This is a genomic window from Rhodanobacter sp. B05, from assembly GCF_002001085.1.
Classification (GTDB): domain Bacteria; phylum Pseudomonadota; class Gammaproteobacteria; order Xanthomonadales; family Rhodanobacteraceae; genus Rhodanobacter.
In genome coordinates this window covers 1-56,231 of the sequence record NZ_MUNU01000006.1, presented here as the reverse complement: position 1 = coordinate 56,231, position 56,231 = coordinate 1, and the positions used below count along the sequence as shown (strand labels likewise).

The following is a 56,231-nucleotide window of genomic DNA, read 5'->3' as shown; positions in this document are numbered from 1 at the left end:
CTCGGCCATCGACAACGGCAGCGCGGTCGGCAGGCCACCCGTCATGGGCATTACATACAACTGGTAGGAATCATTGGTGGCGTGGCGGTGCGAGCGGATCAGCACGCCCTTGCCATCCGGCGTCCAGCCCACCGCGGCATCGTGGTCCGGATGCCAGGTCAGGCGGGTCGGCTGGCCGCCGCCGGCCGGCACCACGAACACGTCGTCGTTGCCGTTGACGTTGGCCGTGTAGGCAATGCGGTTGCCATCCGGCGAAAACACCGGCGCGCTGGCCGTGCCCTGGCCGCCCACCAGCAGCGTGGCGTCGCCACCGGCGCGCGGCACCGTCCAGATTTCACCGCCGTACGCGAACGCGATGCGATCCGCCGAGAGCGTCGGTGACTGCAGCAGCGGGGGCGCAGGCGACGCGTCTGCCGCCGCGCCGAACAGGATTGCAATTGCCGCCGCGCGGCCGAGCCAGCCCATCGTCGCCTTGTGCATGACGCCCCCTGAAGATGCATGGAAGCCGCAGCTTAGGTCGTGGCATCCGTACGGCGCCATAGGCCATCGGTATGATCCCGCGGCCACACATGCAGCTCTGTTCCACTTCCGCATTTCGTCCGGTCACGGGTCCGCGCCACCGGCGCGGACCCGTTGGAGCTCATGGCTCGTACGCTGCCTCGCCATGGCTGGTGATGTCGAGACCTTGCAGTTCGCTCTCTTCGTCGACACGCAGGCCACCGAACAGTGCGCGGACGATCAGGTAGGCGAGCAGCGAGACCACACCGCTCCAGACCAGGGTGACCAACACGCCCAGGCCCTGCACGCCCAACTGGTGCAGCATGGAGAAATCGGCCGTGCCGGTGCCACCCAGCACGGGCGCGGTGAATAGGCCGGTGAGCAGGGCGCCGGCGATACCACCGATGCCGTGCACGCCAAACACATCCAGCGCATCGTCCGCCTTCAGCAACCGCTTCAATCCGCTGACACCCCAGAAGCAGACCAGGCTGGCGATGGCGCCAATGACAATCGAGCCCATCGGCCCGACCGTACCGCAGGCCGGAGTGATCGCCACCAGGCCCGCCACCGCGCCGGATGCGCCGCCGAGCATCGACGGCTTGCCCCGGAACACGCGCTCGATCAGCAGCCAAGCCAGCACCGCCGCCGCCGTCGCGACCAGGGTGTTGATGAAGGCCAGCGCCGCGCCCGCGTTCGCCTCGAGATTGGAGCCCGCATTGAAGCCGAACCAGCCGACCCAGAGCAGCGACGCGCCGATCATGGTGAAGGTGAGGTTGTGCGGCCGCATCGCCTCGCGGCCGAGACCCTGGCGCGGCCCGAGCAGGTAGGCGCCGACCAGGCCGGCGATGCCGGCGTTGATGTGCACCACCGTACCGCCGGCGAAATCGAGCGCGCCCCGGGTCAGCATGAAACCGCCCGGGCCCCACACCATGTGCGCGATCGGTATGTAGGCGAAGGTGAACCAGAGCGCGGTGAACAGCAGCACCGCGCCGAACTTCATGCGCTCGGCCAGCGAGCCGACGATCAGTGTGCCGGTAATGCCGGCAAAGGTCGCCTGGAACACGACGAAGACAAACTCGGGCAGCTTCACCGTGCTGGTGAAGGTATTCGACAACGAGGTCGTGGTGACTCCGCGCAGGAACAGCTTGCCGGCATTGCCGATGAACGGGTTGCCGGCGTTGAAGGCGAAGCTGTAGCCGTAGATCACCCAAAGCACCGTGATCATCGAGAACACCGTCAGCACCTGCATCAGCACCGACAGCACGTTCTTCGAGCGCACCAGACCGCCGTAGAACAGCGCGACACCGGGTACGGTCATCATCAGCACCAGCAGGGTCGAGGTGAGCATCCAGGCCTCGTCGCCCTTGTCGACCACCGGCGCCGCGGCAGCCGCCTCGGCATGCGCCGTCGGGGCCAGCAGCAACAGACCGAATATCATCAGCGGCGGCAACCACGCGGGCAAGCCTCGCAGTTGGCGGAACAGCGAAAAGTCTTTCATGGAAACCTCGCAGGACAGGAGTTAGAGGGCGTCGGCGTCGAGTTCGCCGGTACGGATGCGGATGACCTGGTCCACCGTGCTGACGAAGATCTTGCCGTCGCCGACGGAGCCGGTTTTCGCCGCCTGCTGCACGGCCTCCAGCGTGGTGTCGAGCTGGCTGTCTTCCACGACGATCTCGAGTTTCAGCTTGGGCAGGAAGTCGACGACGTACTCCGCGCCGCGGTACAGCTCGGTGTGTCCCTTCTGGCGGCCGAAGCCGCGCACCTCGCTTACCGTGATGCCGCTGACGCCGGCGGCGGTCAGGGCGTCACGCACTTCGTCCAGCTTGTAAGGCCGGATGATGCAACTGATCAGTTTCATGCACGTCTCCAGGAATTGTTGGCATCGCGACGGCGCTCCGCCGCGGGGGCAAATGCCGGTTCAGAACGCCTTGCTCAGGCTCAGCACGCCGGTGGCACGGCCGACGAAATGGCCGTACGCGTTGGTGTAGGCGGTGCGTTTGGCATTGGTGTCGTAGTAGCCGAGCGCAACCGAATAGCCATGGCTGAAGGCCCGGGTCACGCCCAGCTTCCAGTCGGTGTAGGAAAAGCCCGGCGTGTTGGCCACGTGCTGGTGCCCCACATGCGTGTTGAGGGTCCAGCCGGGCGTGAACTCGACGTTCCAGGACAGGTCGAGGTAGCCGCTGTGCCTGCTGTCGGGGAAGCCGAACAGGTTGGTGAACGAGTGCGAGTACTTCAGCGACAGCGTCTTGTATGCCAGCGAGACATAGCCTTCGGTGGTGTACGGCCGGGTGAAACCGGCGGGATAGTCGCCGGGGTAGTAGTACTCGTACAGCCCGACGTCGTAGCTCCAGCCGCCGCTGAAGCTGCCCCGATAGCCGGTGTAGAGATCGACCTCGAGACTGCTGGAAAGCGGCGCCGTCGAAGTCGAGGTATCCGACAACCAGCTGATGTTGCTGCCCCATGCGCCGACGTACCAGCCACTGGCATGGTCGTACTCGATGCCCGGCTGCACCGCCGGCTTTTGATTGGTTTGCGAAAGGCCGCGAAACAGGTAGTCGTTGACCACCGCCACGCTGCCATTGGTACTGCTGGCGGCTTCCGCTGCCCACGCGGCCTGGCCAGCCAGCACGGCCAGCACGGCCACACCGGTACACACTCCCCTTATCGTCCGTCGCTTCATCGATCTGCCCCCTCATTCCACGGTGGCGCGGGATCCATCGATGCCTTTCCTTGTGCATGGCACCAGGCACCGGAGCAACGCCGCGATGCGTTGCCCTGCCTGGTACACAGCAAGTGGCGTGCCGGCGGCGAAAACGCCGTTTTACCGCATTGCAGCAACAACGCGGGGAGGGATTCGAAGGCGACTTGCGCCAAACCGGGGATGTCCAAGCCCCTTCGCGGTGCAACGGCGCGGTACCCGGTGTCACCCTCACTCGCACCGGTCCGGGCCATACCCCGGGTCATGTGCGCCGCGCCCCGGTTCGCGGCCGCGCGGCCGCGGATGGCCCGGCCAAAACCCACGTAAACTGTGCCGCCAGCCGGAGCCGTCGCCCCGGCTCATCCCGTTCGTCCCTCCGGAACCATCCCGTGACCGATCTGCTTCATGTCATCCTGCTGGGCATCATCGAAGGCATCACCGAGTTCCTGCCGATCTCCAGTACCGGCCACCTGCTGATCGCCGAGAAGTTCGGGCTCGGTGCGCGTTCGGACCTGTTCAACATCGGCATCCAGGCCGGCGCGATCCTCGCGGTCACGCTGATCTACTGGAAGCGGATCTGGCAGTTGCTGACGCAATGGCGCGACCCCGCCAATCGCGACTATCTGCTGAAACTGGTCACGGCCTTCCTGATCACCGCCGTGCTTGGCTTCATCGCGGTGAAGCTCGGCTTCAAGCTGCCGGAGAAAGTGACCCCGATCGCGTGGGCGCTGGTGATCGGCGGGTTCTGGATGATCGGCGCCGAACTCCTCGCCGCGCGCCAGCCCGAGCGCAGTGAAGTCACCTGGAAAGTGGCGGTCCTGGTCGGTATCGCGCAGATGGTGGCCGGTATCTTCCCGGGCACTTCACGCTCGGCGGCAACCATCTTCACCGCGATGCTGTTCGGCACCAGCAACCGCGCGGCGGCGACCGAGTTCGCGTTCCTGGTCGGCATCCCGACGATGTATGCGGCCACCGGCTACGAGCTGCTCAAGGTGGTCAAGGACGGCGGCGCGGCGCACGAGGACTGGACCGCGCTCATCGTAGGTTTCGCGGTGTCGGCGATCGTCGCGTTCATCGCGGTGAAGTGGCTGCTCGGCTATATCCGTACTCACACCTTCACCCCGTTTGCGATCTACCGCATCGCCTTCGGCGCGGCCTTGCTGATATGGCTGCCGCACGGCGGCTGAGCCACCCGTGTTGCGCATGCTGAGCCGTGGTTGATGCGGTGTCGCCACTGCACGCCCTGATCGAGGCGCTGGAGCACGATGCCGGCTTGCGCCAGCCGCAGTCTCTGCGCCAGCGACTGGATGCGCTCGACCGGCTCGACCGGCTCGCATCGACCGGCTCCGGGCTGGGACACGTGCCGCTGCTGGCATCGATCTGCACGGGCGCCGCGGCGATCGGCATCGAGCGCGAACCCGAGTATGTGGCCTGCGCGCGGGCAGGCGCCCACGCCTTGCAACTGTCGAACGTGCAATTCCACTGTCAGGATGCGCGCGCGGCCGACCTTGCACCGGCCACGCTGCTCTATCTCTACACGCCGTTCGTCGGCGCCGTGTTGCGCGACATGCTCGAGATCCTGCGTCGGCGCGGCGCCGGGCGCAGCATCCGCATTGCGGCGCTTGGCCCGTGCGTTGCCGTGCTGGCCGCCCAGGACTGGCTGCTTGCGGAGGGCACGCCGGCACCGGATCGGATCACGCTGTTCCGCCCGCGCCGCTGCTGATGGCGCTCAGGCCGCGACCGGCACGGACTCCTCGCGCGGCGCCTCGACGGCCGGCATGGATGGCCGCTTGAGACTGTTCGGCTCGTTGGTGCGTTCGAACAACTCGCGCACCCACTCGATGAACGCCTGTATGCGCGCGGACAGATGCCGGCGCTGCGGATAGACGATCCATACCGGCTTGCCGGTCGAGCGCGTGTCGGTCATCACCAGTTCCAGCATGCCCTTGTCCAGCATGCACGCGGCCAGCATGCGCGGCACCTGGGTGATGCCCAGGCCGGCGGCCACGGCCTGCAGCACCGACTCGCCGTCGTTGATCAGCATGTGCGCATCGATGTCCACGCTCACCTGGCCTCCCGGGGTATCGAACTGCCATTGCCGCGGGCGGCCGTTCGGATAGACGTAGTTGATGCAGCGGTGCTGCCTGAGATCCTCGATGCTCTGCGGCGCGCCGTAACGGCGCAGGTAATCGGGCGAGGCGCAGACCACGTTGCGCAGGTAGCCGATCTTGCGCGCGATCAGGCTGGAATCCTCCAGCTGGCCGACGCGGATCGCGCAATCCAGCCCTTCGCCATTGAGATCCATCGGCGTGTCGCTCATCGACAGCTCCAGCCGGATGTCCGGATAGCGCTGCTCGAATTCGGTCAGCCGGGGGATCACCGCGGCGCGACCCACCGACAGTGAGATGCCCACGCGCAGCTTGCCGGTCGGCTTGCTGTTGGCGAAGTTGAGCGCCTCGGTGGCCTCGGCCAGGTCGGCGAGGATCTCCTTGCAGCGGGCATGGAACGAGGCGCCCTCGTCGGTGAGCCGCAGCGAGCGGGTGGAACGGAACAGCAGGCGCGCGCCGAGCTGGGTTTCCAGCCGCGCCACCGCACGGCTGACGCCGGACGGGGTCATGCCCAGTTGGGCGGCGGCGGCGGCGAAACTCTTGGCCTCGACCACGCGGACGAAGGTCGAAATGGCGGAAAAGTCTTCCATTGTTTCAATTCCTCGTCGATTCGTGACTGTGGCGCACGAGTGTAATGCGCAGGAAACGGATTTTCTATACCGCGAAGTACACCTATTCTCTCGACCCTTCGCCGGGGATGTGCGCCCGGCAACCAAAGGTGTTGGGAGCGCAAGATGAAAAAACAATGGATGCTGGCCCCGCTGATTGCTGCCGGAGTACTGGGCAGCTGGGTGCTGCTGCACGGTAACAACAGCCACGCGCAAAGCCCCGCCGGCGGCCCGCCACCCGAAGTCACCGTGGCCCAGGCGCTGACCCGCCAGGTCAGCGACAGCGCCGAGTTCACCGGCCGCGTGCAGGCGGTCAACACAGTGCAGGTACAGCCGCGCGTCGGCGGTTTCGTGGAGTCGGTGCATTTCCAGGAAGGCGCGCTGGTGCACAAGGGCGACGTGCTGTTCCAGCTCGATGCGCGCCCCTATCAGGCCGAGGTCGACCGGCTGGCCGCGAACCAGGCGCAGGCGAAAGCCGAACTGAGCCTGGCCTGGACCAACCAGCGCCGTGCCGCGATGTTGCTGGCCCAGCATGCGATCGCCAAGCAGGAGGCCGATCGCCAGGACACCGCCGCGCAAAGTGCGCAGGCGCAGCTCGCCGCCGCCAGCGCGGCGCTGGCCGCGGCGCGCCTCAACCTGGATTTCACCACCGTGCGCTCGCCGATCGACGGTCGCGTCAGCAACGCCCGGGTCACTCCCGGCAACCTGGTCACCAGCAGCGACGTGCTGACCAGCGTGGTCTCGGTGAACCCGGTGTACGTCTACTTCGACGTGGACGAACAGACCTGGCTGAAGCTCGACCACCTGCGCGCCGATGCGAAGCAGGCCGGCAGCAGCGCACGGATCGAGGCGTCGATGGGACTCGCCGACGAATCGGGCCATCCGCACCAGGGCCGCCTCGACTTCGTCGACAACCAGTTGCACACCGGCTCCGGCACGATCCGCCTGCGCGCGGTGTTCGACAACGCCGACGGGCTGTACACCCCCGGGCTGTACGCCCGCGTGCAGCTGCAGAGCGGCCAGGCGCGGCCGCGCGTGCTGGTCGACGACCGCGCGATCGGCACCGATCTGGGCAATCAGTTCGTCTATGTGGTCGACAAGGAGCACAAGGTGCAATACCGCAAGGTGGACACCGGCCCCTTGTTCCACGGCTTGCGCGTGATCGACAGCGGCCTGCAGGCGAACGACCTGGTGGTGGTGAACGGCCTGCAGCGCGTGCGCCCCGGAGTCGAGGTGAATCCGCAGAAGGTGGCGATGAGCTACCGCCTGGACACGACCGACAAGCGACTGGTCGAGAACGGCGATGCGCCGGAGGTCGACAAGCGCACGACGCAGACTGCGCATGAGCGCGACGCAAAGCCTGCCATTGCGTCCCTCTCCCTTCGGGAGAGGGTGCCGACAGGCGGGTGAGGGTGCGACCGGAGCGCGACGTCGCACTACGCCGAACCCTCATCCGCCCTGGGGGCACCTTCTCACCCGCAAGGGGACTCCCTCAGGTCGCCAACGGGAGAAGGAAAAGCCCGCGTGACCACAAGGTAAACCCATGAAAAACATCGCCCAATTCTTCGTCGACCGGCCGATCATGGCCGCCGTGCTGTCGCTGCTGTTCGTGATCACCGGTTCGATCGCGGTGTTCAAGCTGCCGATCAGCGAATACCCGGAAGTGGTGCCGCCCACCGTGGTGGTACACGCCAGCTATCCTGGTGCCAACCCCAAGGTGATCGGCGAAACCGTCGCCACGCCGCTGGAGGAACAGATCAACGGCGTCGAAGGCATGCTGTACACCTCGTCGCAGGCGACCAGCGACGGCGCGCTTACCCTCACCGTGACGTTCGCGCTCGGCACCGATCTCGACACCGCCCAGGTCGACGTGCAGAACCGTGTGGCGCAGGCGTTGCCCAAGCTTCCGGAGGAAGTGCAGCGGCTCGGCGTGACCACGCAGAAGAGCTCGCCCGACCTCACGATGGTGGTGCATCTGACCTCGCCGGATCAGCGCTACAACATGCTGTACCTGTCGAACTACGCGCGCCTGCACGTGAAGGACGTGCTGGGGCGGCTCGACGGCGTCGGCGACGTGCAGATCTTCGGCGCCGGCGAATACTCGATGCGCGTGTGGCTGGATCCGCAGAAACTGGCGCAGCGCTCGCTCACCACCGGCGACGTGATCAACGCGATCCGCGAGCAGAACGTGCAGGTCGCCGCCGGTGCGCTGAACGCGCCACCCGGTCCGACCAACTCGGCGTTCCAGCTCAACATCAACACCCGCGGCCGGCTGGTCAGCGCGGACGACTTCCGCAACATCATCGTGCGCACCGACGCGAATGGCGGTGTGACGCATCTCAGCGACGTGGCCAAGGTCGACCTGGGCTCGAACAACTACGCGCTGCGCAGCCTGCTCGACAACAAGCCGGCGGTGGCGCTGCCGATCTTCGCGCGGCCTGGCTCCAATGCGATCCAGATCTCCGACGAAGTGCGCGCCACCATGGCGCAGCTGAAGAAGGATTTCCCGCAGGGCGTGGATTACTCCATCGTCTACGACCCGACCGTGTTCGTGCGCGGCTCGATCGAGGCGGTGGCGCACACGCTGCTGGAAGCGATCCTGCTGGTGGTGCTGGTGGTGATCCTGTTCCTGCAGACCTGGCGCGCCTCGATCATTCCGCTGGTGGCGGTGCCGGTATCGCTGATCGGCACGTTCGCGGTGATGTACCTGGCCGGTTTCTCGCTCAACGCGCTGTCGTTGTTTGGACTGGTGCTGGCGATCGGCATCGTGGTCGATGACGCGATCGTGGTGGTGGAGAACGTGGAACGGCACATCGAACTCGGCCAGTCGCCGCGCGAAGCCACGCGCAAGGCGATGCACGAAGTCACCGGCCCGATCGTGGCCACCGCGCTGGTGCTGTGCGCGGTGTTCATCCCGACCGCCTTCGTCAGCGGCCTCACCGGTCAGTTCTATCGCCAGTTCGCGCTGACCATCGCGATCTCCACGGTGATCTCCGCATTCAACTCGCTGACCCTGAGCCCGGCGCTTGCCGCGGTGTTGCTGAAGGGTCACGACGCGCCGAAGGATCGCCTCACGGTGTGGATCGACCGCGCATTCGGCTGGCTGTTCCGCCCGTTCAATCGCGTCTTCCATCGCGGCTCGGAGCGCTACGTGGGCGGCGTCAAGCGCATCGTCGGCAAGGGCAAGCTGGCGCTGGTGGTGTACGCCGGCCTGATCGCGCTGACCTGGTTCGGCTTCTCGCACGTGCCGACCGGCTTCGTGCCCAGTCAGGACAAGCAGTACCTGGTGGCCTTCGCGCAGTTGCCCGATGCTGCGTCGCTCGATCGCTCCGAGAACGTGATCGAGCGGATGAGTGCGATTGCGCTGAAGCAGCCGGGCGTGGAACATGCGGTCGCGTTTCCCGGCCTGTCGATCAACGGCTTCACCAACTCGACCAACTCCGGCATCGTGTTCGTCACGCTGAAGCCGTTCGAGGAACGGCGCAGCGCGGATCTGTCGGCCGGCGCGATTGCCGGCGCGCTGAACCAGAAGTTCGGCGCGATCCAGGACGCGTACATCGCGGTGTTCCCGCCGCCGCCGGTGATGGGCCTGGGCACGATCGGCGGTTTCCGCATGCAGATCGAGGATCGCAGCGACCGTGGCTTCGACGAGCTGTACAAGCAGACGCAGAACCTGATCGCCGCCAGCCGCAAGGACCCGGCACTGGCCGGGCTGTTCTCCAGCTTCCAGGTAGCGGTGCCGCAAGTCGATGCCGACGTGGATCGCGAGAAGGCCAAGGCCGAAGGCGTGAATCTGGGCGACGTGTACCAGACCATGCAGGCCTACATGGGCTCGCTCTACGTCAACGACTTCAACCGTTTTGGTCGCACCTACCAGGTCAATGTTTCGGCCGACCCGGCGTTCCGCCACACGCCGCAGGACATCCTGCAGCTGAAGACGCGCAACGCGCAGGGGCAGATGGTGCCGCTGGGTTCGTTCGTCACCGTGCAGCAGGGTGCCGGCCCGGATCGCGTGCAGCATTACAACGGCTACGCCACCGCCGAGATCAACGGCGGCCCGGCGCCGGGCTTCAGTTCCGGTCAGGCGCAGGCGGCGATGGAGAAGCTGGCGAAGGACAACCTGCCGAACGGCATCAGCTTCGAGTGGACCGAGCTGACCTACCAGCAGATCCTCGCCGGCAACACTGCGATCCTGGTGTTCCCGCTGTGCGTGCTGCTGGTGTTCCTGGTGCTGTCGTCGCTGTACGAAAGCTGGTCGCTGCCGCTGGCGGTGATCCTGATCGTGCCGATGGTGCTGCTGTCCGCGATCGCCGGCGTATGGCTGAGTGGTGGCGACAACAACATCTTCACCCAGATCGGATTGATCGTGCTGGTCGGGCTGGCGTGCAAGAACGCTATCCTGATCGTCGAGTTCGCCCGCGAACGCCAGCATGAAGGCATGAGCCGCCACGAAGCGGTGCTGGAAGCGGCGAAGCTGCGACTGCGCCCGATCCTGATGACCTCGTTCGCCTTCATCATGGGCGTAGTGCCGCTGGTCACCTCGCACGGTGCCGGTGCCGAGATGCGCCATGCGATGGGCGTGGCGGTGTTCTCCGGCATGCTTGGCGTGACCATCTTCGGGCTGATCTACACGCCGCTGTTCTATGTCCTGATCCGCGCCCTGGTCGAACGCCGTGAGGCGCGCGCGGCCGAACGCGCCGCCGCGCATGCGCTGCCGGCGCTGGAGAACCACTGATGAAAACCTTCATTCACAACACCGTGCAGGAAACCTCCGCTCGTCATTCCTGCGAAGGCAGGACAAAAGCGAGCCATGCGAGCGTTGAACAGCCGAAGGCTGGCCCCGCAGGGGCGAGCGCAGCGAGTCATCGCACCGCACGCACCAGCGGGCGATCAAATGCGATCCCGGCCTTCGCCGGGGTGACCGCCAAGAGCACCGGGATGACGACGAGAATTCTTCGAGCGTCGTTGCTGGCCGCCGCCCTCGCACTGGCCGGCTGCGCCAGCGTCGGACCGAACTACCACGCCGCGAAGATCGCCGCGCCGCAACTGCAGGGACTGGACGCCGCGCAGGAAAACAACGCGCAGTTCCAGGCCGCCTGGTGGAAACAGTTCAACGATCCCACGCTGGACGCGCTGATCCAGCGCGCCGCGGCGAACAACCTCGATCTGCGCATCGCGGTGGCGCGGCTGCACGAATCGCGCGCACTGCTCAGTGGCGCGAAGGCCGATCAGCTGCCGACGATCGACACCGACGTGAACTACACGCGCAGCCGCGGCCAGCAGCCGGGCTTCACCGATCAGCGCACCACCGTGACCACCTACCAGGCCGGCTTCGACGCGTCGTGGGAGCTGGACCTGTTCGGCGGCGTCCGCCGTTCGGTCGAGGCCAGCCGCGGCGATCTTGGTGCCAGCGAGGCCTCCCTGCGCAACGCCCAGGTCAGCCTGCTGGCCGAGGTGGCGCGCAACTACTTCGAATTGCGCGGCAGCCAGCTGCGACTGGATATCGCCCGGCGCGACATCGAGAACCAGCGCCAGACCGTGCACCTCACCGAGGTGCGCCAGCAGCTCGGAGCGGGCTCCGAGCAGGACGTGGCCAGCGCCATGGCACGTCTCGCCGCGGTGCAGGCGCAATTGCCGGTACTGCAAACTGCGGTGAGCGCATCCGAATTCCGTCTGGCCGTGCTGCTGGGCCAGCGACCGGGCGAACTGGACGTCGACCTGTCGCCGAAGGACTTCAAGCCGATTGCGGTGAACCTGCCGCTCGGCGCGGCCGGCGATGTGCTGGCACGCCGTCCGGACGTCCAGATGGCCGAACGTGAATACGCCGCCGCCACCGCGCGCATCGGCGTGGCCAAGGCGGATTTCTTCCCGCACATCACCCTGGGCGGCTTCCTCGGTTTCCTGTCCGGACGCAGCAACGACTTCGGCAGCCCGTCGACGCGCGCCTGGTCGCTGATGCCCAGCATCAGCTGGCCCGGCCTCAACGTGCAGCGCGTGCGCGCCAACCTGCACGCCAGCGAGGCGCGTGCCGATGCGGCGCAGGCGAATTACCAGCAAACCGTGCTGCTGGCGATCGAGGACATCGACAACGCGGTCACCGGCTTCAACCAGCAACGCGTGCGCGTCGATCACCTGATCGAGCAGGAAACGCAGAGCCGGCGCGCCGCCGAGCTGGCGCGCGTGCGCTATCAGGAGGGCGAAACCGGCTTCCTCGAACTGCTCGACGCGCAGCGCACCCAGCTCGCCGCCGAGGACGACCTGGCCCAGGCCGAGGCGGCCATCGACACCCGCGCGGTGGCCCTGTACAAGTCGCTCGGTGGTGGCTGGCAGGCCTGCGGCGACGAGCACTGCAGCGCCGTGGCCAAGGCTGACCCCAGCGCCGCGCCATGAGCCGGCCGGCGCGGCGCTTGCCGGTGGCGATACCGGTCTACCGGGTCGCACTGGTCAGTGGTGCCAACCGCGGCCTCGGCTTCGAGGTGGCGCGCCAACTCAGCGAACGCGGCATGACCGTGCTGCTCGGCGCGCGCGATCTCGACAAGGGTCTGCATGCCGCCCGCAAACTCGCGGGCGCGCCCGGCGACGTGATCGCGGTGCAGCTCGACGTCACCCGGCAGGATCAGGTCGACACGCTGGTGCGCTGGATCGACGTCACCTATGGCCGGCTCGACGTGCTGGTCAACAATGCCGGCGCGTATTACGACCCGGGGGCGAACCCTGCCAGCACCGAGATCGCGTCGGTGCGCGAGGCGATGGATACCCATCTGTTTGGCAGCTGGCGGCTTTCCAGCGCGATGCTGCCGTTGATGCGCCGACATCGCTACGGCCGCATCGTCAACGTCTCCAGCGGTTGCGGCGCCAGCACCAGCGACAGTGGCAACTGCCCGGCCTATCGTGTCTCCAAGTCGGCGCTGAACACCTATACGCGCGCCCTGGCCCGCGAACTCGAGGGCAGCGGCATCCAGGTCAACGCGGTCTGCCCCGGCTGGGTCGCCACCGACATGGGCGGCCCGGGTGGCCGCCCGGTGGCCGAAGGCGCCGCCGGCATCGTCTGGGCGGCCTGCGTGCCCGAACCTGTCACCGGCGGCTTCTACCGCGATGGCCAGCGCATCGCCTGGTGAATGACGTCAACCGCGCGGACCCGGATTCCCCTGCCACGCCGAATCTTTCTGCAGCGCGTGCCAGCGGACGTCGATGCTCATCGAAATTGCCGGCGCGCACGGACCGACCGTGCGTACGCCACGCGATCAGCGCGACACGATCAGCGCGAACCACTCCCAACCGCGCACGCGCTCGCAGATCAGCTTGGTGCAGGTCAGCATCGGCACCGCCAGCAGCGCGCCGGGGATGCCCCACAACCAGCCCCACACCAGCAGCCACAGCAGGATCGCGATCGGACTCAGGCGCATGCTGCGACCCTGGATCAGCGGAGTGATCAGGTTGCCTTCCACGATGGTGATGCCGGCGAAGGTCAATGCGGGCAGGAACACGTCAAGGTTCGCGTTCTTCGCGTACAGCATCGACACGATCGCCAGCACGGCGGTGGTGAAGATCGCCCCGACATAGGGAATGAAGTTCGCGAACATCGCCACCGCGCCCCACAGCAGGGCATCGGGCACGTGATACAGCCACAGCATGCCGGCGGTGATCGTGCCGAGACTGGCGTTGATCACGAGTGCGGTGAGCAGGTAGCGCGACACCTCGGTCTGGAAGCCGCGCACGATGCTCACCGCGTGTCGCTTGTAGGCGAAGCTCGGCGTGAGCTCGACCAACCGTCGCAGCATGGTGTCGCCGTATACCAGGAAGAAAAACACCAGCAGCAACACGCTGAGTATCGCCGCCAGCACCTTCGGCGCGGTCGAAACCACGTCCCAGGCGGTGATCGATACCGAAGGCGTCGGCGCCGTGGCAACCCGCGACGTGCCGGTGACCAGGGTCTGGGTGGCGCGATTGGCCGCTTCCAGCGGCTTGGTCATGTCGCGGAACTTGGGTATGAAGCTGCGGATGGCCGCCGGCGCGCCGTGAAACCAGCCCAGCGCCGGCTGCGCCAGCATGCCGATGCCATTGCCGATGCCCACCACCAGGCCGATCATCAGCACGCTGGCGGTGAGCCAGCGCGGCAGGTGCAGCCGCCCACCGGCGGCCACCAGCGGATTCAGCGCGAGCCCGATGAAGGCGGCCAGCACCAGCGGGATCAGTAGCGCCTTGGTCAGCGTGACGGTGTACATCAAGGCCAGCAGCAGCATCGCGTCGAGCAGGATGCGAATCGCCCGCAGGTGCCGACGGGTGCCGCGCGCGCTGTGCAACCGTCGCGCCAGCGGCCGCGGCAGATTCGTGACCAGCAACGGATCGGCCGGCATCCTCGCGAGCATCGCCGCCGACGTGATGTCGCGGATGGACTCGTCCGGGTCGGGCGGCCGCTGCTCGACGTCGCTGCTCATGAAGATTCGCCAGCCTCCGCGCCCGTCGTGGCGGGATCGCTCCCGGCGGCATTCGCGCCCAGGCCCAGGGCAGCGAGCTCCGCCAGCAACCGCGTGCCATGGGTCACCGCTTCGGCCATGCCGCCACTGAGCAGCGAGACCAGGCCCGGCACGCGCAGCGGTTGCACGTTGAGCGTGCCCAATGCGAAACCCGCCCCGGCCGCGACACCCACGGTGGTCAATGGATACTCGCGCCCGCGAGCGAGCAGTGCACCGGCCGGCGTGCCCAGCTCCTGCCTCGCCGCCGCCACGCGCGCCCGGGCCTGGCGCACCCTGGTCACTTGCTCGAATACGCTCATCACCGATCCTCGCTGCGTGGGACATCGTCGTCGGGCGAGTGCGCCGCAGCCTCTTCGGCCCATTCGGCTTTGGCCCGGTGTCCGGTTTCACGCATCATCGCACTCCATTCGCCACGCGTCGCGGGCAGACTCATCCAGTGCATGCAGCGCCGGAACAGCATGATCGCGCCGAACAGGAACAGCGCCTCCAGCACGGCCAGCAACAGCAGCGCCCACACCCAGGAACCCAGCCACTTCGCCAGCAATACGCCAAGCAGGCCGAGCACGGTGAGGCCGAGGCCGACGCCGGCCACGGTGGCAGCCAGCCCCGCCAGCAGCATCCAGGAGATGGCACGGCGCGCCAGCCCCAGCTCGGCCGCCAACAGCTCCATCTGCGCGCCGAACAACTTCTTGATGGCACGACCGAGCTGGCCGATTTCGACCAGCAATCCAGACGATGACGGCGCCGGATCCGGCGCCGTCTCGCGGGTGGATTCACCCTCGCTGTGCATTCGCTGCCCCCTGACACGCCGGCTCAACGCCGCAGGATACGGCCAAGCAACCAGCCCGCGCCCAAGGCGATGGCGACCGCTTGCACCGGCTTCTCGCGCACATAGTCGCGCGCCTGCTCCAGCCATTCGTCGGCGCGCTCGCGGGTCTGCTCATACGCGGCGCGACTGCGCTCGCTGACCTCGGCGGCCTTGTCGGCGGCGCGATGGGCCGCTTCGGCGGTCTTGTCGGTGGCGTGGTGCAGGCCCTCCTCGACGCGATCGGCGACGTGATCCACCTTGTCCTTGGTGCTGGCCACGGCATGGGATGTGGCCTGCTTGACACGCTCGGCTCGCTCGTCGATGCGGTCGCCGACAGGCTGTTCTGGGGTTTGGACTTGCTTGTTCATTACCTGCTCCGGGTTGGGGCTTGTCTGGGCAAAGATGTCGAATTATCGGGCGCGGCGGAAGAATGCGATGGCCGCGAGGATCAGGAAGATGATGAACAGGATCTTCGCGATGCCGGCAGCCGCGCCGGCAATGCCGCCGAAGCCGAGCACGGCGGCGATGATCGCAATGACGAGGAAAACCAGGGCGTAGTGAAGCATGGGGATGGCCTCTTGGGGGAATGACGCCGCACTCACGGCCGCCATGTAGCGCCATTCACCCATATCGGGTGCCACGCGGGCGTGAAGGGCGCCACCGCGGCCATGCACGCCGCGCCCACGTTTGATCAGCCTCCGACCGAGGGATTGAGGCTGTAGGTGCCGACGAGCTCGGTTTGCGCCAGCACATGGCCGGCCATCGCCACCCGCAATTGCTCGCGCGAAAAGCCCTTGACCAGCGGCAAGCTGACGACGTCGAGTGCATACAGGGTGAAATGGTAGTGATGCAGCAAAGTGTCGTTCCAGGGCGGGCACGGGCCGTCATAACCCAGATATTCGCCACCCATGTCGGCATCGCCGGCGAACCAGCCGGTGTAGTCGTTCGCGCCCTGCACGTTGCCGGGCGGACCGAACGGCTCGCGCTTGCCGCGCGGAGTGACTTCGTCGCTGCAGGCGCCCGCGGCCAGTTCGCCGCACTCGGCCGGGATGTTCGCCATCAGCCAGTGCACGAACTCCACCCTGGGAAGATCCGCCGGCACCATGCGGCCTTGCTGGTTCACATCGTCACCCCGGCTGGGCACGTCGGGATCGATGCAGGTGAGCACGAACGAACGCGTCGCTGGCGGCGCATTTTTCCAGGCCAGATGCGGGCTGTGGTTGTCCGACAGCGCGAAGGGGTCGGCGCGCCTGCCAAAAGCGAATTCGGGCGGGATAGGGCGACCGTTCTCGAAATTGTCGCTGCGTAATTGCATGGGGTGTCTCCGCTCGGGTTGCATGTTGCGTGTGAAGTGCGATTCCTGCCTGCGCAGGAATGACGGTAAAAGAGGCGACGTCCGCCCACCATTGTCATTCCTGCGCAGGCAGGAATCGCACTTCAACGGCTACAGAATAGTCGGATACAAGTCCCGCCACTCGGCATTGCCCTCGTCGATCAAGCGCATCTTCCAGTCGCGCTTCCACCGCTTGAGCGTCTTCTCGCGCAGGATCGCCGACTCCATCGTCGGATGAAGCTCATACCAGACCAAGGTGTGGATGCCATAACGGTGAGTAAAACCTTCCACCACGTCGTTCTTGTGCTGCCAGATGCGCTTGACCAGGTCGCTGGTGACGCCGATGTAGAGGACGCCGTTCTTCCTGCTCGCCAACATGTAGACGCGGGGTTGTCGCCTGTCCATGGCTATGCCTCGTAGTGAAGAGCGATTCCTGCCTGCGCAGGAATGACGATGGTGTAAGTGATGGGTAGACGTGTCGTTCCTTTTATCTTGTCATTCCTGCGCAGGCAGGAATCGCTTTACAACAGCGAAGCTGGTCATCGCTCTTCACCGCAGCGCAGGAATGACATGGGACTCACGGCTGATACGTCACCCGATACACCGCCCCCGCCAGATCATCGCTGACCAGCACGCTGCCGTCGGGCATCGGCTGCACGTCGACCGGGCGACCCCAGGCACTCTCGTCCTGTTCGAAGCCGGTGATGAGCGGCTCGTATGACAGCACCTTGTTCCCTTTCAGCCGAACCGTCATCACGCGGTAACCGGATTTCTTCGTGCGGTTCCATGAGCCGTGCTCGGCGACCAGGATCGCACCGCGGTAGCTGGCCGGGAACTGCCTGCCTTCGTAGAAACGCATGCCGAGCGAGGCCACGTGGGCGCCCAGCTTCAGCACCGGTGGCGTGTAGTCCTTGCAGGCATGGCCCTTGCCGAACTCGGGATCCAGGAGGTCGCCCTGGTGGCAAAACGGATAGCCGAAGTTCTGCCCGACGCGGGTGATCTCGTTCAATTCGTCGCTGGGGATGTCGTCACCGAGCATGTCGCGACCGTTGTCGGTGAACCACAGCCGCTTCGTGCCGGGTTGCCAGTCGAAGCCGACCGAATTGCGGATGCCGGTGGCCACGTCCTGCCAGTCGCTGCCATCGGCGTTCATGCGCGTGAGCTTGGCGTAGTCGGGGCCGGGGTTGCAGATGTTGCACGGCGCGCCGATCGGCACGTACAGCTTGCCGTCGGGCCCGAAGGCCAGGAAACGACCGCCGTGATGGTCCTTGTCGGGAAGCTTGTCGGTGACCAGCTGCGGTTTCGGCGGGTTGTCGAGGTGCTGCTCGATGTCGCGCAACACGAAAATCCGGCTGACCGCCGAAACATACAGATCGCCATCGTGGAAGGCGACACCGATCGGATTGTGCAGACCACTGGCAATCACCCGCACCTGATCGGCCACGCCAGCGCCCTTGCTGTCGGTGAGCGCGTAGACCTTGCCGGCGCCGCTGGAGCCGACGAACACGGTGCCGTGGCTGCCCAGCGCGATCTCGCGCGCATTCGACACCTGATCGGAATACACGGCGATATGGAATCCCTTGGGCAGGGTCAGCTTGTCCAGCCGGGGCGCGGCCAGCAACGGCAGCGACACAACCGCCAGCAACAACGACATCAGCACGCGCATGAGCAGGCTCCTTCGTCATGGAGCCGCCAATGTATACCCGGCCGCGTGAAGCCAGCAGCAGCGCGGCCCGGTAAACTGGCGCTCCTCACAGGGGAGTTGCATGAGCGAACTGGACGACCTCACCACGCTGGTGCGCGCAGCGACGCCGCTGCTGGTCATCGAGACGGTGGACGAGCAGCGCGTGATCGAGTGCTTCCGCCACGTGATCGCGCAGGCGCTGCGCCCGCTGTGGCGCTGGTCGCTGACCGACGGCCTGAGCCGGCTCGATTTCGCCCAGACCGATGGCGCGGTGGCGCCGGATGCCACGGCCACGCTCCACGCGATTCGCGCCCAGGGCGAACCCGGCATCTACCTGATGTTCGATTTCCACCCGTTGCTGGGCTACGCGATGAGCCTGCGCCAGCTGCGCGAGATCGTGCAGCGGCAACATTCCGCCGCGCACACCATCGTGCTGGTCGGTGCCAGGGTCGAGTTGCCCGCGGAACTGGAGGCACTGGCCCTGCGCATCCCGCTGTCGCTGCCGGACATCAGGGAGCTGGCCGGCATCCTGCGCGGCGAGGCGGCCGGCTGGCAACGCGAACAGGGCCGCCGGATCGAAGTGGACAACGATGCCGCGCGGACCATCGTGCGCAACCTGCTCGGCCTGTCGGCACCCGACGCCCGACGCATCGTGCGCAAGCTGATCTACGCCGACGGCGCGCTCGGTCCCGGTGACCTGCCGGTGCTGATGCAGTCCAAGTTCGAGCTGCTCAACCGCTCCGGCCTGCTGCACTACGAATACGCCACCGCCAGCTTCGCCGACATTGCCGGCGTCAGTCGCGTGCGCGAATGGGTGCAGCGCCGCCGCGCGGTATTTCTCTCGCCCGAAGCCACGCCGATGCTCGATCCGCCACGCGGCGTGCTGCTGCTCGGCGTGCAGGGTTGCGGCAAGAGCCTCGCGGCGAAGGCGATCGCCGGCGGCTTCGGCGTGCCGCTGGTGCGGCTGGACTTCGGCACGCTGTACAACAAGTATCAGGGCGAGACCGAGAAGAACCTGCGCGAGGCGCTGGCCAGCACCGAGCTGCTGGCGCCGTGCGTGCTGTGGATCGACGAGATCGAGAAGGGCCTCGCCGGCGGCGGCGATGACGGCGGCGTGTCGCGCCGCGTGCTCGGCTACCTGCTGACCTGGATGGCCGAGCGCAAGGCCAAGGTGTTCGTGGTCGCCACCGCGAATGCAGTCAACGAACTGCCCGCCGAGCTGCTGCGCAAGGGCCGCTTCGACGAGATCTTCTTCGTCGACCTGCCGCAGGCCTCCGTGCGCAGCGAGATCTTCGCGATGCACCTCGCCCGCCGCAAGCTCGACCCCGCCACGTTCGACCTTGGCGCACTCGCCGCCGCCAGCGACGGCTACTCAGGCGCCGAGATCGAACAGACCATCGTCAGCGCGTTGTACGACGCGGCCGGCAACGGTACGCCACCGGATCAACCTGCCTTGCTGCATGCCCTGCAGCAGACCCGGCCGCTGTCGCTACTGATGCGGGAACAGGTGGAAGCGCTGCGGGCGTGGGCACGGGAGCGGTGCGTGGCGGCGGATTGAACTGGCGCTGCCCGCAAGGTGAAGCCGGGCTACACTAGCGGCGCACCATTCCACCGCGGGGCCATGACCATGCTGCTTGACCAGTTGCATGTACAAAGCGAGGCCATTCACGCCGCATGCCGTCAGTACGGCGCGCGGCGCATCCGCGTGTTCGGCTCGGTGGCCCGCGGCGAGGAACGTCCGGACAGCGACATCGATTTTCTGGTCGATTTTCCGCGCGGCTACGACTTGTTCACCCAGCGCCTGCCGCTCGCCGAACGGCTGGCCGAAATCACCGGCCGACGCCTTGACCTCATTCCCGAACATGAACTCAATCGCCACCTGCGCGACAGCGTGCTGAGCGAGGCCGTGGATCTGTGAGCAAGGCATGGCAGGCCTATGCGCAACATATCCTCGATGCCATCGAGAAAATCCGGCGCATCCAGCAGCGTGGCGATCTGACCCGGGACGAGATGCTGCACGACGCCACCCTGCGCAACCTGCAGACCTTGTCGGAAGCCACGCAACGTCGGAAGCCACGCAACGTTTGCCGGATGAGCTGAAACGGCCTTACCCGGCGATCCCGCGGCAACAGATCAGCGGCTTCCGCAACATTCTTGTGCACAACTATCTCGGCGACATCGACGCCCAGACCGTACAGGCCATCGTGCAGCAGCATCTGCCGCCTCTGGAAGCTGCCATCCGCAGCATGCTCGCCTGCTGAGCGAGCCCGGGACTAGTGCCAAACCCCGGGTTTCTCCGCGGTGTTGAAACCGGAAGCCACTCGGCCTGTTGACGGTGCCGATTCGGCGCCCTGTTTCGGCGTAGTCTTGAACACCTATCGTCGGGAGGGTCGAACCATGTTTCGTCGCACCTGCAAGCTGCTCGTCCCATTAATCGTGGCGTTGCTGGCCCCGGCCGTTGCCAGCGGCGCGCCTGTCAGCGCCTCCGAGGGCACCACCACGGCACTGCAGCAGGCCGTGAACGGCCACTGGCGTTCGGCCGCCAACCGGGCGCGCGACCAGTACCGGCATCCGGTCGAGACCCTGCAATTCTTCGGCATCAGGCCGGACATGACGGTGGTCGAACTGGCACCCGGTGGCGGCTGGTACACCGAAATCCTCGCGCCCTTCCTCTACGCGCACGGCCACCTGATCGAAGCCGCGCCGGCGACGGCCGCAAAATTCAGCGCCAAGCTCAAGGCCGATCCGGCGGTGTACGGACACATCGGGAAATTCGTCCCGTTCGCACCGCCGTACCAGGTGAACCTAGGCGCCGACAACTCGGCCGACATGGTGCTCACCTTCCGCAACACGCATGACTGGCTCAACCACAGCCCGGCCACCCTCGACTCTGTGTTCCAGGCCGCGTTCCACGTGCTCAAGCCCGGCGGCGTGTTCGGCGTCACCGAACACCGCGCCAGACCGTTCGCCGATGCCGTGGACAGCGCCAAGGCGCTGCATCGCCTGCCCGAGGATTACCTGATCGCGCTCGCACTCAAGACCGGCTTCCGCGTGGCCGGCGTATCCGAGATCAATGCCAACCCGAACGATCCCGAAGACATCAACGTGCACCGCCTGCCGCCGGATCTGGCCGGCCCCGACAGCGAGCACGCGAAGATGAAGGCGATCGGCGAGTCGGACCGGATGACGTTGCGGTTTGTAAAGCCGTGAGAATGCGGCACTGATGTGAACGAGAGCCATGTCATTTCGGCTGGCGCGTCGGAGTGTTTATAAATGTCTCAGAGCTGGCCCAATTGCTCCTACAGCTGGCGCGCATGGTCAGCTGTCTTCGCATGGTTTCGTCGCCGCCTTGAAGGCAGCACCATGCGGCACCTCTATCCATCCGCGATCACTATAAATTGCTGATCTAAATCTAATGAAGAGTAAGCATTCATGGCGCGAACAAGAGCCGTCCATCTAGAACGCTATGCGAATGAACTTCCTGGAGAAGATCGATCGTATGGTGGTAACAATTTCTATGTGGATCCTGTACCAAGAACCGCTTGGTTCGTGAATCTACGCGCGATGACGCCACCCTCTCATTGGCGAGCCCTTAGTCAGTATGTCATCGCGCGGGCTGGCAGACGGTGTGAAATTTGTGGGTCTTCCGAGCGTTTGGAAGCCCACGAACGATGGGACTTTGACGAAACAACACACAAACAAAGGCTCGCGCGGATCGTATGCGTATGCAAGATGTGTCACCTCTCCATTCATACGGGGATTGCCGAGATCCTAGGTATTCGCGCTGATGTGGAGAGTCACATTTTTCTGCTGACAATGTGGGGCAAGCGTGAGATGAAGCGCCACATGAAGGAAGCTGGGGAGAAGTGGGAGCGCCTGTCGCGAATCTGGTGGGATATCGATGTGACGGTTGCTTCACGCGCAGGTCTGACGTTGTATAGCAAAGAGGAATTGTGGTGGCGAGTAAATGACAAACGCCGGAAGGCCACTGAGCAATCGGAAAGTAGGTGTCTCATGATTGACGGTTATGCCTGTGATTATTCGGAGCAATTGACCGACGGGTTCGTTGTGTTCATCCCCGACACCGATGAGCAAACCTTGGATGGTCTCCCGGTGTCCGGCGGGATTAGCGTGGACTATTGGTGCAAAAATCCTGCTTTGATTGATCCAGAAAAATCTCGAATAGCATTGAAGACATATATGCAGGCATATCGCAGACCTTACGGGATCGGTAGCGATGAGGCGTTGACCGAAGCGTTGAAGGACCGGTCACAACCAAGGCGATTGGTGATGACAGAGAATGTGAATGTCACACACGAAATGTTGGACGAAGGGTTGCGTGATGGGATCATATTTTCTTGGGCGTCCTGAATAGCCGTCGGTCAGCGGATAACGCACCATTCGAGTCCAGTAACGGTCCGGGTGCGGACGCAGTAACTAGGTCAGAGCCGTTTATGTGGCTTGCTGCGTTGACCTCGAGCCTAAATCGCCGCGAAGCTCCCACTTTCACGCCCTCAATCCAATCATGTCCGAACTACCACTCTTCCATCTCGCCTTCCCCGTGACCTCGCTAACCAACGCCCGCGCGTTCTACGGCGAGCTGCTGGGCTGCCCCGAAGGCCGCTCCAGCGACAGCTGGGTGGACTTCGATTTCCACGGGCACCAGATCGTGGCGCATCTGGCGCCGGAGGAAACACGCGCGGTGGCGGCGCACGATGTGGATGGCGACAACGTGCCGGTGCGTCACTTCGGCCTGGTACTGGAGATGGACGCCTGGCAGGCGCTGGCCGAACGGCTGCAGGCGGCCGGCACGCGTTTCGTGATCGAGCCGCATATCCGCTTCAAGGGCCAGCCCGGCGAGCAGGCCACGATGTTCCTGCTCGATCCCTGCGGCAATGCGCTGGAGTTCAAGGCGTTCGCCGATCGCGCGCAGCTGTTCGCGAAGTAGCGCGTCGATGGAAGCGGCTGATCTGAAGAAGCTGGTGGTCGTGCGCATGCCGTACGGCAAGTATCAGGGGCAGCTGATCGCCGACCTGCCCGGCGCGTATCTGGCATGGTTCGCGCGCAAGGGTTTTCCGAAAGGCGAGCTGGGCCAGTTGCTGGCATTGATGCTGGAGCTGGATCACAACGGGCTGTCGTCGCTGCTCGATCCGTTGCGCCAGCGCTGACAGGGCGCGCGTCGTTACACTGGCGGCCCATGAATACGCCTCCGACGCCGTTCCATGACATTGCCAGCGCACTGGCCGGCGAGGGCTGGTGTGTGGTGCCGGATTTCCTTTCGGCCGCGCAGACGCGGGCGCTGGCCGATGACTGCCGCGCGCTGCGCGACGCGCAACGGCTGACGCCGGCACGAGTCGGCGGCTTGCGCACGGCCACACCGTTGCGCAGCGACAGCACGCACTGGTTCCAGGCCGATGCGCTGAGCGCGCCGCAGCAAGTGTTCGTCGATCGCCTCGACGCGCTGCGGGTGACGCTCAACCGCGAGCTGATGCTTGGGCTGGTCGAATGCGAATCGCATTACGCGGTGTATCCGCCCGGTGGCAGCTATACGCGTCATCTGGATCGCCTGCGCGACAGCGACGCGCGGGTGCTGTCGGCGGTGTTCTATCTCAACGAGGCGTGGCGCGTGGCCGACGGCGGCGCGCTGCGCCTGTATCTGGCGAATGGTTCGTCGCACGACATCTTTCCGCATGCCGGCACCTTGCTGCTGTTTCTCTCGGCACAGTTCGAGCACGAGGTGCTGCCGGCCAGGCGCGAGCGCATGAGCATCGCCTGCTGGATGCGGCAGCGGGCGCTCGCGCCGACGTTCTGATACGCCGACGTCTACCGGCTCGCCGCGTCGGGCCCGAGCAGTTCGATTTCGGCCAGTGCCGTCGGCACCGTGCCGGCCGATGGATCGAGGCGCAGCCGGTAATACGCATGCTTGCCCGGTGCATGCACGGCAAACGCGCGCGTCTGTTGCGGCCACGCAAAGCGCTCGTGCCGGCGCGCATCCAGCGTCTGCCAGTGCTTGCCATCGCTGGATGCCTGCAACTGCCAGTCCGAGGGCGCCGCGGCGCTGGCGCCGGAAGTCAGCGTAAGCATCGTGACTTCGCGTGGTTGCGCGAAGTGCCAGCTGATCGTGGTCGGCGCCGCGGGCAGCGCGGCTTCGGTACGGCTGTCGTTGTCGGACAGTGCCGCCAGCTGCGGGATCGCTGGCGAGCTGCTGACTTCGCCGTGACCGCCATCGGTGAGATCGCGCAGCGGCAGCGGATTGCCGTGCGCGGTGAGTGACGGCGGCAGCGCCGCTTCGTCGCTGGCCCAGGCCGAAGGTTTCGGCCCCATCGTGAAATCCAGCGTGGCACCCTGCGCCAGCAGCGCGTGCGGCAGGGTCAGTCGGTTCCACGGCTGGCCATTGACGCGCAGGCTCTGGATGTAGCGGTTGCTGTCGCTGACCGCGGGCGCATCGATCACGATGTGCCTGCCGTTCTCCAGAGCAATGTCCATGTGCGGGAAATACGGTGCGCCGATCACGTAGGCCGGCGTGCCCATGCGCAGCGGATAAAAACCGGCGGCGCTGAACAGGTACCAGGCGGACATCTCGCCGTTGTCCTCGTCGCCGGGATAACCCTGGCCGATCTCGCTGCCGACGTACAGGCGCGACAGCGCATCGCGGATCTTGTCCTGCGCCTTCCACGGCTGCCCGGCGAAATCGTACATGTAGATGATGTGGTGCGAAGGCTGGTTGCTGTGGCCGTACTGGCCCATGCGTACATCGCGTGCCTCCAGCATTTCGTGGATCGGTTCGCCGTAACTGCCGACGTGGAAGTTGCCTGGCGTGGCGAAGAAGGCGTCGAGTTTCGCCGCGAGGCCGGCGCGACCGCCATAGAGCGCCCCCAGCCCGGCGCCATCCTGCACCGCGTCGAAGGCCATGTTCCAGGCGTTGGTTTCGGTGTAGTCGCCGCCCCAGCGCAGGGGATCGAAACCCGCCTTGTCGACACGCCAGTGGCCGGCCGCATCGCGGCCGACGAAGAAACCGACCGCGGGGTCGAACAGGCTGACGTAATCCAGCGCGCGGTTGCGGAAGTACGCTGCGTCGTCAGCGTAGTGCGCCGCATACGGATCGTTCGCGGCAGGCTGCGCGGCCAGCGCCGCGGCCAGGTTGCCGATGCCGAAATCGTTGAGGTAGCCGGCCAGCGACCACGACAGGCCCTCGCTGGTCGCCGTGTCGGTATAGCCATTGAATACCGAACGTGCGAGCCCCTTGCGACCGGTGCCCGCCAGCGGGCTGACCACGGTGGCATCCTTCAGCGCGGCCTGGTAGAAGGAGCGGACGTCGAAGTTGTGCACACCCTTCAGCCATGCATCGGCGAACGCCACGTCGGCACTGGTGCCGACCATCAGGTCGGCGTAGCCGGGCGAGGACCAGCGCGCGATCCAGCCGCCGTCGCGGTACTGCTGCACGAATCCGTCGATCATCGCGCCGGCCTGCTCCGGTTCGAGCAGGGTGTAGGCCGGCCACGCGGTGCGATAGGTATCCCAGAAGCCATTGTTGACGTAAGGCTTGCCGGCAAGCACCCGCGCGCCGGTATGCGTCGACGTGTCCGTTCCGGTCGGTGCGGAGAACGGACTGGCATAACGGTAGACCGGTTGCGTCGCGCTGCCGGTGTTCTCGTACGCCTCGTTCGGGTACAGGAACAGTCGATAGAGATTCGAGTAGAGCGTGGTGAGTTCGTCGCGGCTGGCGCCGCGCACGCTGACGATGCCGAGCTGCTTGTCCCAGGCCCGCTGGGCGCGCTCGCGCACGTTATCGAAACTTTCGTCGGGGGCGATCTCCAGCGCCAGGTTGTGCCTGGCCTGGGCCAGGCTGATCAGCGAGGTGGCGATGCGCAGGTTCACCACCCTGTCTTTCGAGGTGTCGAAACCGAACCAGGCGGCGACCTGATCGCGGCCCGCGCCGTGCAGGCGGCCGCTCTGCGTCACCGCCCGATCGACCACGCCGTAGAAGAACAGGCGGCCGGCGCCGGCGGAAAGCCGGCTCTTCACGTCCGACCAGCCACTGAAGCTGCGCGACGCGGGATCCAGCACGATGCCGCCGTGGTCGTTGCGATTGTCGAAGACCAGTTGCGAGCGCCCGCCCTTGAAGGTGAAGCGGAACATCGCCGCATGGTCGGTGGGCGCGACCTCGGTGACGATGCCGTCGTCGAAGGCGACGCGGTACAGATGTGCGTGCGCGACTTCATGCGCATGGCTGAAGCTGAGTGCGCGCGCTGCGCGATGCAGGTGCGGCGGGCCACTGGCCACCGACGCCGGCATCAGCTGGAAGGTCTGCCGATCGCCCATCCACGGGCTGGGCTCGTGCGACAACGCAAAGGCCTCGATGCGCGGCCGGTTGTCCGCGCCGTTGCGCTGCTGGTACTGGTAGATCCAGTCGGAGCCGGCATCCGTCACCGGCGTCCAGAGGTTGAACCCGTGCGGCATCGCCACGGCGGGGAAGGTGTTGCCGCGCGAGAAGCGACCGTTCGAATTGCTGCCACGGCGGGTATCCACGAAGTCGCTGGGACGCTGGCGCGCATCGACCGGCGCGGGACCGATGCGCAAATCGTCCAGATAGCCCTGGAAATGCGCCGCCGGACCGTCGTGGATCAGCACGATGCGCTTGATCGTGCGTCCGGCCGCGACCGGGCCCAGATCGATCGACAGCAAGTTCCACTGGTCCGGATACAGGGTGCGACCCTCGCCCTGGGCATGCGCCGCTATGCCGATCCGGTGCTGGTCGACGGCACCCCGGGTGGACAGGTGGCTGCCGTCGTCGAACTGCAGATCCACCGCGACGTAGTTGGCCGGATTGCGCAGATCACCCGGGTTGGAGCAGGGGAAGATCAGGTAGGACAGTTGCGTATCCGCCCGCACCGGCAGGTTCACCGTATACAGATCGGCTGCCTGCCGGCCACCGGCGTCACCGCGATAGTGCAGCGACTGCAACCCGCTGAAACCGACGCCGGGCTTCGCATCGAGTGCGGCAGCGGCGCTCGGACCGCCGGCGACGTCAATGCCAAACGGCGCATTCGCCGGCGAGGTCGGTGGTGCCGGTTCGACCGCTTCGAACGAGCGGAAGAAGGTCGTTTCCGGGGTGGCGGCGGCAAGCAGGGGCAGCAGCAGGCAGGCGAGCCCGCAAATCAGTGCCCATCGCCTGTCCGTACGCGGGATCACGGTGTTGCCTGACTGATGCATGGCTTCGCCCTGGTTGGTCCGCGGAAAGGATACGCGCCACGTCGAAGCCGCGGTATCGCGATCTGATCCCGACGGAGCGGCGACTCAGCCGATCGGCGACATCCCCTCGGCCAGCGCGTTGAAGCGTGCGGCGATGTAGTCGTCGGTGTAACTGGTCATGCCCCAGTCGCGGATGAAGCCGCAATGCCCGCCATAGGGCGCGAGGTCCAGCTCCACGTTCGGCGGCAGCTCCAGCGTCTCGAAACTGCCGACCGGGATCACCGGGTCGTCCTTCGCGGTAAGGATCGTCGCCGGAATCTGCATCGCCTGCATCGCGTCGCCAGCCACCGAATAGCCGTCCAGATACTGCTGCAGCGACTTGAAGTCGGTATGCCGCAGCACCAGCGCCTCGGTCAGGCCGCGCAGGTGCTGCTTCAGCTCAGACATCTCGAAATAGCGGTGTTGCGGGAACGCCTGCTGCTTGAGCAGCAGCGAATGGCGCCACTTGCGCATGAAGTAGGCCTGGTAGAACCATGGCGCGGATTCTTCCAGCGAGAACAGGCCCACCGCCGGGTCGATGATCGGGCATACGGCCAGCACGTAGGCCAGCGGGATGCCCACCCGCGACGTCTGGATCGCCGCGCGCAGGGCGAAGTTGCCGCCCAGCGAAAAACCGGCCAGCGCCATCGGCCGCATCGGCCAGCGCTGCGCGATGTCACCCAGCGCATGCACCACTTCGTCGATGCGGCAGGAGTGGAACAGCGCCTCGTTGAGCCCGTGGCTGTCGCCGTGGTCGCGGAAGTTGAGCCGGAAGATGTCCCAGCCGTCGGCGAGCAGGCGGCTGCCGGTCTGCAATACGTAGGTGGAGTCGACGCTGCCTTCCCAGCCGTGGAACAGCACGGCGAGTCCACGCGATGTCGACGCGACGCGCTGCGCGGTGTAGGCCCCGGTGAGGCGCACGCCGCCGCCGCCATCGACCACCACCGGCTCGGCGCCCTGCAGCACCGTCTTCGCCGCGCGCGGCAACAGCAGGCGACGCACGCCGCTGGAGGACAGCATCGTCTGCACATGTCCGCTGCGCAGCAGCCGCGGCGGCCGGAAGTCCTTTCCGTGCGGCAGGTTCATGCGGCGCGATCTGCCAGGGCCGCAGCGATGCGTTCGCGCGATTGTTCGGCCATGCGCCGACGCCCCTCGGAACTGGCCGGCACCGGCGGCAGGAAATGCACCTCGGCATCCATCCGCGGCTCGCCCAGCAGGCGCAGGAAATTGCCCACGAAACTCTCGTCCTCGCGAAAGCCGGCATCCACGATCCGCCTGCCGCCACGTGCAAAGCGCAGCGCCACCGGTTGCACCGGCACCTCGGCATCGAGCGCGGCCTGGAAGATGCGCGCATGGAATATCTTGAGCACGCCGTTGTAGCCGCTGCCGCCTTCGGGAAATACCGCCACCGAACGCCCTTCGCGCAGCCGCTCGACCATTACCTGCATCACCGCCGCCAGCGAATGGTTGCTGCCACGGCGATGGAAGATGGTGCCCCCGCTCGCGGCCAGCCAGCCGACCAGCGGCCAGCCGGCGATCTCCGCCTTCGCCACGAAGCAGGCGGCACGCTGGCTGTGCAGCAGTTCGATATCGATCCATGAGGTGTGGTTGGCGACGAACAGCACCGGATCGGCCAGCGGCTGGCCGACGCGCACCGCACGCAGGCCGAAGATGCGCATCAGCCCAGTCGACCACCAGCGAACCAGCCGGTGCGCGAACGGCTCGTGGCCATGGTGCATGACGCGATGTCGGTTCCAGCTCAGCACCAGCCCGGCCAGCAGAATCGCCAGCACCGCGTACACCAGCAGCAGCGGCACCCGCCACAGGTAACGCAGCGGGCGCAGCAAATCGCGTTCGGCAACGGTGGCGGTGTCGATGCTCATCAGTCAGTTAGTTTAGCGTTAGTCGACCCCACCGCGGCGATGCCCGCGCTGAACGGATCCACATCCATCCTCACCGCTCCAGCTGGGTCAGCGGCAGCGACGGCGAACGCTTCACGGTGCGCAGCACGAAGCTGGAATTGACGTCGGCCACGCCGCTCGCGTTGAGCAGATGATCGAGCAGAAAACGCGAGAAGTCCTCCAGGTCCGCCACGTAGACATGCAGCAGATAATCCATGTCGCCGGTCAGGGCATGGCAGGCCACGACTTCATCCCAGCCGTTGACGCGTTCAACGAAACCCTCGACCGCCGCGCGCTCGTGCTTGCTCAGTTGGACCCGCACGAAGGCCTGCAGGCCCAGGCCCACCGCCTGCGGATCGATCTGCGCCGCATAGCCGGTGACGATCCGCTCGGACTCCAGCCGCTGCAGCCGGCGCAGACAGGCCGAAGGCGACAGGCTGACCCGCTCGGCCAGCTCGGCGTTGCTGATGCGCCCCTCGCCCTGGAGGACGGCGAGGATGCGCAGGTCGGTACGGTCCAGGGTCGGCATACGCAATAATCACTCTGCGAATATTCGTGTAACGCAATAATAATGCAAATCGCGCCCCCGATTTTGCAACAAAACAATCTTCGTGCCTGCGATTCGCTCTAAGCTGCTTGAAGTCCCACGCCCGGAGCAAGCCATGGCAGACCCCACGCCCCGCAAAGTCGAGCATCAGCAGACCGATCGCGGCTACGTGCCGGTGTACGCCACCGGCGTGGTCGAGCAGCCGTGGGCCAGCTACAGCAGGACCGACCACGAGGTGTGGGACACCTTGTTCAAGCGCCAGCGCGAACTGCTGCCCGGGCGTGCCTGCAAGGAATTCATGCAAGGTGTCGAGCGCTTCGGCCTGGGCGATGGCGGCATCCCGAAATTCAGCGAGCTCAACGAAGTGCTCAAGGCCGCCACCGGCTGGGAGGTCGTCGCGGTGGAAGGCCTGCTGCCGGACGAGGTGTTCTTCGATCACCTGGCCAACCGGCGTTTCCCGGTGAGCTGGTGGATCCGCAAGCCCGACCAGCTCGACTACCTCAGCGAGCCGGATCTGTTCCACGACCTGTTCGGCCACGTGCCGCTGCTGCTCAACCCGGTGTTCGCCGACTACATGCAGGCCTACGGCCGCGGCGGCATGAAGGCGTTCGCGATCGGCCCCGAAGCGCTGATGAACCTGACCCGCCTGTACTGGTACACAGTGGAGTTCGGCCTGATGAACACCGACGAAGGCATGCGCATCTACGGTGCCGGCATCGTCAGCTCCAAGGGCGAGTCGATCTATTGCCTGGACTCACCCTCGCCGAACCGCATCGGCTTCGACATCGAGCGCGTGATGAGCACGCGCTACCGCATCGATACCTACCAGCAGACCTATTTCGTGATCGAGGACTTCGAGCAGCTGTTCGAGGCCACCCGCCCGGACTTCACCCCGATCTACGCGAAGCTGCACGAGCTGCCCGCGCATGCGGCCGGTGACGTGCTTGAGGATGACCGTGTGTTCACCCGTGGTGATCGCGTGGGCTGGGCGAGCGGCGCGGATACCTGATGCGCTACGAGCGCGCCTATTTCACCACCCGATCCAGCCACGGTCTGACAATGTCGATCCACAACGCATAACCCGTGCGATTCATGTGCAGGCCGTCGCCGATGAACCATTTCGCCTGCGGCTGGCCATCTGTTCCAAGCATCGGCGTGAACACATCCAGGTAGGTGACGCCATGCTTGCTGGCCGCATAACGGCGAACCAGTGCATTGGCCTCGCGGATCTGCGGCAAGAGTTCCTGGCGCGCCACGCTGGGCTTGATCGCGATGAAGGCGATCGGCACACCAGGGTCGAGCGCACGCGCCTTGCGCACGAAGGCGGCGAAGTCGTCGCGTACACGGGCCGGGCTGTCGCCGTCGGCCAGATCGTTGTCGCCGGCATACATCACGATGGCACGCGGATGGTAGGGCGCCACGATGCGGTCGGCGAAAAAGGTGGCGTCGTCGATTTCGGAACCGCCGAAGCCGCGGTTGATCGTCTTCACCTCGGGAAAGTCGCTGGCCAGCGTCTTCCAGAAGCGGATCGACGAACTGCCGATGAACAGCACCGCGCCTGCCGCTGGCGGATGCTGGCGGTCGGACGCCTGGAACGCGGCGATATCCTGATTCCACTGGGCGTGGTCGTTCTCGCGATTGTCGCGAGCCCGGGCCAGCGAGGGCAGCAGGCAGAGCAACAGGAGAAACGCGACGGTCTTCATCGACTGGCACCCTGCGGGGCGGTGGTGTCGCCAAGCCTAGCGCGACCGCGCCAGCTCCGACACCTCCAGCACCTGCGCGATGCGCACACCGTCCCAGCGATAGACCAGGTGTTGTGCCTGCACGCAGGGCGCGACCACGTCGGGATGGAACGCGGCCACGCATTCGCCGCCGACATGACGCGCGCTGTCGAACACGATGCCATTGGAGCCCCCATCGCGCAGCCGGCGCGCCAACGCCACGCTGCCCACATAGCTGTCCGGATCGTGCGCCTCCAGCCAGCCTCCGCGGATATCGTGCAGCTTGCTGTCGATGCGGGTGCGGTAGCAGCGCATCTGGATCTCGCAGGCCGGTTCGCTGGTCGCGGCGAGGAAGCGTTCGCGGTGGTAGACGGTTTCCTCGACCGCGGTGGCCACGCTGTGCGCGGCATAGAACACGCCCCAGGTGCCATCGGAGAAACGGCTGCCCTCGGGATTGAGATGGGTGAACGCCGCCATCACCGGCGTCGAGCCGGGCCCACTGAGGCGGCGCTCCTGCGGCACCTGTCGCAGCGCACCGGCCTCTTCGCGCAGGCGCGGATTGGTCATCGCCTCGAGCGCGAACACGGCATCGAGATCGGCCGGATCGGCAACGCGGTCGTACACGCCGACGGTGGGAAAGCGGCTGGGCACGATCCGGTACGCCTGGTTCCAGCGAATGCGCTTCAGCGGCGGCAGATCGGTCGGCATCGAGGCTCCATGTAGCGGCTCGCCGCTCAGCTCGGGGAAGTCAGGGAGCATCCTGCGTGGCGGTCTCGCCGGTCGCGACCGCACTCAGCCGCGCTGGGCATCCAGGTATTGCCGCACCACGAACAGGTCGGCGACGTTGCCCGACAACATGCGCTCCAGCGCCGACTGACCGCCGAACAGGGGAGCGCTGTTCGGCCTGTGCAGCCAGGCGTCGGCCTGCGCTGGATCGGGGAACAGGATCTGCAGCGCCTGCCAGATGCCCAGCAGGTAGCTGATCCGCTCCAGCGTGTCGCGGCCGAGCGCGGCATCGCGCTCGCGCTTCCACTTGTAGAACGTCGACTCCGGCGGATCACCCAGCAGCTTGCGCTGGTCGGCGATGCGCAGCTGCCACTGCGCGGCCATGCGGAAAAAGGTGCGCAACGCGGGGCCGGCCAGTACATCGGACGACACTGGGTAGCGTGACGCGGCTTCGGCAACGCGAGAGGATTGGGTGGCCATGGCGCATGACTCTCCATAGGAAGTCATGTTTTATTCTACTTCATATGGAAAGTAATCACCAGGTTACCTCGAATCCGATTCTCCATGCGGCGTGGCATGCGGCGGCTTGGCGCAATCGCAGCCGAAATCCGGCTCCGGCCCGCCATCGGCGATGAAGTGATCGATGCGCTTTTCCAGCACCGGCAGCGGCACCGAACCGGTCGACAGCACGGTGTCGTTGAAGTGGCGGATATCGAATTTCGGGCCCAACGCCTGCTCGGCCTTCGTGCGCAGTTCGCGGATCTTCAGATAGCCCAGCTCGTACGACAGCGCCTGGCCGGGCCAGCTGATGTAGCGGTCCACCTCGTTGGCGATCTCGCGGTCCGAAAGCGCGGTGTTGACGGTGAGGTAGTCGATCGCCTGCTGCCGCGTCCAGCCCAGGTGATGAATGCCCGTGTCCACCACCAACCGGCAGGCGCGCCACATCTGGTAGGTGAGGAAGCCGAACTGCTGGTACGGCGTCTTGTAGATGCCCATCTCGTTGCCGAGGTATTCGGAGTACAGGCCCCAGCCTTCGCCATAGGCGGAGATGTAGCCGTTGCGGCGAAACGCGGGCTGGCCGTGGCTTTCCGCCGCCAGCTCGAGTTGCAGCGCATGCCCGGGGTAGGACTCGTGCAGGGTCAGCGCGGGCATGTTGTACAGCGGTCGCGATTTCAGGTCGTAGGTGTTGACCAGATAGACGTCCGGACCGCCGCGGCCGGAGGTGTAGTACGGCGCGATGTCGGCCGGCACCGGCTCGATGGCGAAGCGTGCGCGCGGCAGGTGGCCGAAGAATTTGGCCATCTGGCCGTCCACTTCCTTGGCCACCCAAGCGCTCTTGTCGAGCAGCTCCTGCGGTGTCTTGGCGTAGAACTGCGGATCGTTGCGCAGGAACGCCAGGAAGGCGGGGAAGTCGCCCTTGAACCCCGAGTCCTTCATCACCTCGAGCATCTGCGCGTGGATTTTCGCCACCTGCTCCAGGCCGATCTGGTGGATCTGGTCCGGACTGAGGTCGAGCGTGGTGTATTCGCGGATCTGCTGGCGATAGAACGCCTTGCCATCGGGCATCGCCTCGGCGGCCAGCGTGGTACGCGCCTGCGGCACGTACTCCTCGTGGAAGAACTTCAGCAGCTTGGCGTAGGCCGGAATCACCTCGTCGCGGATGCGTTGCAGCGCCTGGCCCTGCAGTGCCTGCGCCTGGTCGGCGGGGATCGACGCCGGCAGGTTCTTGAACGGCGCGTAGAAGCTGCTCTGGGTAGGGTCCTTCAGCTCGGCCACCGCGGCGATCGAGACGTCACGCCCTTTCAGCACCTCGCGCGGCACGCTGAAGCCGCGCTTCAGGCCGAGCCGCATGTTGTCGATCTCCTGGTCGAAGTAGGCCGGGATCTGGCACAGCCGATCCAGATACTTCCGGTAATCGTCGACGCCGCGCAGGTGATCTCCGCCCAGTTCGTAGCCAACATCGGACCAGAACGCCGAGTCGCTGTTGAACGGCATCTGCCAGGTTTCGAACTTCTGGTCGGCCAGCAGGTTGCTGATCTGCGCGTGATACACCTCGAAGTTGACCCGGTTGGTCGGCGTCAACCCAGCCACGTCGATCGCATCGAGCTGGCTCATCACGTGCTGCCAGTAGTCCAGGCGCAGCTGCTGGCTGGCCGCACCCATATCGTCCAGCCGACTGTTGTCCGGCGATGCAGCCACGGCCCCGGCCGCGGGGTGGCCGGTTCGCCAGGCCCATTCGGCGCTGTAGATGTGCCTGAACTGGGCATCCGCGCTGCCATCGGCAACGCCGGACGGCGCGGCCGCCGCATGGACCAGCGACAGCAGACCCATGGCCAGCACGCAGATGGCCAGACGGGTGATCCTCAGGGTGATGTTCACGCAGGCTCCTTGGCAAGGCGGGAGCGTGCCGGGAAGGGCGCCACGTCGCATGACTGGCTGCCGCATCCGGGCAAGCCCATTCAGCGTACCGCGGTGGCGCGCGCTTGAACACGCCGTCCTTAATCAGCGCAGGTCGACCTTGTCGACGCCGACGGCGCGCAGATAGGCCGCCAGGCCACGCTCGGCGACCTCCGCAAATACCTCGCCGGTGGGAGCACCGACATCGATGCGATCGGGGCGGAAGTTGCGGAAATCCCCGCGCAACCGGCACCACGCACCCAGCGTCCACTTGCCGCCCCAGAACGACAGGCACAGCGGCTCGATTTCGCGCGTGCTGGTCTGGCCGGCCTCGTCGCGATAGTCCAGCCGCAGCACCTGGTTGCCGACGATCGCCGCATGCAGCTGGTCGATCAGGACCGCGAAATCCTCGCGATGCTGGTCGCGCCAGACCGGGGCGAAGATGCGCGTGGTGCCGGCCCGCTCGCGCAGGTCCGGCGGCAGCACCGCCTCGATCTTGAGCAACGCCGCCTGCGCGCTTTCGGCCAGCCGGGTGCCGGCGAACGCGCGCACGAAACGCGATCCGACCACCAGTGCCTCCAGTTCGCTGGCGTTGAACATCAGCGGCGGGATGTCCGAACCCTTGCGCAGCACGTAGCCGACGCCGGCCTCGCCCTCAATCGGTACGCCGGACAATTGCAGGTCGGCGACGTCGCGATAGACCGTGCGCAGCGACACGCCCAGGGTCTGCGCCAGCGAGCGCGCCTGCAGCGCGGTACGCCGGCCGCGCAGGGCGTGGATGATGAGGAACAGGCGGTCGGCGCGACGCATCCGCGCATCATCGCCGGGATCGGCGATGGCGAACAGCGTCGAACGTCACGGCTCATTCCGTCATGTCGTTTGCACGGCGACCAGTTCGGCATCCTTCGCCGCCGCACGCTGCATCGCCGGGCGTGCCAGCACGCGATCGATGTAGGCGCGAATCACCGGCAGCTCCGGCACCAGCTTGAACATGGTGGTCCAGTTCAGCGCGGTGCCCCACAGCACGTCGGCCGCGCTGAAAGTGTCGCCCAGCAGATACGGGCCTTTCTCCAGCTGGTCGGTGAGCGTCTTCAGCATGGTGTCGTAGTCACCGTACGGGCAGGTCGAGGGCGTCGCCGGCTCGCGCTGCATCGACTTGTCGATCACCGCCGGTTCGAAGCACGAGCCGTAGTACACCAGCCAGCGCAGGTACGGCCCGCGCAACGGGTCGCCGATCGGCGGTGCCAGCTTCGCTGCGGGGTAAAGGTCGGCCAGGTACATGAACACCGCCGGCTGTTCGGTGATCAGCGCGTCGCCGTGACGGATCGCCGGCACCTTGCCCATCGGGTTGATTGCCAGGTACGCGGGCTGGCGCTGCTCGCCCGCCTTGAGGTTGAGCGCGTGCAGGTCGTAGTCGACACCGAGCTCCTCGAACAGGGCGCGGGTGCCGCCGGAGCGGCTCTGCGGTGCGTGGAAGAAGGTGACGCGTGGTGTCGTGCTCATGGTGGATGCTCCCGTGGCGCGATGGATCAGTCCTGCGGCTGATGGCAGACCGCCTCGATATTGTGCCCGTCCGGGCCAATCACGAAGGCGGCGTAATAGTCGGCGTGATACTGCGGACGCAGGCCCGGCGCGCCATGGTCGTCGGCGCCGGCCAGCACCGCCGCGTGGTGGAACGCATCCACCTGGGCCCGATTGTCGGCGACGAAGGCGATGTGCAGCGGGGTCGGCGCGACCGGGCTCGCGACCAGCCAGAAATCCGCCCCCTCGCGGCCCATGCCGATGGTGTCGGGGAAGGCTTTCAATACGCCAATGCCGAGCGGGGCCAGCGCACGGATGAAGAAGGCCTGGCTGCGGGCAAGGTCGCTGCTCGGCAGGCTGAGGTGGTCAATGATCATGAGGTCTCCGTGGGCTGAAGCGGTCGTCGTCCGTCCCGATCACGGCTTGCTCCGCAAGTGAAAAACCATGTGCGCCAATGTCGTCAGCGGGCCGCGCCGGCGTGTTCGCCGCGCGTGTTCCTCCACGGCGGCCGACTGGTCGGCGACGGGCAGGTCGTGTCGCCCGTCCAGCCACCGGCCGCGCAGATAGAGCGGACGATACGCCGCGAGGAAGCGTTCCCATGGGGTAGTCATCGCCATCCCCTCACGCCGGCACCGCTTCGCCGACGCACCACGGCGGCAGCTGCGCGTGCTTGAACAACCGATACCAGTCCTCACGGTCGGTCGGGCTGTACAGATCCAGGGTGTGGATCACCTCGCGCGCGAACTCGACGCTGCCCAGGTGGCTGGCGCTGATCACGCCGCCGTCGCTCACCGCGAGCACGCTGGCGTCGTACTGATCGGCGCCGGCATAACCGGGCACCTGGCTGGCGATCTGGCCGGGCCAGTTGCCGGTGTGGCGGCAATTGTCGAGCAGGCCAGCACGCGCCAGCGCCAGCACACCGCTGTCGATGCCCGCCACCGGCGCACCCGCCGCATGCAGGCGGCGGATCGCCGCCACCGCGCACGCGCCTTCGCCGCGCTGCCACAGGTGGCCGCCGGGCACGATCAGCAGGGCCGCGCGCTTGTCGTCGAACTCGGCCAGCGACAGTTCGGGCTGCACGCTGAGCCCGCCCATCGAAACGACCGGAGCCCGCGTGAAACCCACCGCCCGCACCTGCCAGTCGCCCGGGCGGCGGATCTCGCACAGCGCCAGCGCCGCCTGCCAGTCGGCAAACCCCTCGAAAACCAGGAAATACACCGTGTCGCGCATGTCGTGCCCTCCGTGATAGAGGTACAGCTTGATGATCCCCTGCTGCCAACGTGCTGTCAGCAGGGAAGACGACACGACGGCTCCCTTGCAGGAGCCCGCTTGCGGGCGATGCTTTTGATTCGATCCTCCATCACGCATCAGAGCAGGAGCATCGCCCGCGAGCGGGCTCCTACGGGTGACTGATGCGACAATAGGCGTTTCATCTGCCATGGACCCGACATGAAAGCCATCTCGCTGATCCAGTTCCTGATCGAGGAACGCCGCGCCGGCCACATCAACGCCGAGCTTTCGCTGCTGATCGAGGTGGTGGCGCGCGCCTGCAAGCGGATCGCGGTGGCCACCAACAAGGGTGCGCTCGGCGGCGTGCTCGGCATGGCCGGCGGCGAAGGCGCGCAGAGCATCAACGTTCAGGGCGAGGCGCAGAAGAAGCTGGACGTGATCTCCAACGAGATCCTGCTGGAGGCGAACGCCTGGGGCGGCCACCTCGCCGCCTGCGCCTCGGAGGAAATGGAGGACCCGCAGCAGATACCCGACGGGTATCCCAAGGGCAACCACCTACTGCTGTTCGATCCGCTCGACGGCTCCTCCAACATCGACGTCAACGTTTCGGTCGGCACGATCTTCTCGGTGCTGCGCTGCCCCGACCACGTTACCGAACCCAAGGCCGAGCATTTCCTGCAGCCGGGTACCGAACAGCTCGCCGCCGGCTACGTCGTGTACGGCCCGGCCACCGTGCTGGTACTGACCTTCGGCCACGGCACGCACGAGTTCACCCTGGATCGCGAGGTGGGCAGCTTCGTGCTGAGCCGGCGCGGCATCCGGATCCCGGCACAGACCGCCGAGTTCGCCATCAACATGTCCAACCAGCGCCACTGGCAGGCGCCGATGCAGCGTTACATCGGCGAGCTGCTGGCCGGCAGCACCGGGCCACGCGGCAAGGACTTCAACATGCGCTGGGTCGCCTCGATGGTGGCCGACGTGCACCGCATCGTGACCCGCGGCGGCGTGTTCTATTACCCGCTGGACGCGAAGATCGCCAAGCAGGGCGGCAAGCTGCGCATCATGTACGAGGCCAACCCGATGGCCTTCATCGTCGAGCAGGCCGGCGGCGCCGCGACCACCGGCCGCCAGCGCATCCTGGAGCTGCAGCCGACCGGCCTGCACCAGCGGGTGCCGGTGTTCCTGGGTTCGAAGGACGAAGTCGAGGTGGCCACCCGCTACCACCTCGAGGCGGACGGCGCGAACGCCTGACGCCACGGCGTCGCCGCGGCCTGTGACCTGTCGCACTTGGCGCGCGGATGATGCGGCTGTAGCGTGGAAGGCTCCCCGAGCCGGAGCCTTCCATGCTGAAACGCACCCTGCCGTGTGCCTCGTTGTGCCTGCTGGCACTCGCCCTGGCACCTGCTGTCCACGCCGACCCGCAGGCGGTCGATCCGCGCATCGAGCAGGTGCTGACCCAGCTGGGCAAGGCGCGATCGATCCAGGCGGTGGCGATCTCGCCGGATGGCAGGCAGCTGGCGTGGGTGATCGAACGCGATGACAAGCCGGCGATCGAGGTGGCCGATGCCGATGGCCGTCATGCGCACGCGGTGACGGCGGCATCCGCGCCCGGCACCTGCGCCGAATCGGGCATCGCCTGGGCGCCGGACTCGCGCCACCTCGCCTTCATCTCCAACTGCAGGATCGACCTCACCAGCACGCAGGTGATGCAGAACACGATTTATCTCGCCGACACCGCCGGCCGCGACAAGCCCGCGCAACTGGCGCAATTGGGCGGCTATGTACGCGGATTGCAGTGGACCGCCGACGGCAAGTCGCTGGGCTTCCTCTACGTGGCCGGCGCCACCCGCCACGCCAGCGCGGTGGCGGCGGCCAGGCTGCCGGCCGGCGAGATCGGCGTCAGCGGGATCGAGGTGCAGCGCGTAGCCGACATCGACCTGGCCAGCGGCAAGCTGCGCGAGCTGACGCCCGCGGACATGTACGCCTACGAATTCGACTGGTCGCCGGACGGTTCGTCGATCGCCTACACCGCGGCCAAGCCACCGGGCGACAACAACTGGTGGATCGCCAGACTGTACGCCCAGGCGGCACAACCGGGCGCCGCGGCCACCGTGCTGGTTGACCCGGCCGACCGCGGCAGCGGTTCGTTGCACGGCCTGCAGATCGCACTGCCGCGCTGGTCACCCGACGGCCAGCGGATCGCCTTCATCGGCGGCCTGATGAGCGACCAGGGTGCCACCGGCGGCGACATCTACGCGGTATCGGCGCAAGGCGGTACGCCGGTCAACCTGACGCCGGACATCCATGTCACGCCATCGTGGCTCGACTGGACCGGGCCGCAGTCGATGCTGGTCAGCCAGATCAGCAACGGCCGGAGCCAGTTGGCGGACTACGCGGTTTCCGCCACACGCGCGCAACAGCAACGCGTGCACTTCACGGTCGCGGCCAGCATCGGCGACGGTAGCGCCGCGATGGCGATGGCGACCTCGCGCGATCATCGCCGCATCGCCTATGTGCAGAGCTCGTACGCGGCCGCCGCCGAGGTGCATGCCGGTACCCTGGGCGACGCCGCGCCGGCCGCAGTCACCTCGATCAATGCCGGACTCAAGCCGGCCTGGGGCAAGGCCGAGTCGGTGGAATGGAACAACGAGGGCTTCCACGTGCAGGGCTGGCTGCTGTATCCGGCCCACTACGATCCGAAGAAAACCTATCCGATGGTGGTGGTGATCCACGGCGGCCCGTCGAGCGCGGTGATTCCGCGCTGGCCCGGCGTGGGCTATGGCGCCGTGCCGTTTTCCGCGCTGGGCTATTTCGTGTTCATGCCGAACCCGCGCGGCAGCTTCGGCCAGGGCGAGAAATACGTGCAGGCGAACCGCAAGGACTTCGGCTACGGCGACCTGCGCGACACGCTCGCCGGGATCGACGCGGTGGAAAAGAAAGTCCCGGTGGACGACAAGCGGCTAGGCCTCACCGGCTGGAGCTATGGCGGCTTCATGAGCATGTTCGCACCGACCCAGACCCAGCGCTTCCGCGCCGTGGTGGCCGGTGCCGGCATCTCGAACTGGCAGAGCTACTACGGCGAAAACCTGATCGACCAGTGGATGCCTCCGTTCTTCGGCGCCAGCGTCTACGACGACCCGGCGGTGTACGCGAAGAGCTCGGCGATCAACTTCATCAAGCAGGTGAAGACGCCGATGCTGATCGTGGTCGGCGATCGCGACGCCGAATGCCCCGCGCCGCAATCGTTCGAGATGTGGCACGCGCTGCGCGCGCAGGGCGTGCCGACTTCGCTGGTGGTATACCCGAACGAAGGGCATCACTTCGTCGATCCGGCACATCAGCGCGACGTGTTGCAGCGGGCGCTGGGCTGGTTCGAAAAATACCTGCCGGCTTCGAACTGAGCCGCAGCGACGGCAGCCTTCGCTTAGAACAATTCGCCCTGCGGCGACGGTTTGCGCGGTGGCACGAAGCGCGAGGTATCGAGCACGAGTTCACGGGCGCGGCTGAAACCGTGCCTGCGGCAGGCGACTTCGAAGCGACGGCGCAGCAGGTCGGCGAACACGCCGTGGCCGCGCATGCGGGTGGCGAAGTTGCTGTCATAGTCGCGGCCGCCATTCATCTGCTGGACCAGGCTCATCACGTGTTCGGCGCGCTGCGGCGCGTGCAGGGCGAGCCATTCGCGGAATAGTTGTTTCAATTCGTACGGCAGGCGCAGCGTCGTGTATCCGGCGCAGCGCGCACCGGCGGCGTCGGCCTGCGCCATCACGGCTTCCATGTCCTTGTCGTTCAATGCGGGGATGATCGGCGCCACCAGCACGCCAACCGGCACGCCGGCGTCGGCCAGGCTGCGGATCGCCTTGATCCGCCGGTGCGGCGCGCTGGCCCGCGGTTCGAGCTTCGCGGCGAGACGGTTGTCCAGCGAGTTGACCGAGACGAACACCTGCACCAACTGCTCGCGCGCCATCGACACCAGGATGTCCAAGTCGCGCTCGACCAGCGCGTTCTTGGTCACGATCGTGCACGGATGGTGGCACTCGGCGAGCAGCTCCAGCGCGGCGCGGGTGAGTCGCCAGCGTTTCTCGATCGGCTGGTACGGGTCGGTGTTGCTGCCGATGTTGATCGGACTGATCACATAACCGGGCCTGGCCAGCTCGGCGCGCAATACCTCGGCGAAGTTGCCCTTGGCACGAATCTTCGTTTCGAAGTCGAGGCCCGGCGAGAGGTTGAGGTAGCCGTGCGAGGGGCGTGCGAAACAATAGATGCAACCGTGTTCGCAGCCACGATAGGGGTTGATCGCCTGGCTGAACGCGATGTCCGGCGAGTCGTTGTGGCTGATCACGCTGCGCGCGCGTTCTTCGGTGACCTCGGTACTCGGACGCGGCCTCTCCTCGTCCAGCAGCGCGCTTTGCCAGCCATCGTCCTCGGCCTGGTGGCGGATGCGCTCGAAGCGGCCTTCCGGGTTGGAGGCGGCACCGCGGCCCTTGTGCGGGCGGGTCGTCAGGAGCTGTTCCGGCAGGGTCACCGGCGGCGGAAAATCGTCCATGGACATAGTGTCTCGCGACAAGGTCTCAGCGGCCGCGACATGAGCGAAGCGGAAGTCCGCCCCGGACGCCGGGACAGCGACGCCTTCGTCACGGCCGTTGCACATGCGAACGCCGACGCTTGCCGGGCGTAGCGCGCCGCCTCTCTTCATCTTCCTTCGAACAAGTTATTCCGTCGAACCAAGGAGTTTCCGATGACCGCTTCGGGCCTGATCATTTTTCTTCTCATCGGCGCCATCGCCGGCTGGCTGGCCGGGCTGATCGTGCGCGGTTTCGGCTTCGGCCTGCTCGGCAATATCGTGATCGGCATCATCGGCGCGTTCCTGGCCGGCTGGCTGCTGCCAATGCTGGGCGTGGGCTTCAGCCTCGGCAGCCCGATCATCACCAGTATCGTCTACGCGATGATCGGCGCGATCGTGCTGCTGGTGATCATCGGCTTGATCAAGCGCGCCTGACCGGGTCATCCCTGGAAACGCATCCATCCGACGCGCGGTGATCGGGCCACGGAATATCACCACGTAACGGGGCCGGCAGGAGAGCGGCACGACGAACATCGGGTAGCTGCTGCACGCGGAGGCCATTGACCGGACCGCCGGCGTGATCCGGCACCGCGCCGGGATTCTCGTTGAATGTCCTGTTCTGCGTTTTCCGCACCTGGCAGCACATCGTCTCGAGTCCGTTCACTTGCTGCGCAACCCGGCCGGGCGATGTGCTGCTCGACGCACTGCTGCAGCAGCGCGTCCGCGATGATCGGGCTACACTCGAACGCCTACGCCGCATGGCGCTGCTGCCGGTGCGGTATCTTCGTCATGCCTCTCGACGCCTAGCCAGCAGGAGCCCAGCCATGTCCAAGCTCTACCCGGTCGATCCCTCGTTTGCCGCCGCGGCACGCCTGCGCCACGACGACTACACGCGCCTGTATGCCGAGTCGGTCAGCGATCCGGAGGGCTTCTGGGGCCGCATCGGCCAGCGCCTGGACTGGATCAAGTCGCCGACGAAGATCAAGAACGTCTCGTTCGACCGCAAGGATCTGCACATCCGCTGGTACGAGGATGGCGAGCTCAACGTGAGTGCGAACTGCCTCGACCGCCAGCTGGCCAAGCGTGGCGACAAGGTGGCGATCATCTTCGAGGGCGACGACCCGAACAACTCACGCAAGATCACCTACCGCGAACTGCACGCCGAAGTGTGCAAGTTCGCCAACACGCTGAAGAACCTTGGCGTGGTCAAGGGCGACCGCATCGCGATCTACCTGCCGATGATTCCGGAAGCGGCAGTGGCGATGCTCGCCTGCGCCCGGCTCGGCGCGATCCACTCGGTGGTGTTCGGCGGCTTCTCGCCCGACTCGCTGGCCGGACGCATCGTCGACTCGCAGGCCAAGGTGGTGATCACCGCCGACGAGGGCCTGCGCGCGGGCAAGCACATCCCGCTCAAGGTCAACGTGGACGCCGCGCTGGAACGGCCCGGCACCAACAGCGTGGAAACCGTGATCGTGGTGCGCCACACCGGCAGCGCGATCAACATGCAATCGCCGCGTGACCGCTACTACCACACGCTGATGGAAGGCCAGTCCGCCGATTGCCTGCCGACCCCGGTCGACGCCGAACACCCTTTGTTCGTGCTGTACACCTCCGGCTCCACCGGCAAGCCGAAGGGTGTGCAGCACAGCACCGGCGGCTACCTGGTGTTCATCAGCTACACCCACGAGCAGGTGTTCGACCTGCGCGAGGACGATGTCTACTGGTGCACCGCCGACGTCGGCTGGGTTACCGGGCACAGTTACGTGGTATACGGCCCGCTCTGCAACGGCGCCACCACGGTGATGTTCGAGGGCGTGCCGAACTACCCGGACTACAGCCGCTTCTGGCAGGTGATCGACAAGCACAAGGTCAGCATCTTCTACACCGCGCCGACCGCGATCCGCGCACTGATGCGCGAGGGCGAGGAGCCGGTCAAGAAGACCTCGCGCGCGTCGCTGCGCCTGCTCGGCTCGGTCGGCGAGCCGATCAATCCGGAGGCGTGGGAGTGGTACTACCGCGTGGTCGGCGACGAGCGCTGCCCGATCGTCGACACCTGGTGGCAGACCGAGACCGGCGGCATCATGATCTCGCCGCTGCCCGGCGCGATCGCCACCAAGCCCGGTTCCGCCACGCTGCCGTTCTTCGGCATCAAGCCTGCGATCGTCGACGCCGACGGCAATGTGAAGGAAGGCGTGGCCGAAGGCAACCTGCTGATCAGCGATTCGTGGCCCGGCCAGGTGCGCACCATCTATGGCGACCACCCGCGTTTCATCGAGACCTATTTCAGCGCCTACCCCGGCAACTATTTCAGCGGCGACGGCGTGCGCCGCGACGAGGACGGTTATTACTGGATCACCGGCCGCGTCGACGACGTGATCAACGTCAGCGGCCATCGCCTCGGCACCGCCGAAGTGGAGAGTGCGCTGGTGGCGCACCCGAAAGTCGCCGAGGCGGCCGTGGTCGGCTGCCCGCACGAGATCAAGGGCCAGGGCATCTACGCCTACGTCACCCTGGTCGCCGGCGAGACCGGCAGCGACGAGCTGCGCAAGGAGCTGATCGCCTGGGTGCGCAAGGAAATCGGCCCGATCGCCACGCCGGATTACCTGCAGTGGGCGCCCGGCCTGCCGAAGACCCGCTCGGGCAAGATCATGCGCCGCATCCTGCGCAAGATCGGCGAGAACCTGCCCGACCAGCTCGGCGACATCACCACCCTGGCCGACCCCAGCGTGGTGAAGAACCTGGTCGACGAGCGGCTGATCAAATAGGGCGGTGCCCCGCCCGGGGATGCTCCCGGCGCGCTTGCGCCGGGAGCATCCCCGGTGCATGGCGCGCGCTCCGGTGCCGCAAGGGCCATCGGACGGCCCCTGATTCGGCCATATATACGGCCATTTGATTTTTCTTGCTTCTTTTTGTTGCGACGCACTATAGTCGAGACTCCCCCCTTGTTCCGGGAACTCAGACCATGGATCAGCCGCGCGCGCAGGGTTTGTATCATCCAGGGCACGAACACGATGCCTGCGGGGTGGGCTTTGTCGCGCATATCAAGGGCCGCAAGAGTCACTCGATCATCCAGCAAGGCCTGCTGATCCTGCGCAACCTGGATCACCGCGGCGCCGTCGGCGCCGACCCGCTGATGGGCGACGGCGCCGGCATCCTGATCCAGCTACCCGACCAGCTCTACCGCGAGGAAATGGCGCTGCAGGGCATCCAGCTGCCACCGCCGGGCGAGTACGGCGTGGGCATGATCTTCCTGCCCAAGGAGCACGCCTCGCGCAAGGCCTGCGAACAGGAACTGGAGCGCACGGTGCGCGCCGAGGGCCAGCTGGTGCTGGGCTGGCGCGACGTGCGCGTGGACGGCGAGATGCCGATGTCGCCCGCGGTGAAGGCGCGCGAGCCGGTGATCCGCCAGCTGTTCATCGGGCGCGGTCCGGACATCATGGTGCCCGATTCGCTGGAGCGTAAGCTCTACGTGATCCGCAAGACTTCCAGCCACGCCATCCGCGCGCTGAAGCTCAAGCACGGCCGCGAATACTTCGTGCCTTCGATGTCCACCCGCACCGTGGTCTACAAGGGCCTGCTGCTGGCCGACCAGGTCGGAACCTACTACGCCGACCTGATGGATCCGCGCGCGGTGTCGGCGCTGGCGATGGTGCACCAGCGCTTCTCCACCAACACCTTTCCGGCGTGGGAGCTGGCGCATCCCTACCGCATGGTCGCGCACAACGGCGAGATCAACACGGTCAAGGGCAACGTCAACTGGATCAATGCGCGCACCGGCGCGATCTCCTCGCCGGTGCTCGGCGCCGACCTGGCCAAGCTGTGGCCGCTGATCTATCCCGGCCAGTCCGACACCGCCTCGTTCGATAACTGCCTCGAACTGCTGACGATGGCGGGCTACCCGCTGTCGCACGCGATGATGATGATGATCCCCGAGGCCTGGGAACGTCACACGTTGATGGACGACAACCGCCGCGCCTTCTACGAATACCACGCGGCGATGATGGAACCGTGGGACGGCCCGGCCGCGATCGCGTTCACCGACGGCCGCCAGGTTGGCGCCACGCTGGATCGCAACGGCCTGCGCCCGGCGCGCTACATCATCACCGACGACGACCTGGTGATCCTCGCCTCCGAGGCCGGCGTGCTGCCGATCGCCGAACCACGCATCGTCAAGAAGTGGCGGCTGCAGCCGGGCAAGATGCTGCTGATCGACATGGAGGCCGGGCGCATCATCGACGACAAGGAGCTGAAGGACCAGCTGGCCAATGCGCGGCCGTACAAGCAGTGGATCGAGCATATCCGGATCCGCCTGGACGATTTGCCCGGCGTGGCCGCGGATGCCGGCCACGCCGGCAACCTGCTCGAGCGCCAGCGTGCATTCGGTTACACCCTGGAAGACCTGAAGTTCCAGCTGTTGCCGATGGCCCTGGATGCGCAGGAGGCGGTCGGTTCGATGGGCAACGACGCGCCGCTTGCCGTGCTGTCGGACCAGCACAAGCCGCTGTACCAGTATTTCCGCCAATTGTTTGCCCAGGTCACCAATCCCGCGATCGATCCGATCCGCGAACAGCTGGTGATGTCGCTGGTGTCCTTCATCGGACCGAAACCGAACCTGCTCGACATCAACAACATCAACCCGCCGTTGCGGCTGGAGGTTTCGCAGCCGATCCTCGACTTCGCCGACATGGCCAAGCTGCGCGACATCGAGCGACCGTCGCGCGGCAAGTTCCGCAGCTTCGAACTCGACATCACCTACCCCGCCAGCTGGGGCAAGGCCGGCATCGAGGCGCGCCTGGCGTCGTTGTGCGCCCAGGCGACGGACGCGATCGCCCAGGGCCACAACATCCTGATCGTGTCGGATCGGCAGGCCGGCCGCGAGCGCGTGGCGATACCGGCGCTGCTCGCCACCTCGGCGATTCACCAGCACCTGGTCGGCAAGGGCCTGCGCACCAGCAGCGGCCTGGTGGTGGAAACCGGCTCGGCGCGCGAGGTTCACCACTTCGCCCTGCTCGCCGGCTACGGCGCCGAGGCGGTCCATCCGTATCTGGCGCTGGAGACGCTGGCACACGGCACAGAAGGTGGCCTCGGTTCCGACAAGGCCATCGGCAACTACATCAAGGCGGTCGGCAAGGGCCTGCAGAAGGTGCTGTCGAAGATGGGCATCTCCACCTACATGTCCTACACCGGCGCGCAGATCTTCGAGGCGGTGGGCCTGAACAGCGATCTGGTGGACACCTACTTCAGCGGCACCTCCAGCACGATCGAGGGCATCGGCCTGTTCGAGGTCGCGGCCGAGGCCTTGCGCCTGCACGAGGCCGCCTACGACGACGCGGCGCAGCCATCGGCTGCACTCGACGGCGGCGGCGAGTACGCCTGGCGCGCGGACGGCGAAGCGCACCTGTGGTCGCCGGACACGATCGCCAAGCTGCAGCACGCCACCCGCGCCAACAGTGCCGCGACCTACAGGGAATACGCGCAGCTCATCAACCACCAGACCCGCTGTCACATGACGCTGCGCGGCCTGTTCGAGTTCCGCAGCGATGCCTCGGCAGCGATTCCGCTGGAAGAGGTGGAACCGGCGAAGGAGATTGTCAAGCGTTTCGTCACCGGCGCCATGTCGCTGGGTTCGATCTCGACCGAGGCGCATGCCACCCTTGCCGTGGCGATGAACCGGATCGGCGGCAAGTCCAACACCGGCGAAGGTGGCGAGGACGAGGCGCGCTATCGCAACGAGTTGCGCGGCGTGCCCATCGGGGAAGGCGAAACGCTGGGCAGCATTCTCGGCGCCGATCGCATCGAAAGCGACACGTTGTTGCAAGCCGGCGATTCACTGCGCTCGCGCATCAAGCAGGTGGCGTCCGGCCGCTTCGGCGTGACCGCCGCCTACCTGGTGTCTGCCGACCAGATCCAGATCAAGGTCTCGCAAGGCGCCAAGCCCGGCGAGGGCGGCCAGCTGCCCGGGCACAAGGTCTCCGAGTACATTGCGCAGCTGCGCTACTCGGTGCCGGGGGTGGGCCTGATCTCGCCGCCGCCGCATCACGATATCTATTCGATCGAGGACCTGGCGCAGCTGATCCACGACCTGAAGAGCTGCAATCCGGCAGCCTCGATCTCGGTGAAGCTGGTGTCCGAGGTCGGCGTAGGCACGGTCGCGGCGGGCGTGGCCAAGTCCAAGGCGGACCACGTGGTGATCGCCGGGCATGACGGCGGCACCGGCGCCGCGGCGTGGTCGTCGATCAAGCATGCCGGTACGCCGTGGGAACTCGGCCTGGCCGAGACCCAGCAGACCCTCGTGCTCAATCACCTGCGCGGGCGCATCCGGGTGCAGGCGGACGGTCAGATGAAGACCGGCCGCGACGTGGTGATCGCCGCCCTGCTCGGTGCCGACGAGTTCGGCTTCGCCACCGCGCCGCTGGTGGTGGAAGGTTGCATCATGATGCGCAAATGCCACCTCAACACCTGCCCTGTCGGCGTGGCCACGCAGGATCCGGTGCTGCGGCGCAAGTTCGCCGGCAAGCCCGAGCACGTCGTCAACTTCTTCTTCTTCGTCGCCGAGGAGGCGCGCCAGATCATGGCGCAGCTGGGCATCCACCGCTTCGACGACCTGATCGGCCGCACCGACCTGCTCGACATGCGCCAGGGGATAGTGCACTGGAAGGCGCGCGGGCTCGATTTCGCGCGCGTATTTCATCGCCCGGACGTCCCGGCCGAGGTCGCCCGGCGGCATGTCGAGGAGCAGCAGCATGGCCTGGGTCCGGCTGGCGGTGCACTCGACCACGCGCTGATCGACAAGGCCCGCGCCGCGCTGGACCACCGCGAGCGCTGCAGCTTCATCGTCGGCGTGCGCAACGTCAACCGTTCGGTCGGCGCGATGCTGTCCGGGGTTCTGGCGCGACGGCACGGCCATGCCGGATTGCCGGACGACACCATCCACGTGCAGCTCGATGGCGTGGCCGGGCAGAGTTTCGGCGCGTTCCTGGCGCGTGGCATCACGTTCGACCTGGTCGGCGAGGCGAACGACTACGTCGGCAAGGGCCTGTCCGGTGGCCGCATCATCGTGCGCTCACCGAACGATTTCCATGGCTTCGGCCCGGAGCACATCATCGCCGGCAACACCTTGCTGTACGGCGCCACCGAGGGCGAGGCGTATTTCAACGGCGTGGCCGGCGAACGCTTTGCCGTGCGCAACTCCGGTGCCGCCGCCGTGGTCGAGGGGGTCGGTGACCACGGCTGCGAGTACATGACCGGCGGCACCGTGGTGGTGCTGGGCGAAACCGGGCGCAATTTCGCCGCCGGCATGTCCGGTGGCGTGGCCTATGTGTACGACCCGGACGTGCAGTTCCAGTCGCGCTGCAACCTGGCGATGGTGGCGCTGGAACCCCTGCTTTCCCATGTCGAGCAGGAACTGCGCGTGCCACGCGAGCTGTGGCATGCGGCCGCGCGCGGCGTGTCCGGCGAAACCGACGAGGCGATCCTGCGTCGGCTGCTGGAATCGCACTTCCGCTACACCGGCAGCTTCCGCGCCAAGGCGATCCTGCACGACTGGATCAATGCGCGCACACACTTCGTGAAGGTGATGCCGCATGAGTACAGGCGCGCGCTGGGTGAATCAGCGCGGGAAAGCGCACACGCATCTGCAACGGCGGCGACGGCCTGAGCCGCCAGGAGGACAGATCAATCATGGGCAAGATCACCGGCTTTCTCGAACACCCGCGCGTGCTGGAAACCAGCGAGGCGCCGCGCGTCCGCAAACAGCACTGGCGCGAATTCACGCCATCACTGAACGACGGCGAGGCGAAGACCCAGGCCGCCCGTTGCATGGATTGCGGCATTCCGTTCTGCCACGGCGGCTGTCCGGTGAACAACGTCATTCCCGATTTCAACGAGCTGGTCTATCGCCAGGATTGGCAGCGCGCGATCGAGGTGCTGCATGCCACCAACAATTTCCCCGAATTCACCGGTCGCATCTGCCCGGCGCCGTGCGAAGCGGCATGCACGTTGAACATCAACGACGACGCGGTGGGCATCAAGTCGATCGAGCACAAGATCATCGACAAGGCGTGGGAGGAAGGCTGGGTGCTGCCGCAACCACCATCGCGACAGACTGGCTGGAAGGTCGCCGTGGTCGGCTCCGGCCCGGCCGGCCTGGCCGCCGCGCAACAACTGGCGCGAGCGGGCCACGCGGTGACCGTGTTGGAGAAGAACGACCGTATCGGTGGCCTGCTGCGTTATGGCATTCCCGACTTCAAGCTGCAGAAGGAACATATCGATCGCCGGATCGAGCAGATGCGCGCCGAAGGCGTGGCGTTCCGCACGGGCGTCCTGGTGGGAGCTGCGTCCGATCGAGCGGACGTCACGCCGGTACACGTGTCGGTCGAGCAATTGCAGCGGGATTTCGACGCGGTGGTGCTGGCCGGCGGAGCAGAGGCCCCGCGCGACCTGCCGCTGCCGGGACGCGAGCTGGAAGGCGTGCACTTCGCGATGGAATTCCTGCCGCAGCAGAACCGTGTCGTTGCCGGCGACACACTGGCACTGCAGATCCTTGCCACCGACAAGCAGGTGGTGGTGATCGGCGGCGGTGATACCGGTTCCGATTGCGTGGGCACCTCAAACCGGCAGGGCGCGGCGGCGATCACGCAGTTCGAGCTGCTCCCGCAACCTCCTGCGCAGGAGAACAAGCCGCTGACCTGGCCGTACTGGCCGCTCCGCCTGCGCACCTCCAGTTCACACGAGGAGGGCTGCCAGCGCGACTGGGCGGTTGCCACCAGGTGTTTCAACGACGACGGCAAGGGCAGGGTGCGCAGTCTCACCGCGGTCCGCCTTGAATGGAAGGACGGCAAGATGAGCGAGCTGGCGGGCAGCGAGTTCGAGATCCAGGCGGATCTGGTACTGCTGGCGATGGGTTTCGTCTCGCCATCGCAGGCCGTGCTGGATGCCTTCGGTGTCGAGAAGGACGCGCGCGGCAATGCCAGGGCCGCCACCGAAGGCAATGCGGGCTATCGCACCAGCGTCGACAAGGTGTTCGCCGCGGGCGACATGCGACGCGGCCAATCGCTGGTGGTCTGGGCGATACGCGAAGGACGGCAGTGTGCGCGGGCGGTGGACGAGTTTCTGATGGGGGCATCGCGCCTGCCGCGTTGATCGCGCGGGTCGATGAACTGCGACCGCCCGCTTGTGCATCCAGGCCGACGACGGCACCATGCGGGCATGATCGCAGCGCACCCGGGAAACCTGATCGATGCGGCCGCGCGGCTTGACGACGATGCGATCCAGGTCTGGTATCTCGACTATCGACCGGCGCAGGGGCGGCAGCCACTGCGCCTGACCTTGGCGGCCTATCTCGGTATCGACGCCGACGCGGTGACCCTGGTGGAGGGCGAGCACGGCCGGCCCCGCCTGGATCCAGCGCACGGCTCGTCGCTGGATTTCAACTGGTCGCACAGCGGCGAACACGCGTTGATCGCCGTCGCCCGCGGGATCTCGCCCGGCATCGATATCGAACGACGGCGTCCGCGGCCACGTGCGCTGCCGATCGCCCGGCGGTTCTTCGGCAACGACGAGGCGGACGCCCTGGCCGCGCTGCCCGAGGAAGCGCGCGATGCGGCATTCCTTGAGATATGGACAGCGAAGGAAGCGATACTCAAGGCACATGGGCGCGGCATCGGCTACGGTTTGCAGCGATTGCGGATTCTCTCCACTCGGGCCCAGCTTCGCCTGCTGCGCTTCGACGACGACGATGTCGACGCATGGCAGTTGCAACGCCTCGCCATCGCCCCCGACCTGGTCGGCGCGCTGGCATGGCGCGGTGCGCCGCGCACGATACAGCTGGAGGTGCTTGCCAGCACCAGCTGATTGGCGCACTGTCTTGGATCGCCCGGCATCGCCGTCGCTGCCGGAACCGTTACTACCGAACGTGCTTCCGTCATGACCCTGCTCAGCATCAACCTCAACAAGATCGCGGTGCTGCGCAATTCACGAGGCGGCAGCGAACCGGATATCTGCCACGCCGCGCAGACCTGCATCGAAGCGGGCTGCGGCGGGATTACCGTGCATCCGCGCCCCGATCAGCGACACGTGCGCCCCTCGGACGTATACGCTTTGGCCGCGATGCTGCGCGGGCGGGTGGAATACAACATCGAGGGCAATCCGTTCGCCAAACCGCGCGGCGACTATCCGGGATTGATCGAACTGGCACGCCAGGTCAGGCCCACCCAGGTCACCCTGGTACCGGATGGCGACGGCCAGATCACCTCCGACCATGGCTTCGATCTGCGCCGGGATATCGCTCGATTGCGACCGCTGGTGGGGGCACTGTGCGATGTCGGGTGCCGTGTCAGCCTGTTCGTCGACGCCGGCAGTGAGGGCTTCGATCTCGCCGCGGTGATCGGTGTCCGGCGCGTGGAGATCTACACCGGACCGTATGCGCAGGCATTCGCCGATGGCCAACCGGGCGCGGCACTCGGCGCCTGCGCCGACACCGCGCGACGTGCGCAGCAGGCCGGGCTGGCGGTGAACGCCGGGCACGATCTCAGCCAGGCGAATCTGGGTACGTTCAAGGCCGCCATCCCCGGCCTGGCCGAGGTGTCGATCGGCCATGCGCTGATCGGCGAGGCCTTGTATGAAGGGCTGGCCACCACCGTGCGCAAGTATCTTCAAATCCTGCGCTGAAGAGCACCTGAGCCCCAATAAAAAGGTTCTTCGCGGAAGTCCGGGTAGCGGACATGAAAAAGGAACGGCGGATTCGGTAAAGATGTTTGTGTCGAGCAAACGTCCCCCCGGAAACCACCGTTCCCATGTCAGATGATAGAGCCTGCCTCCCGTTCTGGGAGGGATTTGAGGTATCCGATCTTCAGGTCGGGCAAGACGAGATCCAGATCACCTTGGTTCCCGCCAGGGACCCGCCCGTACGTTGCAGTGGGTGCCGATGCACCGGTTTGCCAGTACACGAGTACAGCCATCGGCGAATCCGTGATCTACCGATGCTGGGCAAGAAGGTATGGCTGCACGCTACCTTCCGCCGCGTGGCGTGTCCTGATTGCGGTACGCGAAGGGAAGCGGTGAGCTGGCTGGATCGCCATGCGCGATTGACCCGGCGTCTAGCCGACACGGTGTCAGCCTGGTGCGCGAAGCTGCCCGTCGCCCACGTAGCGGAGCTGTTTGCCCTGCACTGGAGCACGGTACGGGAGCTGGACAAGCGCCGGCTCGGTGCGGCGCTGGCCGCGTTGCCTGCCGCGCAACCCACGCGGCTGATCATGGACGAGTTTGCGCTTTACAAGGGCCATCGTTACGCCACGGTCGTGCTCGATGCCGATACCCGGCGTGTGCTGTGGATCGGCGAGGGGCGTAGCCGGGCCGCCGTGCGGCCCTTCTTCGAGGGGCTGGGGCCGGTGGGTTGCGCGCGGATCAAGGCCGTCGCGATGGACATGAACACCGCCTTTGATCTGGAGGTACGTCGGCATTGCCCACGGGCTAGGGTGATCTACGACCTGTTCCACGTCATCGCCAAGTACGGTCGCGAGGTGATCGGCCGGGTGCGTGTGGATGCAGCCAATGATCTGCGCCACGACGCGGCCCGCCCGCCGCGTGGTCAAGCAGGCGCACTGGTTATTGCTGCGTAACCCGGATCACCTGAAAACCGAACAGCAGATCCGCCTGGACGACGTACTGGCCGCCAATCAATCGTTGATGACGGTGTACGTGATGAAGGCGCAACTCAAGGCGCTGTGGACGGCGACCACCGCGTGGGATTGGCGGCGTGCCTGGAAGCAGTGGATGGCTCATGCCCAACAAAGCCGTATCCCAGCCCTGATCCAGTTTGCCCGCCGGCTCAGTGGCTACTGGCGCGGCATCGTCAGCCGGGTGCGCTGGCCGATGCATACCGGCCAGCTCGAAGGCATCAACAACAAGATCAAGGTCATCAAGCGCATGGCCTACGGTTACCGCGACAGCGACTACTTCTTCATGAAGATCAAAGCCGCCTTCCCCGGTAATCCGTGAAGAACCTAAAAAAACCCCCGCCGGAGCGGGGGTTCGTGTTGCAGCGGGCCGTCAGTTGCCGTGAAGGTTACTGCGCCTCGTTGAATCCGATCTTCACCAGGTTGTAGCTCTTCGCATCCGCCAGCACGCGCGCCACGTACTCGTAGGCCACGTTGTCGTCGGCGGCGATCTGGATTTCCGGCTGGTTCGGCAGGGTCTGCTGGCCGATCACGGCCAGCTGCGCCTTCAGGCCCAACTCGTCGACCGGACTGCCGTTCCAGTAGAACGCGCCGCTCTGATCGATTTTCAGATTGATCGGGCTCGGCGGGTTTTCCGGTGGCGTGATGTCCTTGTTCGGCTGCGGAAGATCCACCTCGATCTTGTGTGCCAGCACCGGCGCGGTGATCATGAAGATGATCAGCAGCACCAGCATCACGTCGACCAGCGGCGTGACGTTGATCTCGGACATCGGTCCACTGGTATTGGTCGAAAATGCCATCTCGCGTTACCCCTTCGGCGCGTCGGTGGTCATGAAGGCGACATGCACCATGCCCGAACCCTTGGCGTCACTGATGATCTTCTTCACGATCTTGAACTGCACTTCCCGGTCGGCGCGAATCTGCAACTGGGGCTGTGGTGTCAGCTGTGCCTCCACCAGCAGCTTGGCGCGCAACTCGGCATCGGTGACCGAATGATCGTTGAAATACATGTTGCCATCCGCCTTGATCGCCAGATCCAGTGGCGGCGTCTTCAGCTCCGGGGTCTTCGCCTTGGGGTTGGCGATGGGCAGGTCGATCGTGACGGTATGCGACATCAAGGGCGCGGTGATCATGAAGATGATCAGGAGCACCAGCATCACGTCGACCAGCGGCGTGACGTTGATTTCCGACATCGGACCGCCGGCATTGCCGCCTAGACTGACAGCCATCGGTCAATTCCTCACTTCGAGCTTTCGACGCGCGAACCGGTCGCGAAGAAGTCGTGCAGGTCGTGCGCGAATTCGTCGAAACGGGCATATACCACGCGGTTCGAGCGGCTGAAGAAGTTGTACGCGAACAGCGCGGGGATCGCGGCGAACAGACCGAACGCGGTCATGATCAGCGCTTCGCCCACGGGGCCGGCCACGGCGTTCATCGAGGCGTTGCCGCTGGCGGCGATGCCGATCAGGGCGTGGTAGATGCCCCACACCGTACCGAGCAGACCGACGAAGGGCGCCGCCGAACCGACCGTGGCGAGCAGGGTCATGCCGCCTTCCAGACGCAGGCTCTCGCGAGCCACGGCCTGGCGCAGGGCGCGGTCGATGAACTCCGAGCGGCTCAGCGATTCGGCCAGGCGACCCGTGGTGCCGACGGTGCTCTGCTGGTGATGCGCCACCGCCGAGGCGGCCTCCAGCGCGATCTTCGAGAACGGTTCGCTCTTGGGCTGGGCTTCCAGTTCGCGGATCGCGTCCTGGGTGGAACCGTTGCCCCAGAAGCCATCAATGACCTTGTCGGCGCGAGCCTTCACGGTGGCATTGCGGATGCCGTTGGCGATGATGAAGTACCAGGACAGGAACGACATCGCAACGAGGGTCACGAACACGACCCAGCCAAGCCAGTCGAAGTTCTGCATCAGGTTGCTGAAGCCCATCTGTTTCATGGCTTCGGCGTTGGTGTTGCCGGTTGCTGCAGGAGTCTGTAGGAACATAACGCTACCCTAGGAAAGTCAAGCGTGAACTGTAACTGTAATCGACTGGATCCGGATTACAGCGGGTTGAAGTCGAATATTGCGCTAGCCACTGAGATTGAAGGTGATCGGAACACGAGCATAGCCTTCCACTTTCTTGCCGGCCTTCACCTCGGGATTGAACTTCCAGTGGCGAATCACCCATTCCTTGGCGGCCCGATCCAACTCCCGAAATCCGCTGGATTTTTCCACCTCGACCGTCTTGGGGGAACCATCCAGACCAACCAGGATAATCAGCGTCACCGTGCCCTCATGGTGCTGTCGTGCCGCCATGGGCGGGTACGGGGGATTGGGCCGGTCGCCATAGCTCAGATCCGAACCTGCCGCGATATCCGGCGGCGGCGCCGGCGGGGCTGGCGGGGCCGGCGGCGGCGCCTGCACGGCGTTGGCCGAAACCTCGTTCACCGGCGGTGGCGGCATGGGCGGCGGCGGCGTCGGTGGCGGGTTGACCTGCTGGATGATCTTCGGCGGCGGCTGCTTC

57 protein-coding genes (1 of these 57 running past the window's edge) are annotated in these 56,231 nt (G+C 66.0%); 26 read left to right on the top strand and 31 right to left on the bottom strand.

The window, feature by feature from the left end; all coding sequences use genetic code 11:
* From B0E47_RS01695 to B0E47_RS01680, 4 genes are all read right to left on the bottom strand, one after another.
* Positions 1–480 carry the beginning of a S41 family peptidase gene (locus B0E47_RS01695; protein ID WP_217318879.1) on the bottom strand. Its footprint begins 2,799 nt before the window's first position, so 480 of the gene's 3,279 nt are visible here — the first part of the coding sequence; the start codon lies at positions 478–480; its stop codon lies beyond the left edge, outside the window.
* A 160-nt stretch (positions 481–640) separates the two neighbouring features.
* Positions 641–1,936 (bottom strand): ammonium transporter, encoded by a 1,296-nt coding sequence (locus B0E47_RS01690; protein WP_254422766.1) that lies wholly within the window; start codon positions 1,934–1,936, stop codon positions 641–643.
* A gap of 81 nt (positions 1,937–2,017) precedes the next feature.
* Positions 2,018–2,356 carry a P-II family nitrogen regulator gene (locus B0E47_RS01685; RefSeq protein ID WP_077511863.1) on the bottom strand — a complete coding sequence of 113 codons (339 nt, stop codon included), beginning with the start codon at positions 2,354–2,356 and terminating at the stop codon, positions 2,018–2,020.
* A 60-nt stretch (positions 2,357–2,416) separates the two neighbouring features.
* A complete protein-coding gene (locus tag B0E47_RS01680) occupies positions 2,417–3,178 on the bottom strand; it encodes a TorF family putative porin (RefSeq protein ID WP_077511861.1) in 762 nt (253 codons plus the stop codon).
* 407 nt (positions 3,179–3,585) lie between these two features.
* On the opposite strand from B0E47_RS01680, the gene B0E47_RS01675 reads away from it, so the two are divergent.
* Together B0E47_RS01675 and B0E47_RS01670 are read left to right on the top strand one after the other, a co-directional pair.
* On the top strand, positions 3,586–4,383 hold the full coding sequence (locus B0E47_RS01675; protein ID WP_077511859.1) for an undecaprenyl-diphosphate phosphatase: 798 nt from the start codon (positions 3,586–3,588) through the stop codon (positions 4,381–4,383).
* A 38-nt stretch (positions 4,384–4,421) separates the two neighbouring features.
* The gene (locus B0E47_RS01670) at positions 4,422–4,919 is read left to right on the top strand and encodes a hypothetical protein (protein ID WP_077511857.1); all 498 of its coding nucleotides are present in this window, start codon (positions 4,422–4,424) and stop codon (positions 4,917–4,919) included.
* 6 nt (positions 4,920–4,925) lie between these two features.
* Here B0E47_RS01670 and B0E47_RS01665 read toward each other — a convergent pair whose 3' ends face one another.
* A complete protein-coding gene (locus B0E47_RS01665) occupies positions 4,926–5,894 on the bottom strand; it encodes a LysR family transcriptional regulator (protein WP_077511855.1) in 969 nt (322 codons plus the stop codon).
* A gap of 144 nt (positions 5,895–6,038) precedes the next feature.
* On the opposite strand from B0E47_RS01665, the gene B0E47_RS01660 reads away from it, so the two are divergent.
* The 4 genes from B0E47_RS01660 (at position 6,039) to B0E47_RS01645 (ending at position 13,030) form a co-directional block, all read left to right on the top strand.
* A complete protein-coding gene (locus B0E47_RS01660; protein WP_077511853.1) occupies positions 6,039–7,322 on the top strand; it encodes an efflux RND transporter periplasmic adaptor subunit in 1,284 nt (427 codons plus the stop codon).
* A 133-nt stretch (positions 7,323–7,455) separates the two neighbouring features.
* Positions 7,456–10,647, top strand: a complete 3,192-nt coding sequence (locus tag B0E47_RS01655) for an efflux RND transporter permease subunit (protein ID WP_077511851.1) — start codon at positions 7,456–7,458, stop codon at positions 10,645–10,647.
* A 203-nt stretch (positions 10,648–10,850) separates the two neighbouring features.
* Complete coding sequence (locus tag B0E47_RS01650; protein ID WP_077511849.1) at positions 10,851–12,302, top strand: TolC family protein; 1,452 nt, start codon at positions 10,851–10,853, stop codon at positions 12,300–12,302.
* On the top strand, positions 12,299–13,030 hold the full coding sequence (locus tag B0E47_RS01645; RefSeq protein ID WP_077511847.1) for an SDR family oxidoreductase: 732 nt from the start codon (positions 12,299–12,301) through the stop codon (positions 13,028–13,030). The genes B0E47_RS01650 and B0E47_RS01645 overlap by 4 nt, the downstream gene beginning before the upstream one ends.
* A 126-nt stretch (positions 13,031–13,156) precedes the next feature.
* On the opposite strand, the gene B0E47_RS01640 is transcribed toward B0E47_RS01645, so the two are convergent.
* From B0E47_RS01640 to B0E47_RS01605, 8 genes are all read right to left on the bottom strand, one after another.
* Positions 13,157–14,269 (bottom strand): AI-2E family transporter, encoded by a 1,113-nt coding sequence (locus B0E47_RS01640; protein WP_254422765.1) that lies wholly within the window; start codon positions 14,267–14,269, stop codon positions 13,157–13,159.
* 77 nt (positions 14,270–14,346) lie between these two features.
* A complete protein-coding gene (locus B0E47_RS01635) occupies positions 14,347–14,688 on the bottom strand; it encodes a hypothetical protein (protein WP_077511845.1) in 342 nt (113 codons plus the stop codon).
* A complete protein-coding gene (locus B0E47_RS01630; protein WP_077511843.1) occupies positions 14,688–15,179 on the bottom strand; it encodes a hypothetical protein in 492 nt (163 codons plus the stop codon). The genes B0E47_RS01635 and B0E47_RS01630 overlap by 1 nt, the downstream gene beginning before the upstream one ends.
* 23 nt (positions 15,180–15,202) lie before the next feature.
* Positions 15,203–15,565 (bottom strand): DUF883 family protein, encoded by a 363-nt coding sequence (locus B0E47_RS01625; RefSeq protein ID WP_077511841.1) that lies wholly within the window; start codon positions 15,563–15,565, stop codon positions 15,203–15,205.
* A 42-nt stretch (positions 15,566–15,607) separates the two neighbouring features.
* Positions 15,608–15,763: a DUF1328 family protein gene (locus B0E47_RS01620; RefSeq protein WP_077511839.1), complete on the bottom strand. Its 156-nt coding sequence runs from the start codon at positions 15,761–15,763 to the stop codon at positions 15,608–15,610.
* 125 nt (positions 15,764–15,888) lie between these two features.
* Positions 15,889–16,512, bottom strand: a complete 624-nt coding sequence (locus tag B0E47_RS01615) for a YbhB/YbcL family Raf kinase inhibitor-like protein (RefSeq protein WP_077511837.1) — start codon at positions 16,510–16,512, stop codon at positions 15,889–15,891.
* A 129-nt stretch (positions 16,513–16,641) separates the two neighbouring features.
* Positions 16,642–16,935, bottom strand: coding sequence for a GIY-YIG nuclease family protein (locus tag B0E47_RS01610; protein WP_077511835.1), 294 nt, complete (start codon positions 16,933–16,935; stop codon positions 16,642–16,644).
* Positions 16,936–17,107: 172 nt separating this feature from the next.
* Positions 17,108–18,196 (bottom strand): PQQ-dependent sugar dehydrogenase, encoded by a 1,089-nt coding sequence (locus tag B0E47_RS01605; protein WP_077511833.1) that lies wholly within the window; start codon positions 18,194–18,196, stop codon positions 17,108–17,110.
* 100 nt (positions 18,197–18,296) lie between these two features.
* Here B0E47_RS01605 and B0E47_RS01600 point away from each other — a divergent pair, with 100 nt between their 5' ends.
* The 9 genes from B0E47_RS01600 (at position 18,297) to B0E47_RS01565 (ending at position 24,026) form a co-directional block, all read left to right on the top strand.
* The gene (locus tag B0E47_RS01600; RefSeq protein WP_077511830.1) at positions 18,297–19,772 is read left to right on the top strand and encodes an AAA family ATPase; all 1,476 of its coding nucleotides are present in this window, start codon (positions 18,297–18,299) and stop codon (positions 19,770–19,772) included.
* A 63-nt stretch (positions 19,773–19,835) separates the two neighbouring features.
* The gene (locus B0E47_RS01595; protein ID WP_217318878.1) at positions 19,836–20,132 is read left to right on the top strand and encodes a nucleotidyltransferase family protein; all 297 of its coding nucleotides are present in this window, start codon (positions 19,836–19,838) and stop codon (positions 20,130–20,132) included.
* Positions 20,129–20,314 (top strand): hypothetical protein, encoded by a 186-nt coding sequence (locus B0E47_RS17120; RefSeq protein ID WP_217318877.1) that lies wholly within the window; start codon positions 20,129–20,131, stop codon positions 20,312–20,314. The genes B0E47_RS01595 and B0E47_RS17120 overlap by 4 nt, the downstream gene beginning before the upstream one ends.
* A complete protein-coding gene (locus B0E47_RS17115; RefSeq protein WP_217318876.1) occupies positions 20,299–20,475 on the top strand; it encodes a HepT-like ribonuclease domain-containing protein in 177 nt (58 codons plus the stop codon). Before B0E47_RS17120 ends, B0E47_RS17115 begins: the two co-directional genes overlap by 16 nt.
* Before the next feature lie 136 nt (positions 20,476–20,611).
* Positions 20,612–21,424, top strand: a complete 813-nt coding sequence (locus tag B0E47_RS01585; RefSeq protein WP_077511828.1) for a class I SAM-dependent methyltransferase — start codon at positions 20,612–20,614, stop codon at positions 21,422–21,424.
* Positions 21,425–21,946: 522 nt separating this feature from the next.
* The gene (locus tag B0E47_RS01580; RefSeq protein ID WP_077511826.1) at positions 21,947–22,585 is read left to right on the top strand and encodes a hypothetical protein; all 639 of its coding nucleotides are present in this window, start codon (positions 21,947–21,949) and stop codon (positions 22,583–22,585) included.
* A gap of 154 nt (positions 22,586–22,739) precedes the next feature.
* On the top strand, positions 22,740–23,162 hold the full coding sequence (locus B0E47_RS01575) for a VOC family protein (RefSeq protein ID WP_077511824.1): 423 nt from the start codon (positions 22,740–22,742) through the stop codon (positions 23,160–23,162).
* A gap of 7 nt (positions 23,163–23,169) precedes the next feature.
* Positions 23,170–23,382 carry a DUF3820 family protein gene (locus B0E47_RS01570; protein ID WP_077511822.1) on the top strand — a complete coding sequence of 71 codons (213 nt, stop codon included), beginning with the start codon at positions 23,170–23,172 and terminating at the stop codon, positions 23,380–23,382.
* A gap of 29 nt (positions 23,383–23,411) precedes the next feature.
* Positions 23,412–24,026: a 2OG-Fe(II) oxygenase gene (locus tag B0E47_RS01565; RefSeq protein ID WP_077511820.1), complete on the top strand. Its 615-nt coding sequence runs from the start codon at positions 23,412–23,414 to the stop codon at positions 24,024–24,026.
* Between the two features lie 11 nt (positions 24,027–24,037).
* On the opposite strand, the gene B0E47_RS01560 is transcribed toward B0E47_RS01565, so the two are convergent.
* From B0E47_RS01560 to B0E47_RS01545, 4 genes are all read right to left on the bottom strand, one after another.
* Entirely contained in the window at positions 24,038–27,427 is a 3,390-nt protein-coding gene (locus tag B0E47_RS01560; RefSeq protein ID WP_077511818.1) for a GH92 family glycosyl hydrolase, read from the bottom strand.
* Positions 27,428–27,511: 84 nt separating this feature from the next.
* Positions 27,512–28,531, bottom strand: coding sequence for an alpha/beta fold hydrolase (locus B0E47_RS01555; protein ID WP_077511816.1), 1,020 nt, complete (start codon positions 28,529–28,531; stop codon positions 27,512–27,514).
* Positions 28,528–29,328, bottom strand: coding sequence for a lysophospholipid acyltransferase family protein (locus tag B0E47_RS01550; protein WP_077511814.1), 801 nt, complete (start codon positions 29,326–29,328; stop codon positions 28,528–28,530). Before B0E47_RS01550 ends, B0E47_RS01555 begins: the two co-directional genes overlap by 4 nt.
* A 70-nt stretch (positions 29,329–29,398) precedes the next feature.
* Positions 29,399–29,875 (bottom strand): Lrp/AsnC family transcriptional regulator, encoded by a 477-nt coding sequence (locus B0E47_RS01545; RefSeq protein WP_077511812.1) that lies wholly within the window; start codon positions 29,873–29,875, stop codon positions 29,399–29,401.
* A gap of 133 nt (positions 29,876–30,008) precedes the next feature.
* On the opposite strand from B0E47_RS01545, the gene phhA reads away from it, so the two are divergent.
* Positions 30,009–30,902, top strand: a complete 894-nt coding sequence (gene phhA, locus B0E47_RS01540) for a phenylalanine 4-monooxygenase (protein ID WP_077511810.1) — start codon at positions 30,009–30,011, stop codon at positions 30,900–30,902.
* Between the two features lie 16 nt (positions 30,903–30,918).
* Here phhA and B0E47_RS01535 read toward each other — a convergent pair whose 3' ends face one another.
* From B0E47_RS01535 to B0E47_RS01495, 9 genes are all read right to left on the bottom strand, one after another.
* Positions 30,919–31,596, bottom strand: a complete 678-nt coding sequence (locus tag B0E47_RS01535) for an SGNH/GDSL hydrolase family protein (protein WP_077511808.1) — start codon at positions 31,594–31,596, stop codon at positions 30,919–30,921.
* Positions 31,597–31,632: 36 nt separating this feature from the next.
* Positions 31,633–32,322, bottom strand: a complete 690-nt coding sequence (locus B0E47_RS01530; protein ID WP_077511806.1) for an RES family NAD+ phosphorylase — start codon at positions 32,320–32,322, stop codon at positions 31,633–31,635.
* 84 nt (positions 32,323–32,406) lie between these two features.
* Entirely contained in the window at positions 32,407–32,820 is a 414-nt protein-coding gene (locus tag B0E47_RS01525; protein ID WP_077511804.1) for an MbcA/ParS/Xre antitoxin family protein, read from the bottom strand.
* A gap of 63 nt (positions 32,821–32,883) precedes the next feature.
* On the bottom strand, positions 32,884–34,671 hold the full coding sequence (locus tag B0E47_RS01520) for a DUF885 family protein (protein ID WP_077511973.1): 1,788 nt from the start codon (positions 34,669–34,671) through the stop codon (positions 32,884–32,886).
* Between the two features lie 171 nt (positions 34,672–34,842).
* Positions 34,843–35,547 carry a YafY family protein gene (locus B0E47_RS01515; protein WP_077511802.1) on the bottom strand — a complete coding sequence of 235 codons (705 nt, stop codon included), beginning with the start codon at positions 35,545–35,547 and terminating at the stop codon, positions 34,843–34,845.
* 60 nt (positions 35,548–35,607) lie between these two features.
* On the bottom strand, positions 35,608–36,240 hold the full coding sequence (locus tag B0E47_RS01510; RefSeq protein ID WP_077511800.1) for a glutathione S-transferase C-terminal domain-containing protein: 633 nt from the start codon (positions 36,238–36,240) through the stop codon (positions 35,608–35,610).
* 26 nt (positions 36,241–36,266) lie between these two features.
* The gene (locus B0E47_RS01505) at positions 36,267–36,632 is read right to left on the bottom strand and encodes a VOC family protein (protein ID WP_077511971.1); all 366 of its coding nucleotides are present in this window, start codon (positions 36,630–36,632) and stop codon (positions 36,267–36,269) included.
* Between the two features lie 42 nt (positions 36,633–36,674).
* Positions 36,675–36,869: a hypothetical protein gene (locus B0E47_RS01500; protein ID WP_077511798.1), complete on the bottom strand. Its 195-nt coding sequence runs from the start codon at positions 36,867–36,869 to the stop codon at positions 36,675–36,677.
* A gap of 10 nt (positions 36,870–36,879) precedes the next feature.
* Positions 36,880–37,488 (bottom strand): DJ-1/PfpI family protein, encoded by a 609-nt coding sequence (locus B0E47_RS01495; protein ID WP_077511796.1) that lies wholly within the window; start codon positions 37,486–37,488, stop codon positions 36,880–36,882.
* Positions 37,489–37,707: 219 nt separating this feature from the next.
* Between B0E47_RS01495 and B0E47_RS01490 the strand changes: the two genes are divergently transcribed.
* Positions 37,708–38,739, top strand: coding sequence for a class 1 fructose-bisphosphatase (locus B0E47_RS01490; protein ID WP_077511794.1), 1,032 nt, complete (start codon positions 37,708–37,710; stop codon positions 38,737–38,739).
* Between the two features lie 92 nt (positions 38,740–38,831).
* Entirely contained in the window at positions 38,832–40,889 is a 2,058-nt protein-coding gene (locus tag B0E47_RS01485; protein WP_077511792.1) for a S9 family peptidase, read from the top strand.
* Between the two features lie 23 nt (positions 40,890–40,912).
* Here B0E47_RS01485 and B0E47_RS01480 read toward each other — a convergent pair whose 3' ends face one another.
* Positions 40,913–42,031, bottom strand: coding sequence for a PA0069 family radical SAM protein (locus B0E47_RS01480; RefSeq protein ID WP_077511969.1), 1,119 nt, complete (start codon positions 42,029–42,031; stop codon positions 40,913–40,915).
* A 192-nt stretch (positions 42,032–42,223) separates the two neighbouring features.
* On the opposite strand from B0E47_RS01480, the gene B0E47_RS01475 reads away from it, so the two are divergent.
* The 8 genes from B0E47_RS01475 to B0E47_RS17110 all read left to right on the top strand — a co-directional run bounded on the left by B0E47_RS01475 (position 42,224) and on the right by B0E47_RS17110 (position 54,046).
* A complete protein-coding gene (locus tag B0E47_RS01475; protein WP_077511790.1) occupies positions 42,224–42,484 on the top strand; it encodes a GlsB/YeaQ/YmgE family stress response membrane protein in 261 nt (86 codons plus the stop codon).
* A gap of 389 nt (positions 42,485–42,873) precedes the next feature.
* Positions 42,874–44,814, top strand: coding sequence for an acetate--CoA ligase (gene acs, locus B0E47_RS01470; protein WP_077511788.1), 1,941 nt, complete (start codon positions 42,874–42,876; stop codon positions 44,812–44,814).
* Positions 44,815–45,011: 197 nt separating this feature from the next.
* A complete protein-coding gene (locus B0E47_RS01465; protein WP_077511786.1) occupies positions 45,012–49,706 on the top strand; it encodes a glutamate synthase-related protein in 4,695 nt (1,564 codons plus the stop codon).
* A gap of 23 nt (positions 49,707–49,729) precedes the next feature.
* Positions 49,730–51,190, top strand: a complete 1,461-nt coding sequence (locus tag B0E47_RS01460; protein WP_077511784.1) for a glutamate synthase subunit beta — start codon at positions 49,730–49,732, stop codon at positions 51,188–51,190.
* 66 nt (positions 51,191–51,256) lie between these two features.
* A complete protein-coding gene (locus B0E47_RS01455; RefSeq protein WP_077511782.1) occupies positions 51,257–51,901 on the top strand; it encodes a 4'-phosphopantetheinyl transferase superfamily protein in 645 nt (214 codons plus the stop codon).
* A 72-nt stretch (positions 51,902–51,973) separates the two neighbouring features.
* Positions 51,974–52,717, top strand: a complete 744-nt coding sequence (locus B0E47_RS01450; RefSeq protein WP_077511780.1) for a pyridoxine 5'-phosphate synthase — start codon at positions 51,974–51,976, stop codon at positions 52,715–52,717.
* A gap of 125 nt (positions 52,718–52,842) precedes the next feature.
* Positions 52,843–53,667, top strand: coding sequence for an ISL3 family transposase (locus B0E47_RS01445; RefSeq protein WP_217318875.1), 825 nt, complete (start codon positions 52,843–52,845; stop codon positions 53,665–53,667).
* Positions 53,657–54,046 carry a transposase gene (locus B0E47_RS17110; RefSeq protein WP_217318874.1) on the top strand — a complete coding sequence of 130 codons (390 nt, stop codon included), beginning with the start codon at positions 53,657–53,659 and terminating at the stop codon, positions 54,044–54,046. Before B0E47_RS01445 ends, B0E47_RS17110 begins: the two co-directional genes overlap by 11 nt.
* A 67-nt stretch (positions 54,047–54,113) precedes the next feature.
* Here the strand turns inward: B0E47_RS17110 and B0E47_RS01440 are convergent, their stop codons facing one another.
* The 4 genes from B0E47_RS01440 to B0E47_RS01425 form a co-directional block, all read right to left on the bottom strand.
* The gene (locus B0E47_RS01440) at positions 54,114–54,524 is read right to left on the bottom strand and encodes a biopolymer transporter ExbD (RefSeq protein ID WP_077511778.1); all 411 of its coding nucleotides are present in this window, start codon (positions 54,522–54,524) and stop codon (positions 54,114–54,116) included.
* Positions 54,525–54,530: 6 nt separating this feature from the next.
* The gene (locus tag B0E47_RS01435; RefSeq protein ID WP_077511776.1) at positions 54,531–54,953 is read right to left on the bottom strand and encodes a biopolymer transporter ExbD; all 423 of its coding nucleotides are present in this window, start codon (positions 54,951–54,953) and stop codon (positions 54,531–54,533) included.
* A gap of 11 nt (positions 54,954–54,964) precedes the next feature.
* Positions 54,965–55,663 (bottom strand): MotA/TolQ/ExbB proton channel family protein, encoded by a 699-nt coding sequence (locus B0E47_RS01430; protein ID WP_305775348.1) that lies wholly within the window; start codon positions 55,661–55,663, stop codon positions 54,965–54,967.
* A 132-nt stretch (positions 55,664–55,795) separates the two neighbouring features.
* The coding region (locus tag B0E47_RS01425) for an energy transducer TonB (protein WP_139351292.1) at positions 55,796–56,231 on the bottom strand (436 nt) is incomplete at its 5' end.

Bases quoted from the DNA above. Each gene is read 5' to 3' on its own strand.
- B0E47_RS01690 (WP_254422766.1), bottom strand. From the start codon at position 1,936: ATGATATTCGGTCTGTTGCTGCTGGCCCCGACGGCGCATGCCGAGGCG.
- B0E47_RS01685 (WP_077511863.1), bottom strand. From the start codon at position 2,356: ATGAAACTGATCAGTTGCATCATCCGGCCTTACAAGCTGGACGAAGTG.
- B0E47_RS01680 (WP_077511861.1), bottom strand. From the start codon at position 3,178: ATGAAGCGACGGACGATAAGGGGAGTGTGTACCGGTGTGGCCGTGCTG.
- B0E47_RS01665 (WP_077511855.1), bottom strand. From the start codon at position 5,894: ATGGAAGACTTTTCCGCCATTTCGACCTTCGTCCGCGTGGTCGAGGCC.
- B0E47_RS01660 (WP_077511853.1), top strand. From the start codon at position 6,039: ATGAAAAAACAATGGATGCTGGCCCCGCTGATTGCTGCCGGAGTACTG.
- B0E47_RS01655 (WP_077511851.1), top strand. From the start codon at position 7,456: ATGAAAAACATCGCCCAATTCTTCGTCGACCGGCCGATCATGGCCGCC.
- B0E47_RS01650 (WP_077511849.1), top strand. From the start codon at position 10,851: ATGACGACGAGAATTCTTCGAGCGTCGTTGCTGGCCGCCGCCCTCGCA.
- B0E47_RS01645 (WP_077511847.1), top strand. From the start codon at position 12,299: ATGAGCCGGCCGGCGCGGCGCTTGCCGGTGGCGATACCGGTCTACCGG.
- B0E47_RS01640 (WP_254422765.1), bottom strand. From the start codon at position 14,269: ATGCCGGCCGATCCGTTGCTGGTCACGAATCTGCCGCGGCCGCTGGCG.
- B0E47_RS01635 (WP_077511845.1), bottom strand. From the start codon at position 14,688: ATGAGCGTATTCGAGCAAGTGACCAGGGTGCGCCAGGCCCGGGCGCGC.
- B0E47_RS01630 (WP_077511843.1), bottom strand. From the start codon at position 15,179: ATGCACAGCGAGGGTGAATCCACCCGCGAGACGGCGCCGGATCCGGCG.
- B0E47_RS01625 (WP_077511841.1), bottom strand. From the start codon at position 15,565: ATGAACAAGCAAGTCCAAACCCCAGAACAGCCTGTCGGCGACCGCATC.
- B0E47_RS01620 (WP_077511839.1), bottom strand. From the start codon at position 15,763: ATGCTTCACTACGCCCTGGTTTTCCTCGTCATTGCGATCATCGCCGCC.
- B0E47_RS01615 (WP_077511837.1), bottom strand. From the start codon at position 16,512: ATGCAATTACGCAGCGACAATTTCGAGAACGGTCGCCCTATCCCGCCC.
- B0E47_RS01610 (WP_077511835.1), bottom strand. From the start codon at position 16,935: ATGGACAGGCGACAACCCCGCGTCTACATGTTGGCGAGCAGGAAGAAC.
- B0E47_RS01605 (WP_077511833.1), bottom strand. From the start codon at position 18,196: ATGCGCGTGCTGATGTCGTTGTTGCTGGCGGTTGTGTCGCTGCCGTTG.
- B0E47_RS01600 (WP_077511830.1), top strand. From the start codon at position 18,297: ATGAGCGAACTGGACGACCTCACCACGCTGGTGCGCGCAGCGACGCCG.
- B0E47_RS01595 (WP_217318878.1), top strand. From the start codon at position 19,836: ATGACCATGCTGCTTGACCAGTTGCATGTACAAAGCGAGGCCATTCAC.
- B0E47_RS01585 (WP_077511828.1), top strand. From the start codon at position 20,612: ATGTTTCGTCGCACCTGCAAGCTGCTCGTCCCATTAATCGTGGCGTTG.
- B0E47_RS01580 (WP_077511826.1), top strand. From the start codon at position 21,947: ATGTGTCACCTCTCCATTCATACGGGGATTGCCGAGATCCTAGGTATT.
- B0E47_RS01575 (WP_077511824.1), top strand. From the start codon at position 22,740: ATGTCCGAACTACCACTCTTCCATCTCGCCTTCCCCGTGACCTCGCTA.
- B0E47_RS01570 (WP_077511822.1), top strand. From the start codon at position 23,170: ATGGAAGCGGCTGATCTGAAGAAGCTGGTGGTCGTGCGCATGCCGTAC.
- B0E47_RS01565 (WP_077511820.1), top strand. From the start codon at position 23,412: ATGAATACGCCTCCGACGCCGTTCCATGACATTGCCAGCGCACTGGCC.
- B0E47_RS01560 (WP_077511818.1), bottom strand. From the start codon at position 27,427: ATGCATCAGTCAGGCAACACCGTGATCCCGCGTACGGACAGGCGATGG.
- B0E47_RS01555 (WP_077511816.1), bottom strand. From the start codon at position 28,531: ATGAACCTGCCGCACGGAAAGGACTTCCGGCCGCCGCGGCTGCTGCGC.
- B0E47_RS01550 (WP_077511814.1), bottom strand. From the start codon at position 29,328: ATGAGCATCGACACCGCCACCGTTGCCGAACGCGATTTGCTGCGCCCG.
- B0E47_RS01545 (WP_077511812.1), bottom strand. From the start codon at position 29,875: ATGCCGACCCTGGACCGTACCGACCTGCGCATCCTCGCCGTCCTCCAG.
- phhA (WP_077511810.1), top strand. From the start codon at position 30,009: ATGGCAGACCCCACGCCCCGCAAAGTCGAGCATCAGCAGACCGATCGC.
- B0E47_RS01535 (WP_077511808.1), bottom strand. From the start codon at position 31,596: ATGAAGACCGTCGCGTTTCTCCTGTTGCTCTGCCTGCTGCCCTCGCTG.
- B0E47_RS01530 (WP_077511806.1), bottom strand. From the start codon at position 32,322: ATGCCGACCGATCTGCCGCCGCTGAAGCGCATTCGCTGGAACCAGGCG.
- B0E47_RS01525 (WP_077511804.1), bottom strand. From the start codon at position 32,820: ATGGCCACCCAATCCTCTCGCGTTGCCGAAGCCGCGTCACGCTACCCA.
- B0E47_RS01520 (WP_077511973.1), bottom strand. From the start codon at position 34,671: ATGGGTCTGCTGTCGCTGGTCCATGCGGCGGCCGCGCCGTCCGGCGTT.
- B0E47_RS01515 (WP_077511802.1), bottom strand. From the start codon at position 35,547: ATGCGTCGCGCCGACCGCCTGTTCCTCATCATCCACGCCCTGCGCGGC.
- B0E47_RS01510 (WP_077511800.1), bottom strand. From the start codon at position 36,240: ATGAGCACGACACCACGCGTCACCTTCTTCCACGCACCGCAGAGCCGC.
- B0E47_RS01500 (WP_077511798.1), bottom strand. From the start codon at position 36,869: ATGACTACCCCATGGGAACGCTTCCTCGCGGCGTATCGTCCGCTCTAT.
- B0E47_RS01495 (WP_077511796.1), bottom strand. From the start codon at position 37,488: ATGCGCGACACGGTGTATTTCCTGGTTTTCGAGGGGTTTGCCGACTGG.
- B0E47_RS01490 (WP_077511794.1), top strand. From the start codon at position 37,708: ATGAAAGCCATCTCGCTGATCCAGTTCCTGATCGAGGAACGCCGCGCC.
- B0E47_RS01485 (WP_077511792.1), top strand. From the start codon at position 38,832: ATGCTGAAACGCACCCTGCCGTGTGCCTCGTTGTGCCTGCTGGCACTC.
- B0E47_RS01480 (WP_077511969.1), bottom strand. From the start codon at position 42,031: ATGGACGATTTTCCGCCGCCGGTGACCCTGCCGGAACAGCTCCTGACG.
- B0E47_RS01475 (WP_077511790.1), top strand. From the start codon at position 42,224: ATGACCGCTTCGGGCCTGATCATTTTTCTTCTCATCGGCGCCATCGCC.
- acs (WP_077511788.1), top strand. From the start codon at position 42,874: ATGTCCAAGCTCTACCCGGTCGATCCCTCGTTTGCCGCCGCGGCACGC.
- B0E47_RS01465 (WP_077511786.1), top strand. From the start codon at position 45,012: ATGGATCAGCCGCGCGCGCAGGGTTTGTATCATCCAGGGCACGAACAC.
- B0E47_RS01460 (WP_077511784.1), top strand. From the start codon at position 49,730: ATGGGCAAGATCACCGGCTTTCTCGAACACCCGCGCGTGCTGGAAACC.
- B0E47_RS01455 (WP_077511782.1), top strand. From the start codon at position 51,257: ATGATCGCAGCGCACCCGGGAAACCTGATCGATGCGGCCGCGCGGCTT.
- B0E47_RS01450 (WP_077511780.1), top strand. From the start codon at position 51,974: ATGACCCTGCTCAGCATCAACCTCAACAAGATCGCGGTGCTGCGCAAT.
- B0E47_RS01445 (WP_217318875.1), top strand. From the start codon at position 52,843: ATGTCAGATGATAGAGCCTGCCTCCCGTTCTGGGAGGGATTTGAGGTA.
- B0E47_RS01440 (WP_077511778.1), bottom strand. From the start codon at position 54,524: ATGGCATTTTCGACCAATACCAGTGGACCGATGTCCGAGATCAACGTC.
- B0E47_RS01435 (WP_077511776.1), bottom strand. From the start codon at position 54,953: ATGGCTGTCAGTCTAGGCGGCAATGCCGGCGGTCCGATGTCGGAAATC.
- B0E47_RS01430 (WP_305775348.1), bottom strand. From the start codon at position 55,663: ATGAAACAGATGGGCTTCAGCAACCTGATGCAGAACTTCGACTGGCTT.